Annotated in this window: 45 protein-coding genes and 4 tRNA genes (1 of these 49 running past the window's edge); 39 read left to right on the plus strand and 10 right to left on the minus strand. The window is 47.5% G+C overall.

All coding sequences use genetic code 11. The annotated features are described in order from the left end of the window. Positions 1 to 104 precede the first annotated feature (104 nt). The 3 genes from ACUN27_RS04670 to ACUN27_RS04680 all read right to left on the minus strand — a co-directional run bounded on the left by ACUN27_RS04670 (position 105) and on the right by ACUN27_RS04680 (position 1251). A complete protein-coding gene (locus ACUN27_RS04670) occupies positions 105 to 431 on the minus strand; it encodes a hypothetical protein (RefSeq protein ID WP_326059160.1) in 327 nt (108 codons plus the stop codon). Between the two features lie 227 nt (positions 432 to 658). Beyond that, on the minus strand, positions 659 to 823 hold the full coding sequence (gene cmpA / locus ACUN27_RS04675; RefSeq protein WP_090818813.1) for a cortex morphogenetic protein CmpA: 165 nt from the start codon (positions 821 to 823) through the stop codon (positions 659 to 661). A 74-nt stretch (positions 824 to 897) separates the two neighbouring features. Continuing rightward, positions 898 to 1251, minus strand: a complete 354-nt coding sequence (locus tag ACUN27_RS04680) for a hydrolase/acyltransferase (protein ID WP_157317882.1) — start codon at positions 1249 to 1251, stop codon at positions 898 to 900. A gap of 151 nt (positions 1252 to 1402) precedes the next feature. Between ACUN27_RS04680 and ACUN27_RS04685 the strand changes: the two genes are divergently transcribed. The 4 genes from ACUN27_RS04685 (at position 1403) to ACUN27_RS04700 (ending at position 3955) form a co-directional block, all read left to right on the plus strand. Then, a complete protein-coding gene (locus ACUN27_RS04685) occupies positions 1403 to 1876 on the plus strand; it encodes a SprT family protein (RefSeq protein ID WP_315953809.1) in 474 nt (157 codons plus the stop codon). 19 nt (positions 1877 to 1895) lie between these two features. Then, a tRNA-Asn gene (locus ACUN27_RS04690) sits at positions 1896 to 1971 on the plus strand. Positions 1972 to 1978: 7 nt separating this feature from the next. After that, a tRNA-Ser gene (locus ACUN27_RS04695) sits at positions 1979 to 2067 on the plus strand. A gap of 145 nt (positions 2068 to 2212) precedes the next feature. Continuing rightward, positions 2213 to 3955, plus strand: coding sequence for a methyl-accepting chemotaxis protein (locus ACUN27_RS04700; RefSeq protein WP_445558470.1), 1743 nt, complete (start codon positions 2213 to 2215; stop codon positions 3953 to 3955). Between the two features lie 66 nt (positions 3956 to 4021). Here ACUN27_RS04700 and corA read toward each other — a convergent pair whose 3' ends face one another. Further along, positions 4022 to 4951, minus strand: a complete 930-nt coding sequence (gene corA, locus ACUN27_RS04705) for a magnesium/cobalt transporter CorA (RefSeq protein ID WP_326059322.1) — start codon at positions 4949 to 4951, stop codon at positions 4022 to 4024. Between the two features lie 155 nt (positions 4952 to 5106). On the opposite strand from corA, the gene ACUN27_RS04710 reads away from it, so the two are divergent. Continuing rightward, a tRNA-Glu gene (locus tag ACUN27_RS04710) sits at positions 5107 to 5178 on the plus strand. Positions 5179 to 5194: 16 nt separating this feature from the next. Then, a tRNA-Leu gene (locus ACUN27_RS04715) sits at positions 5195 to 5276 on the plus strand. Between the two features lie 118 nt (positions 5277 to 5394). On the opposite strand, the gene ACUN27_RS04720 is transcribed toward ACUN27_RS04715, so the two are convergent. Beyond that, a complete protein-coding gene (locus tag ACUN27_RS04720) occupies positions 5395 to 5868 on the minus strand; it encodes an SRPBCC family protein (protein WP_445558471.1) in 474 nt (157 codons plus the stop codon). A 128-nt stretch (positions 5869 to 5996) separates the two neighbouring features. Here ACUN27_RS04720 and ACUN27_RS04725 point away from each other — a divergent pair, with 128 nt between their 5' ends. The 18 genes from ACUN27_RS04725 to ade all read left to right on the plus strand — a co-directional run bounded on the left by ACUN27_RS04725 (position 5997) and on the right by ade (position 33170). Further along, positions 5997 to 6410, plus strand: a complete 414-nt coding sequence (locus ACUN27_RS04725) for a winged helix-turn-helix transcriptional regulator (protein WP_445558472.1) — start codon at positions 5997 to 5999, stop codon at positions 6408 to 6410. 213 nt (positions 6411 to 6623) lie between these two features. Then, positions 6624 to 8234, plus strand: coding sequence for an extracellular solute-binding protein (locus ACUN27_RS04730; protein WP_445558473.1), 1611 nt, complete (start codon positions 6624 to 6626; stop codon positions 8232 to 8234). A 137-nt stretch (positions 8235 to 8371) separates the two neighbouring features. Then, positions 8372 to 9226 (plus strand): ABC transporter permease, encoded by an 855-nt coding sequence (locus ACUN27_RS04735; protein WP_315953815.1) that lies wholly within the window; start codon positions 8372 to 8374, stop codon positions 9224 to 9226. A gap of 93 nt (positions 9227 to 9319) precedes the next feature. Continuing rightward, on the plus strand, positions 9320 to 10117 hold the full coding sequence (locus ACUN27_RS04740) for a carbohydrate ABC transporter permease (protein ID WP_445560597.1): 798 nt from the start codon (positions 9320 to 9322) through the stop codon (positions 10115 to 10117). A gap of 85 nt (positions 10118 to 10202) precedes the next feature. Next, on the plus strand, positions 10203 to 11990 hold the full coding sequence (locus ACUN27_RS04745; protein WP_326059170.1) for a sensor histidine kinase: 1788 nt from the start codon (positions 10203 to 10205) through the stop codon (positions 11988 to 11990). After that, on the plus strand, positions 11987 to 13030 hold the full coding sequence (locus tag ACUN27_RS04750) for a response regulator transcription factor (RefSeq protein ID WP_315953818.1): 1044 nt from the start codon (positions 11987 to 11989) through the stop codon (positions 13028 to 13030). Before ACUN27_RS04745 ends, ACUN27_RS04750 begins: the two co-directional genes overlap by 4 nt. Before the next feature lie 261 nt (positions 13031 to 13291). Next, positions 13292 to 16339, plus strand: a complete 3048-nt coding sequence (locus ACUN27_RS04755; protein ID WP_445558474.1) for a glycoside hydrolase family 2 TIM barrel-domain containing protein — start codon at positions 13292 to 13294, stop codon at positions 16337 to 16339. Between the two features lie 26 nt (positions 16340 to 16365). Beyond that, complete coding sequence (locus ACUN27_RS04760; protein WP_326059172.1) at positions 16366 to 18972, plus strand: glycoside hydrolase family 78 protein; 2607 nt, start codon at positions 16366 to 16368, stop codon at positions 18970 to 18972. A 163-nt stretch (positions 18973 to 19135) separates the two neighbouring features. After that, on the plus strand, positions 19136 to 20890 hold the full coding sequence (locus ACUN27_RS04765) for a cache domain-containing sensor histidine kinase (protein ID WP_445558475.1): 1755 nt from the start codon (positions 19136 to 19138) through the stop codon (positions 20888 to 20890). Positions 20891 to 21002: 112 nt separating this feature from the next. Beyond that, positions 21003 to 22364, plus strand: a complete 1362-nt coding sequence (locus tag ACUN27_RS04770; RefSeq protein WP_315953822.1) for an ABC transporter substrate-binding protein — start codon at positions 21003 to 21005, stop codon at positions 22362 to 22364. Between the two features lie 81 nt (positions 22365 to 22445). Next, positions 22446 to 23315 carry a carbohydrate ABC transporter permease gene (locus ACUN27_RS04775; RefSeq protein WP_326059176.1) on the plus strand — a complete coding sequence of 290 codons (870 nt, stop codon included), beginning with the start codon at positions 22446 to 22448 and terminating at the stop codon, positions 23313 to 23315. Further along, positions 23315 to 24133 (plus strand): carbohydrate ABC transporter permease, encoded by an 819-nt coding sequence (locus ACUN27_RS04780; RefSeq protein ID WP_315953824.1) that lies wholly within the window; start codon positions 23315 to 23317, stop codon positions 24131 to 24133. Before ACUN27_RS04775 ends, ACUN27_RS04780 begins: the two co-directional genes overlap by 1 nt. A 37-nt stretch (positions 24134 to 24170) precedes the next feature. Continuing rightward, positions 24171 to 25739 carry a response regulator transcription factor gene (locus tag ACUN27_RS04785; RefSeq protein ID WP_445558476.1) on the plus strand — a complete coding sequence of 523 codons (1569 nt, stop codon included), beginning with the start codon at positions 24171 to 24173 and terminating at the stop codon, positions 25737 to 25739. Positions 25740 to 25752: 13 nt separating this feature from the next. Then, the gene (locus ACUN27_RS04790; RefSeq protein ID WP_445558477.1) at positions 25753 to 27477 is read left to right on the plus strand and encodes a hypothetical protein; all 1725 of its coding nucleotides are present in this window, start codon (positions 25753 to 25755) and stop codon (positions 27475 to 27477) included. A 91-nt stretch (positions 27478 to 27568) separates the two neighbouring features. After that, the gene (locus ACUN27_RS04795; protein WP_445558478.1) at positions 27569 to 28249 is read left to right on the plus strand and encodes an aspartate/glutamate racemase family protein; all 681 of its coding nucleotides are present in this window, start codon (positions 27569 to 27571) and stop codon (positions 28247 to 28249) included. 34 nt (positions 28250 to 28283) lie between these two features. Further along, entirely contained in the window at positions 28284 to 29543 is a 1260-nt protein-coding gene (locus ACUN27_RS04800; RefSeq protein WP_445558479.1) for a ribulose-bisphosphate carboxylase large subunit family protein, read from the plus strand. A 6-nt stretch (positions 29544 to 29549) separates the two neighbouring features. Next, positions 29550 to 31034, plus strand: coding sequence for a four-carbon acid sugar kinase family protein (locus ACUN27_RS04805; RefSeq protein WP_445558480.1), 1485 nt, complete (start codon positions 29550 to 29552; stop codon positions 31032 to 31034). Between the two features lie 342 nt (positions 31035 to 31376). Then, entirely contained in the window at positions 31377 to 33170 is a 1794-nt protein-coding gene (ade, locus tag ACUN27_RS04810; RefSeq protein WP_326059188.1) for an adenine deaminase, read from the plus strand. 303 nt (positions 33171 to 33473) lie between these two features. Here the strand turns inward: ade and ACUN27_RS04815 are convergent, their stop codons facing one another. Next, on the minus strand, positions 33474 to 33626 hold the full coding sequence (locus ACUN27_RS04815; protein WP_315953831.1) for a hypothetical protein: 153 nt from the start codon (positions 33624 to 33626) through the stop codon (positions 33474 to 33476). Positions 33627 to 33822: 196 nt separating this feature from the next. Here ACUN27_RS04815 and ACUN27_RS04820 point away from each other — a divergent pair, with 196 nt between their 5' ends. Next, complete coding sequence (locus ACUN27_RS04820; protein ID WP_315953832.1) at positions 33823 to 34356, plus strand: YceI family protein; 534 nt, start codon at positions 33823 to 33825, stop codon at positions 34354 to 34356. A gap of 65 nt (positions 34357 to 34421) precedes the next feature. On the opposite strand, the gene ACUN27_RS04825 is transcribed toward ACUN27_RS04820, so the two are convergent. The 3 genes from ACUN27_RS04825 to ACUN27_RS04835 all read right to left on the minus strand — a co-directional run bounded on the left by ACUN27_RS04825 (position 34422) and on the right by ACUN27_RS04835 (position 39519). Beyond that, the gene (locus ACUN27_RS04825) at positions 34422 to 35942 is read right to left on the minus strand and encodes an ATP-binding protein (protein WP_315953833.1); all 1521 of its coding nucleotides are present in this window, start codon (positions 35940 to 35942) and stop codon (positions 34422 to 34424) included. A 228-nt stretch (positions 35943 to 36170) separates the two neighbouring features. Beyond that, positions 36171 to 37724 (minus strand): response regulator transcription factor, encoded by a 1554-nt coding sequence (locus ACUN27_RS04830; RefSeq protein ID WP_326059190.1) that lies wholly within the window; start codon positions 37722 to 37724, stop codon positions 36171 to 36173. Next, entirely contained in the window at positions 37711 to 39519 is a 1809-nt protein-coding gene (locus ACUN27_RS04835) for a cache domain-containing sensor histidine kinase (protein WP_445558481.1), read from the minus strand. The genes ACUN27_RS04830 and ACUN27_RS04835 overlap by 14 nt, the downstream gene beginning before the upstream one ends. A 306-nt stretch (positions 39520 to 39825) precedes the next feature. On the opposite strand from ACUN27_RS04835, the gene ACUN27_RS04840 reads away from it, so the two are divergent. The 9 genes from ACUN27_RS04840 to ACUN27_RS04880 all read left to right on the plus strand — a co-directional run bounded on the left by ACUN27_RS04840 (position 39826) and on the right by ACUN27_RS04880 (position 52550). Beyond that, positions 39826 to 40680 (plus strand): ABC transporter permease, encoded by an 855-nt coding sequence (locus ACUN27_RS04840; RefSeq protein ID WP_379174100.1) that lies wholly within the window; start codon positions 39826 to 39828, stop codon positions 40678 to 40680. 15 nt (positions 40681 to 40695) lie between these two features. Next, positions 40696 to 41568 carry a carbohydrate ABC transporter permease gene (locus ACUN27_RS04845; protein WP_315953836.1) on the plus strand — a complete coding sequence of 291 codons (873 nt, stop codon included), beginning with the start codon at positions 40696 to 40698 and terminating at the stop codon, positions 41566 to 41568. A 61-nt stretch (positions 41569 to 41629) separates the two neighbouring features. Then, positions 41630 to 43306 carry an extracellular solute-binding protein gene (locus ACUN27_RS04850; protein WP_315953837.1) on the plus strand — a complete coding sequence of 559 codons (1677 nt, stop codon included), beginning with the start codon at positions 41630 to 41632 and terminating at the stop codon, positions 43304 to 43306. A gap of 95 nt (positions 43307 to 43401) precedes the next feature. After that, positions 43402 to 44481 carry a Gfo/Idh/MocA family protein gene (locus ACUN27_RS04855; protein WP_315953838.1) on the plus strand — a complete coding sequence of 360 codons (1080 nt, stop codon included), beginning with the start codon at positions 43402 to 43404 and terminating at the stop codon, positions 44479 to 44481. Between the two features lie 36 nt (positions 44482 to 44517). Beyond that, positions 44518 to 45537, plus strand: coding sequence for a Gfo/Idh/MocA family protein (locus ACUN27_RS04860; protein WP_326059195.1), 1020 nt, complete (start codon positions 44518 to 44520; stop codon positions 45535 to 45537). Positions 45538 to 45626: 89 nt separating this feature from the next. Beyond that, positions 45627 to 46577 (plus strand): sugar phosphate isomerase/epimerase family protein, encoded by a 951-nt coding sequence (locus ACUN27_RS04865; protein ID WP_326059196.1) that lies wholly within the window; start codon positions 45627 to 45629, stop codon positions 46575 to 46577. Between the two features lie 9 nt (positions 46578 to 46586). After that, positions 46587 to 48326, plus strand: a complete 1740-nt coding sequence (locus tag ACUN27_RS04870) for a hypothetical protein (protein ID WP_326059198.1) — start codon at positions 46587 to 46589, stop codon at positions 48324 to 48326. 16 nt (positions 48327 to 48342) lie between these two features. Then, complete coding sequence (locus ACUN27_RS04875; protein WP_445558482.1) at positions 48343 to 50565, plus strand: glycoside hydrolase family 88/105 protein; 2223 nt, start codon at positions 48343 to 48345, stop codon at positions 50563 to 50565. A gap of 275 nt (positions 50566 to 50840) precedes the next feature. Next, positions 50841 to 52550: a glycosyl hydrolase gene (locus ACUN27_RS04880; protein WP_445558483.1), complete on the plus strand. Its 1710-nt coding sequence runs from the start codon at positions 50841 to 50843 to the stop codon at positions 52548 to 52550. A 59-nt stretch (positions 52551 to 52609) separates the two neighbouring features. Here ACUN27_RS04880 and ACUN27_RS04885 read toward each other — a convergent pair whose 3' ends face one another. Further along, positions 52610 to 53116, minus strand: coding sequence for a collagen-like protein (locus ACUN27_RS04885; RefSeq protein WP_379174098.1), 507 nt, complete (start codon positions 53114 to 53116; stop codon positions 52610 to 52612). Between the two features lie 467 nt (positions 53117 to 53583). On the opposite strand from ACUN27_RS04885, the gene ACUN27_RS04890 reads away from it, so the two are divergent. From ACUN27_RS04890 to ACUN27_RS04910, 5 genes are all read left to right on the plus strand, one after another. After that, on the plus strand, positions 53584 to 54618 hold the full coding sequence (locus tag ACUN27_RS04890) for an HD-GYP domain-containing protein (protein ID WP_326059202.1): 1035 nt from the start codon (positions 53584 to 53586) through the stop codon (positions 54616 to 54618). Next, the gene (locus tag ACUN27_RS04895) at positions 54618 to 54914 is read left to right on the plus strand and encodes a response regulator transcription factor (protein WP_315953845.1); all 297 of its coding nucleotides are present in this window, start codon (positions 54618 to 54620) and stop codon (positions 54912 to 54914) included. Before ACUN27_RS04890 ends, ACUN27_RS04895 begins: the two co-directional genes overlap by 1 nt. Before the next feature lie 188 nt (positions 54915 to 55102). Further along, a complete protein-coding gene (locus ACUN27_RS04900; protein ID WP_326059204.1) occupies positions 55103 to 55864 on the plus strand; it encodes a YveK family protein in 762 nt (253 codons plus the stop codon). Next, the gene (locus ACUN27_RS04905) at positions 55845 to 56510 is read left to right on the plus strand and encodes a CpsD/CapB family tyrosine-protein kinase (protein WP_315953847.1); all 666 of its coding nucleotides are present in this window, start codon (positions 55845 to 55847) and stop codon (positions 56508 to 56510) included. Before ACUN27_RS04900 ends, ACUN27_RS04905 begins: the two co-directional genes overlap by 20 nt. A 42-nt stretch (positions 56511 to 56552) precedes the next feature. Further along, positions 56553 to 57671 carry the 5' portion of an efflux RND transporter periplasmic adaptor subunit gene (locus ACUN27_RS04910; protein ID WP_326059205.1) on the plus strand. Its footprint extends 165 nt past the window's final position, so 1119 of the gene's 1284 nt are visible here — the first part of the coding sequence; the start codon lies at positions 56553 to 56555; its stop codon lies beyond the right edge, outside the window.

Below are 57671 nucleotides of genomic sequence, written 5' to 3' on the forward strand. Positions count from 1 at the left end.
TTTGCTTCATTCTTTGGCTTCTTTTACATCATCCTCTCTCTTTTTCAGCATCATCTTTCGCATCTGTCCACATCATCCTCTCCAGCAATATTTGAGAGTAAATCTCATTCCGAAGTGTGTCCCACCTCCTTCACGAAATAAACGACTGACTTCTGCGGGCCAACGACCGCAGTGAGAACATCCTCACACGCTAAACGGGACAGCCATCCGGCAGCTATTCGAAAAGGGACATTACATTCGGCCGCGATGTCTTGGATACGGATTTGGCCATTACGGCGCTTCGCAACCTGGAGAATAACTTGCTTCCTTAACTCCCACAGATCGGGTATAGATGGGGTGGGGATGTTACGTACAGAATAAGATGACCTCCTTTCATGCAGCAGATAGACGTTGTCTCCTTGACCCTTTTTCACTCTTCGACGTAAAACCATGAATGATCGACTCCCTTTAGACATATTTAGATAACAAAAAAACACACCGAACCGCAGAACATTCTGCTGGATCAAGTGTGCTTCACTCAACGGACTATTACATTTATTTACAGTATAGTGGGCTCATTTCAAATATGCAACATATTTTTCATTTAAGCTTGCTGCTTCTATGTACGGGTTACGGCAAAAAAGCCAGCACCTGTCTCAAACAAGTACTAGCCCTTTTATCAAAATTTACGTTTGCCCGGTCCGTCCGTCGATTGGGTGTCAGGCCACTCCTCTTGTGAGCGGCGGGTGCGGTAAAAGTACCAGCTATCATTCAGCAATCGGATTTGTCTGCGGTTTTTGTTCTGGAAGGCCCGCATTAATTGATTACAGAGCCATTGCGGCATATGCCCATCCCCTTCTTCGCCATGTACTTATAGCATATGAAGGAGAAGGGAGTAGGGTGCAGGTCCTTTTGACATTAATCTTCAAATTCCTCTTCGTACCACTGTTCCAGCTGCGCTTGAAGCGCGCGGATTTCAGTTAGCAGCGAGATCAGTGGATAGGATTTCTCCTGGATGCCGGCAAAGGATTTTTCCAAACGATTAATATACTCTAATCCTTGAATGAGCGTATACGTCGTTCCGATTAGCTCCAGATCATCACACTCTGCAATCACCCGAGGGAGTTGAGGGACATCATCGGCCGTCAGTTTATCCAATTCTTTGTGCAATCTTTGATTCAAAGCGGTTAGTTGATAGGAATAGGAAGATGGCATTGCAACAAATTCTACTTGCTGGTCGAGCTTTAGAATGGCATATCGCATTTGTGGCATTCGATTGGTCAAATCCTCTCTGTATAAAGCTTTCGTTCTTTCTTTTCTACTTGACAGTATAGCCGTACATACGGTACAAATTCAAGTGAGAACTTGTCTAAGATGAGCTTGCGACGAAAGTTTTTAATGAAAAATCTAAGGAGCGTAGGGGATGGAGGATCGGGAACTTCAGGAGTGGATTGAGCAGATTTCTTTGGCATCGTTTGGAAGGCCGTTTGTTCATCAGGCGCGTTTTAACCGAAGATTAAGGTCGACGGGAGGACGTTATTTTACCAAATCCCATGATATCGAAATCTCTTGGATGCAGTGGGAGATGTTTGGCCGTGAAGAAATCGAGAAAATCATTAAACATGAACTTTGCCATTATCATTTACATATCTTAAAACGAGGTTATAAGCACCGCGATCATGATTTCAAAACATTGTTGGCGCAGGTTGGAGGGTCCCGCTTCTGTCAATCGCTGCCTCAGGCACGTCAGAAAAGGGCTTATAAATACCGTCTGGAATGCGTCAATTGCAAAACGGAGTATTTTCGAAAGCGGAAAGTGGACGTCCGCAAGTATGCCTGTGGAAAGTGTAGGGGAAAATTGAAATCGTATACACTTGACTTACAAGCGCCTTCATAATAAAATTATACTTATTCATTCCCTGATAGCTCAGTTGGTAGAGCACTCGACTGTTAATCGAGTTGTCACAGGTTCGAGTCCTGTTCGGGGAGCCATATCTTTGGAGAGATACCCAAGTGGCTATAAGGGGACCCTCTGCTAAGGGGTTAGACTGCGTAAGCGGTGCGAGGGTTCGAATCCCTCTCTCTCCGTATGAATTTGGAAATAAGCTCAGATGGCGTTTACGCCGTTTGGGCTTATTTTTTTGTGAATTGTGCTAACATTTGTTTAATACTTAACAAACGATTATCCCTTATAGTGATGAAAACAACAGACAACTAGACGGGGGCTGAAGAGATGGTAAAAGGTTTATCCATTCGAGTGCGTTTGATTTTATTGTTATTAGTGCCTTCCATCCTGTATTTGGGGACAAGTATTTATTTAATGGAGCAAAACAAAAGTAATACAAGGGCGTTGGCGTCATCCCTATACGAAACAACGGACAAGAGTACTTCGCTCATTTTGAACGGGGACCGGGATATGTATCAGGCGCTAGTGGCATACCAACTGCTCGTATCAGGCACATTGAATGCGGAGGACACAGCGAAGCAGCTCAAAGCGATGAAAGAGAATATTGAACAAGCGAATACGAGAGTTGAGCAGGCCGCAAGCATTTTAAAAACGAAGAATCTTCATCAGGTGGCACACGCAGAAACGAAGCTGACGATCGAGCAGAATGTTGCCGGGTTTCATACCTCTTTTGATCAGTGGGCAAAGGAAGCGGATGCCGTGGTACAGTCTTTGGGAAAAGGGAAAAACGCCAGCAATGACCCTAAACTTATGGCTACTTTCGAGAAAGGACGCGAAGGTATGAACCAAATTGGTGAAATTTTGGACGCTTATGCAAATGCGAGTATCGATCAGATCGAGGATCAAAATCGTAAAACAGAGCAAACCGTGTATGCATCTGTCGCACTTATCGTCCTTTTGCTGGCCGTATCCGGTTGGATGATCATTCGTAAAATAATGAGGACGGTCCGGTCCATCATGAGGGTCACTTCTGAAGTGGCGGCTGGAGATTTGCGGCATGAGCCGGGGAACAAGTACGCGAAGGATGAGCTGGGAAAAATTACAGAGTCTGTCGATACGATGGTTATGAAAATAAAAGGTTTGATCGCTGTAATTGCCACCAATACGCAATTCGTCCATGACGCTTCAATTGAGCTCTCGGATAGCTCCAAGGAATCGGCTACGGCTGCCGAGCATGTCGCTACGAACATTCAAGACATGACGCATGACGTTGAAATTCAAGTCAGAAGCAGTGAAGAAACGAGCAGAACGATTGAGGAAATGGCGATTGGTATTCAAAGGGTGGCTGAAAACTCGAGCGTCATGGCGGACCACTCGTCGCTGACTTCGCGCCATGCGGAGTTAGGCAATGAACTGCTGGAGAAGTTGCAGCAGCAAATCGCGAGCATCCTGAAATCGGTGGATCAACTCTCACAAACCGTATCATCGTTGACGCGCAAATCCGATGAAATCGGGTTAATTGCTTCTAGCATTACCTCTTTTGCTAATCAAACGAACCTGCTATCGCTAAACGCTTCTATTGAGGCGGCCAGAGCAGGCGAGCATGGTAGAGGATTTCATGTTGTCGCCAATGAAATCCGCAAGCTGGCCTCGCAGTCCATCGCTTCTGCCGATGGTATTAATCAATTGATTCATCAAACGCGAGTTGAGATTGCAAGCGTGTCCGAGTCCATGCAAGTGACGAAGCAAGAGGCTGGTACGGGATCAGCGATGATGCAGGAAGTAAATCAAAGCTTCCATACGATCATGGCATCCGTCACGCACATTGTGACGCAAATTCATGAGACTTCAACTATCACGGAACAAATGTCGGCGAGCTCGCAGGAAATTTCTGCGACGATGGATCACTCGGCTGCAAGCTCATCGCAGATTCTGATCAAATCACAGAACGTTGCTGCTGCAACGGAAGAACAGTTAGCCATGATGCAGAATATCGCTGCAGCTTCCGAGCAGCTTCGCTCTGTTGTGAATACACTCAATGAATCGGTTGCTTATTTTAAAATAGCATAAGATAAAAAGGCACCCGGTGATGTAGATATCACGGCGGGTGCTTTTCTTTTTTCGCACAATGCATAGTCAGAACCAATGTTTACGTTTAAAAAAGTACCACATCAAAAAACCGATGCCAATCATCAGAATCCAGACATACAGATACCCATAGTCCCAACCTAGCTCGGGAATGTTTTTGAAATTCATGCCGTAGACGCCAACAATAAAGGTGAGCGGCAGAAAAATCGTGCTGAAAACGGTCAATGTTTTCATAATTTCGTTCATGCGATCGGATTTCATGCTCATCTGAAGCTCAAGCAGCCCAGTCAGCGATTCACGGAAAATATCCAGCGAATCTACGACACGCGAAATATGGTCCATAATATCTAGGAAGTAGACATCATCTTCTTCACGTGTGTAGGGAAAAGAGTGGTGCGCAATAGCCGCCAGAGTTATTCGTTCATCGACAATGACGCGGCGGAGCTGGTGCATGATTCTTTTCAGCTGGAAAATATCCTGTGCGATGCGAATCGCGGGATTATGATAGACGGATTGCTCCATATGGTCCAGGCGATCGTCCAGATGTTCCACGATGACGGTATAGTCGTCAACACAGCGGTCCAGAATGGCATGCAAAATGACGCCGGGATGGCTGATGCGTTCAGGCACTTCTTGGCATGTCAGGTAGAGCTGGTCCATGAAAGGAAGCTTGTCTTTGTAAACGGTAATAACAAAATTAGAGCCGATCACAATCGCAATTTCTTGGGGCTCCAGCCCCTCGGAGACAGCGAAGAAAGTCAGGAAGATGTGATCTTTATACGTATCCATCTTCGGCCGTTGGTTGAGCTTGATGGCATCCTCAACGAGGAGCGGGTGGCACTTGAATACATCGCCAAGGACATGTTTGACTTCATCGGGCGACGGGTTCTCCATTCGCACCCAAACAACTTCGTTTGGGGCTGGAATGCGTACCTCTTCCTCGTGGACGGTTGCCTTTGTAGATTCATATATAAGCATGGATGACAAACCAAACACCTCGGTCAGGTTGAATTGGTTTCAGCATACCATATTTGTCCGGAAATGATCCAGATTTTGCACTTGTCAATTGAGATTTGATCCTTTATAATAACAATTGTCGTCAAAATGGGCTGCACAAGCTTCATGACTTTCGTGGCCCGTTGGTCAAGTGGTTAAGACACCTCCCTTTCACGGAGGTAACAGGGGTTCGAGTCCCCTACGGGTCAGTTTTTATCCTCTTTTGCGGTCGTGGTGGAACGGCAGACACACCATCTTGAGGGGGTGGCGCTCACAAGGCGTGAGGGTTCAAATCCCTCCGACCGCATCCCAGATTTCCAAGAATTTATAAACCAAGGAGCTAAGCGAGCTGTTCTCGCTTAGCTCCTTGGTTTTTTGCATGAGGAGAAAATTGTGGGAAAGGGATAAGGGATAGCCAGGTCTTTCTAAGAGTTTTCCAAGCCGTGTTTATTGGCAATTCGCTCGCTCTGGTTAGGATGGCCCTTACCCTCCGTAATCAAGCTGCGCAAGCTGCCGTTGATATAGGTGCCCCAGGAGTCTGTGCAAACGCTGTAGCATTCATATGATGGGACTAGACCTACGTGCGTAAAGCGAACTTCTGTTGTGCCGTCCTTCTTGGAGATTTCAAAGACAATGTCGGTATCCTTCCATTCGCTCTTGTCCATTACGAAGTTGAAGTAGTTGTCCATAACGTGCCAAACAACCTTCTTGCCTGGAATAAGTTCGGTGATTGCGATGGTGCAGCGGTGAATGTCCTGGTAGTGGTGCTTAAATTCGCCAAGTTCGTCGGTTTTGCCTTCAAAATCTTCCGACCACCAACCTCGGACGTTATTGATAGCGGCATAGACTTCGTCGGGGCTTTGGTCCACATTAAAGCTAGTGGTGTAGTCTTGATTCATGTCAGCTATCTCCTCTCAATATTTGGTAATAGCACTCTTAGTATAAAGTTGTCACTTGCAAATTGCAAGTACAAACAGGGCGAACATGTCAACTTGCAAGATGCAAGTATGGGGAGTATAATCTACTCATGAAAAAACGAGCCCCTACAGTTTGTCCAATCGTATATGCACTCGACATATGGGGCGATCCATGGAGCCTCATCATACTTCGTGATGTCCTTATCCATAACAAGCGGCATTACCGCGAGTTTCTTGCTTCACGCGAGGGCATAGCAACCAATATTTTGAGCGCACGCCTCCAATCCCTAACAGATACAGGCCTTCTTGTCAAAATAGAAGGCGCTTCAAGCCGCGCACAAACGATGTACCGACCAACGCAAAAAGCACTTGATCTGTTTCCGGTCATATTTGCCGTGATCCACTGGGGCCTTAAATACAACCCCAATACCGATATGGATATTCCGATAATGCAAGAATTAATATCAAACGAAAAAGGTCTGGAACGGCGCCTTTTGAAGAATTTCGACGATGTTACTTCGTAGATGATGAATAGTCGAAGAGGACAACCTTCACCGGGAGTTAAGCAGGTATAAGCCGCTTAGCTCCTTTTGCATTTGTCCAAATTGCTAGTAGAAGTATTTTGAATAAACACATAATTCCGACTGAAAACACATGTGAATTTATTGTAAGTGTTAATATAATGAAAACTATCATGGGCCCATGATAATAAAGTTTATAGAGAGGGGCTACTTCATTTGAAAGCACTTTCGAACAACTCCCGTTTCCTTCGCAAGCGGAGCGCTATCACGATAGTTGGAGCTTTGATGTCTGTTGTTATGCTAGCCGGTTGCGGCAATTCTTCTAATGAAACCAAGGCAACTTCCACTTCTAATGCATCGGCTTCCGAGCCCATTCATATTCTCCTGTCGCATTCCGAATTTGCCTATGCCAAACAAGCCAAAGAAGACGATATCTACAAGAAAGAACTGAACCGATTATCCGGTTTCAATGTGAAGTATGATTTCTTGGGACATAGCGATTATGCCCAGCAGTTGTCTCTTCGTTTTGCATCCGGTGATCTGGCTGACTTGATCCGGACGGACAGTATCGTATCTACCATTCACAGCGGTGCTGTCGATCAAGGTGTTTTTCTCGAACTCGGTCCCCTCATTGATAAATATGCGCCTAATCTCAAAAAGAAAATACCCGCAGAGTTCTGGAAAAGTCCCCGCATTTCCAAGGACGGTAAAATTTACGGCATCCCCGTTACCCGTGGGGTACCGGCTGACCGTTCTATCTTCATCCGTCAGGATTGGCTGGATAAGCTGAAAATGGATACTCCTAAGACACTGGATGACTACTTAGCCTTTTTCGAAGCGGTTAAAAAAGAAGACATGAACGGCAATGGCGATCCAAATGATGAATATGGTTTAGGCATGTTCAACAATATTATTTGGACGGATATTTTCACACCTGCATTTGGTGTTCATACGAACAAGTGGAGCCTCAAGAACGGGCAGCTCGTCCCGGATATTATTGACCCTAGAATGAAGGAAGCGATCGCTTTCTACAAGCAGTTATACGATAAAGGCTACATCAATCCCAATTTGTTTGTGAAAAAAGAAGATGAACAGAATGCTTCCATTGCCAAAGGGGAAGTTGGGGTTTGGGGCGCTGCCGTTTATCAATACCTGGCTGGGTACGGCAAGGATAACGCTGCAAAAACGTTCCTTAACCAACCCACTGCCTCTGTTAGCATGATTGCGCCCCCACAAGGCCCACGCGGTGATAAAGGCATGGCGCTGCAATCGGATGAGATTTATTTCGTCTGGGTAATTCCAGCCAAAACCAAAAATCCAGAGAACATCATTAAGTATCTGGAATGGGCCTATAGCAGTCCTGACGCTGACCAATTTTTTGCTTATGGGATCAAAGGACAAAACTTCACAGAAGAAAACGGACAGATTAAATACGATATTAATCAGCCGGTCAATGCAGAGAAAAATGCTTTCCAAATGTATCAGGTTTCACTGAACCCGCGTGAGATCGGTTTCGCTGCTCCACTTGTGCTTAAGGCGCTGCCGGAATCCGAGAAGATTACCAAAGGTTATGCCACGTCCAAAGAAAGTCTAATCCCGAATGAAGCTAAATTTATGCCTCGTTTGGAATCGCTCGCAAGCCATCCGGAATTAAATATTGGAGCTGCTCAAGGCACTCTTTTCTTGGACATGTTTGCCAAGGTGCTTACGGGGCGTGAACCGCTTGATTCGGCGTTCGACAACTTCGTGGTTGAGTGGAAAAAGCGAGGCGGCGATGCCGCAATTAAAGAAGCGACAGAATGGTACAACAAATTCAATACTAAATAACGAATAGACCCGGTTAAACGTGGATCGAGATCAGCCCCGACTTGGACCTCCTGTTGCTCGATCCACATCATTTCACAAAGGGGGAGAACGCCCTGTTTGCACAGATCCGATCCAAAGAGTCCTGGGTGCTTATTCTCATGGCAATCCCCGGTTTACTCTACTTTTTTACCTTCAAATACATCCCTCTGGTCGGCAATATCATCGCTTTTCAGAATTACAACCTATTTCAAGGTTTTATGCACAGCAAATGGGTGGGGTTGGATCATTTTCTGACGTTGTTCCGATATGATGATTTCTGGATTATTATGCGCAACTCCTTAAAACTGGGACTTTACTCCATTTTATTTGGTTTTCCGGCGCCTTTAATTCTAGCTATCTTGTTGAACGAATTGCGAGCAATGTGGTTGAAACGTCCACTTCAGACGATGTTGTATTTGCCGCATTTCCTATCATGGGTTATTGTAGGCGGGATCTTTTCCAATCTTCTTGACGCTAAGGGCTGGATGAATCAGCTGCTTCATCACTTTGGCCTCGGACCTTTTGACTTTCTGGGGAACTCGACAACTTTTCTAGGAACGATTATATCTATTAGCATTTGGAAGGAAATTGGATGGGGGACTATCATTTATTTGGCCGCGCTTGCCGGAATCAATCCGAGCTTATATGAGGCTGCCACTGTAGATGGTGCAAGTCGAATTCGGCAAATATGGTCGATTACGCTGCCATCGCTTATGCCGGCAATCATCGTTCTGCTGCTTCTTAGAGTAGGGAATCTATTGGATGCTAACATTGAGCAAATGCTAATGTTCTTAAATCCGCTTGTGCGAGATGTTGGTGAAGTGTTCGATACCTATATTTATAGAGTTGGCTTACTAGACAGCCAGTATAGTTACTCTACCGCAATTGGTGTGTTTAAATCCGTCATTGGGTTGATATTGTTGGCGTTGGTGAATACATTAAGCAAAAAGACAACGGGTGAAAGCGTTTATTAGAACAAACAGGAGGGGATTGACCTGAGAATCGCTCGTTCCTTTCAATGGTTTTCAGTTGTAAATATAACTGTCTTAGTTATAACCAGTTTGAGCATGATCGCGCCATTAATTCACTTATTGGCCGTGTCGCTTAGCCTTCCGGAATATGCGAATGCCAAATTGGTAGGGCTTTGGCCCAAAGGCATGCAGTTTGATGTCTATGAATCTATTTTTGCGTTAGACGAGATTTGGAAAGCTATGGGAGTAAGCATTTATATTACTGTCATTGGAACGCTTGTGACGCTGCTCCTTTGTTCGCTCTTAGCCTACACCCTTACGAGGCCGATGATGCCGGGGCGGACCATCATTTTGAAACTTATTGTCGTTACGTTCGTGTTTCCTGTACCCTTAATTCCATGTTATTTGTTGGTCAAGCAGCTTGGCATGATTAATTCGCTATGGTCACTCATTATTCCTGGGGCGATGAGCGCATTTTACGTTCTTATCATTCGGACTTTTTTTAAAGCACTTCCTGGGGAATTGTTTGAAGCAGGCAAAATGGATGGTTGCGGGGAGCTGCGCATTTACACGCGAATCGTATTGCCATTATCTATGCCCGTACTGGCGACCATCACCTTATTTCATACCGTCAGCCAATGGAATTCCTATTTCTCGGCAACGATCTACATTCGCTCGCGAGACTTATATCCGCTTCAAGTTCTGCTGCGTAATCTCATTGTAGACAATGGTGCCAATACCGGAATGAGCGATTTCCAACTGAGTACGCAGTTTACGCCGGAAATGATGAAAGCGGGCATCGTGCTGGTCGCTACCTTGCCGATTCTCATCGTATATCCGCTTCTTCAAAAGCATTTCGTTAAAGGCGCAATGCTAGGCTCAGTCAAAGAATAGATAAGGGTTTCTTGATTCCGTAAAATAAGTTATTTTTATAGTAGACAACCTAGAAGCACAGACGGAAGAAAAAGGGGAATGCAGTATGCGAATCAAGACGATGACGATTAAGTTAAAGCTGGTTCTGCTCTTCTTCGGCTTCTTCTGTTTGCCGTTTTTAATCCTCGGGAAGTTCTGGTACGATCGTTCCATGGAAACCATTGAGGATAACGCCATTAATAATAATCAACAGCTTATGCGCCAAATCAATTATAACCTTGACGTCTATTTTTCTGATATCAAGAAGGCGACACTTCCTCTGCTAGCCCATCCACTCGTACAGCAATTTGTCAAAATAGACCCTACTAATCAATATGACTATTATGATTTAAGCTCGCGTATCCGAGCGGATCTCATTCCCAACATGGTCTATAATCGAGATGATATTTATGGACTTTCTATTATTTCACTTAAAGGTCCTTATTATAGCAATATAGCATTCGCAGATCGTGTTGATAGATACAGAAAAGAATTTGCTGATAACAACAAGGACAATTTTCGGATTTTGGGCATCAGCATGACAGGAGACGGTACGGAGGTTATTACGGTCTTCCGAAGAATCATCGATAATGAAACGTATGTAACCGCAGGTTATCTGATCATTGATTTATCCTTGAATCGAACGACCGACATCATTAACCAAGCCCAATTGGGTAAAACAGGGATTATTTCTATCGTAAACACAGACGACAGGTACCTGTATCATCCTGATCCGCAAAAGTGGCAGCAGCTACTGCCGGCTAAATATAAGAATCATTTCGAAAACATAAGCTCACCTTACTTTACGAACGGAACAGGAGCAGGCAAGTCAATTGTTGTGTATAACCGCTCAGCATCAACAGGGTTAACGATTGTGTCGGAAGTTCCGCTGCGGGAACTGATGGAAGATTTGATTTATTTTCGAAATCTAACCCTAGGGTTTGTCTTGCTGCTCATTGTTTTGGCCTTTGTGACGATTCTCAGCTTTTCACTCTCCATCACGCGTGCACTCTCGCACTTAATGAATTTAATGAAAAAAGTGGAGATGGGCGACCTGAGCATTCGAGCTCCGCTGCGCAAGGATGAAATCGGAAGTCTGAACAGAGGGTTTAATCTGATGTTAGAAGATTTGAATCGGCTGATCAAAATGATGAATACTTCCCATCAGAAGGAAAAAGAAATGGCTATTCACCAAAGGGAATCCAAGATTCAGATGCTTCAAGCGAGAATCAATCCCCATTTTCTTTATAATACACTGGGAGTTATCAATGCCTATGCCATCATCGCTAAAGTAAAACCGATCAGTCAGATGACGGTATGGTTGTCCGATATATTCCGTTACAGCATTGACAATCCTGAGGACACGGTATCACTTGCTGAAGAAATCCAGCATATGTTCAACTATATTCACATTCAGAAAGAACGCTATCAAAGTTTGGAAGTAGACGTCGATTTGGACTTGAATCGTTTGAAAGAAATTCATACACTTCGTCTCACGGTGCAGCCGATTGTTGAGAATGCTTTTATTCATGGCTATGAGGATTATTCGATTAAGCCCACGTATATGGGTCTTCGAGCCAGCTTCGATGATGCCGGGATAAAACTTCTGATTATCGACAAAGGCAGGGGGATGCCGCCGGATCTGGTGGAGACGTATAACCAAGCTTTTGCCTTCATGTCGGAGGAGCAAATGCTGCAAGCAAGCGCTCCATTCGGAGGGATCGGCATGTGGAACGTTCACAGCAGGTTGAGACTTGAGTTCGGTGAACCCTATGGCCTTTACATTGTGTGCTCAGAAAACACGGGAACTATTGTTGAGATTAGAATGCCTTATCGGAAGGAGCGATCCGTATGATGACCGTCGTCGTTGTCGAAGACGAACCGATAGTAAGGATGGGACTGATTGCTCTGATGGAGTCAGAAGCCGAGGGATTCAAGGTTGTAGGGGAAGCAGAGGATGGGCAGCAGGCCCTGGCTCTGGCAAGACTTCATGTGCCGGACATCATTATTACGGATATTCGAATGCCTGTCATGGATGGCGTAGCCTTAATGTTGGCTCTTAAGCAGGAGGGTATCTCATCTTCGGTCATTGTAGTTTCCGGTTATGGGGAATTTGAATACGCTCAGCAAGCTCTGCGTGCTGGTGCAGCAGATTATTTATTGAAACCGATTAATGAGGATCACTTGCTGCCCACGCTACATGCTTTGCGGGAGAAGATACGGCTAGAGAAAGCACGCATTGTTCATGATAACAAAGAGCAGTTATGGTCATTCAAAACGAGTGCGAAGCAGCTGGCCCGTGATTTATGGGATCTCCGGGAACTGGAGATTGAGAAAGAGCTGAACTCGTTGCAGCATGAATTAACGAATAACCAGATGACTACCCATGATATGGAAAGAAAACTGACGGGTTATATCGCCTTGTTGGAAGATGAATTTCGTTCTGTTTCGGGACAAGAATTGCCGTTTCCGCGAGGTTTGGATAAGATTACCCATCACTTCGACACATTCATTGCACATATTTATGCGGCCATGAAGACGATTCGGGGAACTAGAAACTGGGGGTACGGCAAAGTGATTCAAGCGGGAATTGCCTATGTCGAGAAGTATTATGGCGACCCTGATCTTACACTAACGAAAATTGCCCAGCAGCTGGAAGTCAAACCGGCTAATTTCAGTCATATGTTTAAAACAGAGCTTGGCGTTCCCTTCAGCCAATATCTGATTCGACTGAGAATGGATCAAGCCGCAAAGCAGCTCTCGGATTCGGCTAATAAAGTTTACGAAGTTAGTGCGGCCGTTGGGTTTTCGGATTATGTTCACTTTTCCAAGATGTTCAAACGGCATATGGGCTTTACTCCCACGGAGTATCGTCAAAGTAAGTGGAAATTATAGCAGCTCAACAACTGTTTAAAAGCAAATTCCCCCGCTAATTGCAAGTTAAAACAGGAAGCGGGGCACATAACTGGAAAAACTCCATCTATTTCAGCGCTAGGTACACCAATGATGCAAAAGCGCTGAAAATAACGGGAGTTTTTCCAGTTATATGGATTTAAAGGCAATCAGTTTTCACAACAAAAGTGGTCGGATTTATGAATAGTCATCCTGGCTATTCGTAGACTATGCTGAAAAGGATATACGATGGAGGCGAATAACATGATGCCTGGGGATCACGTTCCAGATTGGCAAAATCTAAGCATTCTAGAGAGAAATACAGAGCCGCCGCATGCGGATTTGATACCGTATGACGATTGGGAGAGTGCTCTCGCTAATGAGAGAGAACGTTCGCCTAATGTGCAGTCACTGAATGGCGAATGGCATTTTAAATACGGGGAATCTGTGGCGGAAGTGCCGGCCGATTTCTATATGGCAAGCTTTGAACCGAACGGCTGGGCGACAATACCGGTTCCTTCCAACTGGCAGTTACACGGATATGGGAGACCCCATTATAGCAGTTGTCCGTATCCTTTCCCGATCAATCCGCCTTATGTGCCTAATCAAAATCCGGTTGGCTGCTACAGAACGCAGTTTCACTTCCAAGAGACAACGAACAATCAACGGGTTCATCTTGTTTTTGAAGGAGTGGATTCCGCTTTTCACGTTTGGATAAACGGCCGCTTCGTCGGCTATAGCCAAGGCAGCCACTTTCACTCCGAGTTTTATGTAAGCCCTTACTTAAACGAGGGGCAAAATGTCATTGCCGTACAAGTTTATCAATGGTGCGACGGCAGTTATCTGGAGAGCCAGGATAAATGGCGGATGAGCGGGATTTTTCGCGACGTTTACTTGTTGTCCTCCCCCCAAGTGTCGGTGAGGGACGTCAGAGTCAGTACTCATTTGGATGAGGGTTATGCCAAAGCGAAATTAGAGGTTCGTGTTGATTTCGCTGATGTAACGGATGCGCCTTTTCTGAAATCGGATTTCTTTCAACTTCGTACGACGCTGTTGGATGCGGATCGTCATATTGTCTGCGATCGGTACCATCATGTGCGGCAGGATGAACCTGTTGCAGAGCTGATTCAAGAGGTGTTTTCTCCCCGTTTGTGGACGGCGGAAACGCCTTATTTATACACGCTATTACTCACGATGTACGACAAGAAACAGCAAATTGTAGAGGTCAAAAGCATTCACGTCGGATTCCGGGACATCAGGATCGAGGAGGGACAACTGCTCGTTAACGGTAACCCGATTATTATAAAGGGCGTTAATCGTAACGAGTTTGACCCTGAGCTGGGCTATGTAACAACGAAGGAATCGATGCTGCGCGATATCACTTTAATGAAGCAGCACAACATCAATTCGGTTCGGTTATCCCACTATCCCAATGACTCACGATGGCTGGAGTTGTGCGACCGCTTTGGTTTATATGTCATCGATGAAACGGATCTGGAGACGCACGGGTTTCACTTTTACGGGAATGAAGGGCATCTGGCTCAGCAGCCTGAGTGGAAAGAAGCGTTCGTCCAGCGGGCGAAACGAATGGTGGAAAGGGATAAAAACCATCCATCCATTATCATGTGGTCGCTTGGCAATGAGTCCGGCTACGGGGCCAATCACGATGCCATGGCCGCATGGATCAGGGAAGCCGATCCGACGCGTCCGATTCATTATGAACGTGCTTATGATGCACCTGTCGTTGATGTCGTCAGTTCGATGTATCCTGCGGTCGAAACCGTCATTCAAGAAGGCTGCAAGGACGATAAGCGCCCTTACCTCATGTGCGAATTCGGGCATGCCATGGGCAATGCCGTGGGGAATTTGCAAGAGTATTGGGAGGCGATCTACACGTACCCACGGCTGCTTGGCGGTCTGATCTGGGAATGGGCGGACCAAGGGATCAAGCAGCAGGCGGAGCGAGGGGGAGCTTGGTATGCGTATGGCGGTGATTTCGGGGAAGAGCCGCACAGCGGCCATTTCTGCCTGGATGGGCTGCTTTTCCCGGATCGGTCGATCAAGGCTTCTCTGTTGGAATACAAGAAAGCCATTGAGCCGGTGAAAATCGAGGTGATGGATGCAGCGCTAGGCAAGCTGAGAGTCTGGAACAGGTATGATTTTGTGCCCTTGTCCCATTTACAGGGATTATGGAGCTTGGGGCAAGATGGCGTCATGGTGGAGAACGGTGAACTTGCGAGGCTGCACACCCCTGCGGGCCAGTCTGAGGACATCCACGTCCCGATTGATGTACACAAGCTGAAAAACAAGGGTGAATATTGGCTTCACATTCATTTTATGCTCCGAGATCCGGTCGTTTGGGCTGAAAAGGGTCATGAGATTGCCTGGGCGGATATTCCGGTGCTAACTGTCGCTGAGGCACCTGAGCCGAAGGATGCCGCTCAAGAGGCAACTCCTTTGACGCTGCATGAAGCTGGCAATGAAATTACGCTTGCAGGCCAAGATTTCTTAATGGTGTTTGATAGACATCAAGGCGCAATGACGGCATGGACGTACAAAGGAGTATCCTTGCTGACGACAGGCCCTAAGCTCCATTTATGGCGTGCTCCGGTTGATAACGATGTTCATCTCGCCAAAGAGTGGGTGAAAGCCGGCTATAATCGACTCGTCACCGATGTGCGCGAGGTTGCAATTGACCGGACGGAAGCGGGAGGCAGCCGGATAACGGTCAAGTCCGTTGTTGGAGCGCGAGGCGGGAAGATCGCTTTTGATTCCCGCATGGTCTATACCATCGCTGCAGACGGTCAAGTGACGTTGTACGTGCAGATTGAACCGAGGGAGGAGCTGCCGCCGCTGCCTAGATTCGGGGTAGAGCTTGTGATGCCGGACAGCTTCAACCAGCTGTCGTGGTTTGGCCGTGGGCCGCACGAATGTTATGCGGATCGTAAGGAGAGCGGCAAGCTGGGCCTATACAGCGGATCGGTACAGGAGCAGTTCGTGCCGTATATCAAACCGCAGGAGAATGGCAATAAAGCGGACGTAAGATGGTCGTCCCTTCGGAATCAAGAAGGAGTCGGACTGTTGTTCACAGGCGAGCCAGCCTTCGACACGAGTGTTCATCACTACACGACGGAGGATTTGACAACAACGAAACATGTTCATCACCTCACAAGGGTGGATCAAACCATTGTCAAACTGGATGCCAGACAGAGCGGCCTAGGCAATCATAGCTGCGGCTATGCGCCTACGCTCGACAAGTATTTGATTAAAGCAGAGCCGATGAATTTTACGATTCGGTTGAGACCTGTCTAAAAGCACAATAAATGGAGGGTTACCTAATGACGACAAGAGTAGCACATTGTAAAACCGAATATATGCGGAATCCGATTGGCCTTGACGTCCTGAAGCCTCGGCTTTTCTGGCAGCTGCAATCCGATAAGCAAGAGGTCGTGCAGAGCGCTTATCACATCATGGTTGCTTCTTCTCGGGAAAAGTTAGCGAATGATCAAGCAGATATGTGGGACAGCGGCAAAGTGAGTTCGAACGCATCAACGCATGTCCCGTATGAGGGGCAACCCCTTCAGGCTGAAGGGGAATATTATTGGAAAGTGCGCGTCTGGGACGGAGCTGGCGCGGTCACGGAATGGAGCGAGACGGCGTTCTGGATGATGGGGATATTGTCACGTGGCGATTGGAAGGCGCAATGGATCGGACGCAAATCCGAGCCGGGTGCGCTCATGCAGCCTTCACCATTTTTCAGAAAATCGTTTGAGGTCAAGAAAAAGGTGCGGCGGGCTATTGCTTATGCGACAGCGTTAGGCGTTTATGACTTGTATGTGAACGGTGAGCGAATCGGTGACCGTTTTGCTCCGGGATGGACGGATTACAACATTCGTGTACAGGTGCAGGCCGTCGATATTACAGAGAAGCTGAAGACTGGCGATAATGCGTTTGGCGTTATTTTGGGAGATGGCTGGTATGCGGGAACGGTAGGATTTCTGGGTGATAAAGTTTACGGGGAAAGACCGTTTTTCCTCATGCAGGTGAGCTTGGATTATGAGGATGGGACGAAGGAAAGAGTGATCACGGATCGTTCATGGACGACGACCCGAGGGCCGATTCAATATTCCGACATGATCAAAGGGGAAGCCTACGATGCAAGAGAGGAATTAACCGGATGGCATGAGCCGGGTTATGAGGATTCAGCCTGGGAAGTGCCGGATGTGCGCTCAGGGTATAACGGACTTCTTGTGGCAGCGATTGAGCCGCCGATCCGCATCACCAAGACGATGAAACCGATCAGTGTGAAGAAGACGGCAGCGGGTACTTATATCTATGATATGGGTCAAAACATGGTCGGTTGGACGGCTGTAACGGTGCAAGGTGAGCGCGGAACGATGATTACATTAAGTCATGCGGAGATACTGAATCCAGATGGCACACTATATGTGGATAACTTGCGAGAGGCCTGCCAGCAGGATCACTATATTCTAAAAGGAGAGGGACTGGAAAGTTACGAGCCCCACTTTACGTTCCACGGTTTCCGCTATGTGGAATTGATCGGCTATCCGGGAGAGCCTGATCTGGATACCCTCACAGGAAAAGTTGTTCATTCCGATACGCCGGTTACCGGGAAGCTGGAGACATCCGATGCGATGGTGAATCAGCTGTATTCGAACATTACATGGGGGCAGCGCGGGAACTTCCTGTCTGTGCCGACGGACTGTCCGCAGCGGGATGAGCGGCTTGGCTGGACAGGAGATGCGCAAATTTTCGCTCGTACAGCGGCATACAATATGGACGTCTCCCGATTTTTCAGCAAATATGTCTGGGACATGGTGGATTGCCAGCAGCCTTCAGGGGCATTTACGGATGTCGCTCCGGATGCGGGTTGGATTCGCCATAAAAACTGGAATACGAGGCTGAACTGGTTCGCCCCGGACAACTCCGGTTGGGGAGATGCCGGTGTCATTATCCCATGGACGATCTATTTGATGTACGGCGATGTGCGTATCCTCGAAACGCATTATGAGGCGATGGTCAAATGGGTGCACTACCTGAAAAACACGACCGAAGAGCTGGTGCGTCCAGGGTACGCCAATTACGCCGATTGGCTATCCATCGGGGCTGACACGCCGAACGAAGTGCTCGCAACAGCTTATTTCGCTTACAGCACGAAGCTGCTTGCGCAAATTGCCGGCGTATTAGGGAAAAGCGAGGAAGCCGATCAATACCAAGCCTTATTTGGCGATATTGCTGCGGCATTCCGCAAAGCTTTTGTCGCTGAGGACGGGAGCATTCACGGCGATACGCAGACGGTTTACGTATTGGCGCTGCAGTTTGGGCTGCTAACGGAAGAGCAGCGCGGGCAAGCGCGGGAGCGCCTGGTGGCGGACATACAAGGGCGCGGCGACCGGTTATCAACGGGGTTCCTCGGCGTAGGCTACTTATTGCCGGCGCTGACGGATAATGGCTGCTTGGATGTCGCTTACAAGCTTCTGACGCAAGAAGCGTTCCCGTCTTGGATGTATTCCATCAAACACGGGGCAACCACGATTTGGGAGCGCTGGGATGGATGGACGGAGGAGCAAGGCTTTCAGACGCCATCGATGAATTCCTTCAATCACTATTCCCTTGGCTCTGTCGGCGAATGGATGTTTCGGTATATGGCCGGCATTGAAGCAGATCCAGCGGCTCCAGGTTTTCAGCATGTCATCATACGGCCGAAACCGGGCGGTAACTTGAGTTGGGTGAAGGCAAGTTATGAATCTCTTTACGGAGTAGTAACGGTAGAATGGCGTTTATCTGAGGAAGGGGACTTCCATCTTCAAGTGAATGTGCCTGCGAATACGACAGCAACCATTCATGTCCCAGGGCCATCTGCGGCTGTGCACAAGGTAGGTTCAGGAAGTTATGTGTTTGAAAACGTTTCTATGCTAAACTAAATGCAAGTCAAACAGACCGGAGTCGGATAGAGGGTGAGCGGGTAGCGCAGCCTTCTAACCGATTCCGGCTGTTTTCGCATAGATAGAAAGGTGGGTCATCAAGATGCGTTGGATGGAAAGCTTAAGGAAGAGATTAGAGACCTTATTTCCTAGAATTCGTACGATGCTGTTATTGAGTTATTTCGTCATTATTCTTTTCTGCATTGCCTTGATTGGAACCGCTTCATTTTATATCTCCTACAATTCCATGGCGGAACGCGTAGAAACCGCCAGCTCGCAAATCGTCCGGCAGATCGAATTTAACATGGATAATGATTTTCATAATAAAAGAAATCTGCTCCTCGCCCCCTATTATACACAGGAATATATTGACAACATTAATGCTTACCCGACTATGGACAGCCAAAATAAATTTCTATTCCGTCAGAAGCTTGGGGATCTGTTTTTGAAAAGCTTTAACATTACGCCGATTCCCGACTTTATCCGTTTTCAGATTTATTACAGCGATGGTGAACTGCTGAATTCCTCCGATAATACCTCCTTCGGCAGCCCGAGTCAGGTGCTGAACGCCGAATGGTTCAAGCAAACGATAGCCAAAGATGGGCTCGTGAATTTCTTCAGTTCCCCCCCGGTCAGCGGGCAGGAGGAGACTCCGACAGCCTATTCGACTTCGCTGCTTATTCGCGATTTCTCGAATCCGACCGGTTTTATTGTGGTGCGCGCCGACTATAATTACGGTTTGTTTAAAGGCATTGGTCAGCGTGCAGACCTGACGAAGAACAGCCGTTTTCTTATTTTAAATGAGATTAATAATCCGATTTACGATTCCGCAGAGGGGCATGCTTCCGATATGGAGGCAGAGGCTTTATCCCAGATTAAAGGGGACGGCGGTAAGTTTTGGACGGGCAGCGGCGATCAGACGATGTTGGTTTCGTACACCCGCTCCCAATACTCCAATTGGAAAACCGTGCTCATCATGCCGAAAGAAGAAATATTCAGCCCGCTGGATTCCATCAAAACGACAGCTATCTGGACAGCTTTGGTTGCTTTTCTGGTGACTGCGATTCTATCGCTGTTGTTCGGAAGAAGCATAACCAATCCGATTCTGGATCTCTATAAAACCGTTAATCACATTAAACGTGGCGATTTTTCCGTGAGAGTGGATATTAAGCGGAAAGATGAAATCGGCCGAATTGCGATGAATTTCAACGCCATGCAGGATGAATTGCAGAAACAGATCGAGACGAAGTATGTCTATCAAATTAAGCTGCAGCAGGTGGAGCTGGCGATGCTCTATTCGCAGATTAACCCGCACTTCCTGTACAACACGCTAGATAGCATCAAAGCTATGGCTGATTATCACCACGTAGAAGAAATTGGCCAGATGTCGCAATCTTTAGCCGATATGTTCCGTTATAACACGAAAAATACGGATGAAATCGTTACGCTGCAGGAAGAGCTCGTACAGATCGACGCGTATATCAACATTCAGAGTATCCGTTTCGATGGCAAGATTGACTATCAATTGGAAATCGAAGATGATCTGTACCATTTTCCAATGTTAAAAATGACTCTGCAGCCACTGGTCGAAAACGCGGTGTTTCACGGAATCGAGCGCAAGAGAGGAAAAGGCACGATTCGCCTCAAGGCTTGGAGGGAAGCGGAATGGGTGTATATCCAAGTCAAAGACAATGGTGTCGGCATCTCAGAGAAACGGCTGGAGCAGATTCTGGCATCGCTGAGACAACCGCTTTATCAGGAAGAATATAAGCTGTCTGCCGCAAGCGGAGGGATTGGCGTCCAGAACGTATACGCCAGGTACACGATTCGTTACGGCGAGCAGTTCCAATTTAATATTGCAAGCAGAAAAGGAATAGGGACGGAAGTGACCTTGAAACTGGTTCATCAACTTGGTTGAGATCAGGATGTAGGAATATTCAACATAGAAAGTCGTTATCGTGCATGGGTCGTAAGTAAGCGGTTGCAATATAATCAAATCTGTAAGGAATATTGAAGGAGGGGTACAGAAAATGAGGAAAATGAAAACGGTAACACTGTCTGCGTCGGTGGCAGCAGTTATGGCATTGACGGCTTGCGGAAGCGCAGGCACAAACACAGGGAGCAGCACACCGGCAGCTGCAACGCCTGCTGCATCAACAGCCGCAGCAACACAGGCTCCAGCGAAGAAAGACCCTGTCACACTGACGTTTGCGATCGCCAATACGGTTGATGCTACACCTTTTAATAAAATATTCAAAGAGTTCGAAACGAAAACAGGCAATAAGGTCGAGCTGCAAGCACTGCCTGGCGGTGATTTCGACAACATGATGAAAACACGCTTTTCCACAGGCGACTTCCCGGACCTCTTCCTCATGCAGCCAGGCCCTAAGCAGTACGTTAAGTTGAGAGCCTCTGAAACGCTTCGCGAATGGTCGGGGGATCAGGCGGTATGGGATCGCATTATTCCGACGATGAAAGATTTTCAGGCAGATGCGAACAAGAAAATTTATGGTGTCCCTTTCGGCGCTACCGGCATGATGGGCATCTACTATAACAAAGATGTATTCAGCAAAGCGGGCATTCAGCCTCCCAAAAATTATGCGGATATGATTGAAGGCGCTAAGAAAATCAAGGCAGCTGGCGTCACGCCTTTCTATGAAGGTGTCAAAGACGGTTGGCCGCCGCAAGTGTTCTACTTCACGGGTTGGGTATCCAATGTGGACCCGGCGATCGGGGATGCAGGGGTTCAAAATTTAGAGAAAAATGCGCTTAAGCTGGCCGATATTCCGGCACTCAAGGACCTTTTCGCCAAACAAAAGGAATTAAAAGATCTTGGATTGATCCAATCCAATCCGCTGGCTGGCACATTTGACGAACTGCAAAATTTGATGGGCGAAGGCAAAGTAGGCATGGCCTTCATGCTTGACGGCATTATTCCGCAATTGGAGAAGAAATTCGGGAAAGAGTTCGTGACGAACAAAATTGGCTTCTTCCCATTCCCCTCCGCTGCGGATGCAGGAACAGCCATGATCACGCCGCCGAACCAATTGATGATTCCGAATAAAGCGAAACATGCCGATGTGGCTGCTGAGCTGGTTAAATTCATGATTTCTCCTGAGATGGTGGATCTGTACTACCAAACGAGCCCAGGTATTCCGATTTTCCAAGGCGCTAAGAGCAGCTTGTATCCTGTACAACAAACGGTGAAAGATCTGATCGATGCGAATAAAGCGAAAATTAACGTGCAAAATCGTCTGACACCAACCTTCGCTGATTTCCAAAAAACGTTGCAAACGTTCTTCATTGACGGAGATGTCGACAAAGCACTGAAAGAATTCTCTGCGAACTATGAGAAAGATGGCAAAGCCAAGCTGCTTGAAGGTTTTAAGTAAGCTGATTTCGTTCCAAGTCTTTCAGTCCGGTCGGAATTAGGTTCCGGCCGGAACACTTTATGAAGAAGGAGGGGAGACGAGATGGGAAAGACGAAATACCCGCTTTATTTTTCATTCCCGGCTCTCGCCGTGTTTCTATTGTTTTTCATTACTCCAACGATCATTGGGTTTTATTACAGCTTTACGGACTGGAATATTAATGCAGAGCAGATTCGTTTCAACGGGCTGGATAACTATATCGAGCTGTTCAAAGAACCTAGATTAAAAACGGCTTTGATCAATACGTTGATTTTTGCGGCGGTTGTGACCTTGATGCAAAACTTTTTGGGATTAGGATTAGCTTTAATTTTGAATGAAGCACTTAAACTGCGAAATCTGCTGCGCATGATCTTCTTTCTGCCCTACGTGATTGCGCCGATTGTCATAGGTTATATTTTCCGAGCGATCTATCATCCCGAGCATGGCATTGTCAACACGGTACTTGATGCAGTAGGGCTGCATGTGATGGCTCAGGACTGGTTGAATGACCCCAAGTATGCCTTATTCTCGATTATCGTGACGGACCTGTGGCGTGTTGCCGGATTCTCGATGGTTGTTTATTTGGCCGGCTTGCAGTTTATTCCGAAGGATCTGATTGAAAGCTCATCCATGGACGGGGCGCAATATTGGCAGCGTTTCCGCTCCATTATATTCCCGCTGTTAGCTCCGGCACTTACCGTCAACGTCCTTCTCTCCATGATTGGTTCCATGAAGGTGTTTGAAATGGTCATGGTCCTGACAGAAGGTGGACCGGGTTATACCACAGAAGTATTTTATACGTACATTCGCGGTATGTTCAGCACAGGTTTATTCGGTTATGCGACGGCGGTTAACGTTGTTTTATTCGTCCTAGTTACCATTGTTGGCGTTCCGGTACTGATGGCGATGAAGAAGAGAGAGGTCGAGATGTGATGAGAAAAAAGTGGACACTCTGGATACTGGAAATCGTCGCGATCTGCTTGGCCTGTCTGATTCTGATTCCCTTTCTGATGATTCTGGTCAATTCGTTTAAAGGCATTCGGGAATCGGCGTTATTCGGCCTATCCCTTCCTTCCGAATGGCACTTTACCAATTACAAGGAAGTCTTTCAGCAGGCAAACATTTGGCGGGGGTTCAAAAATAGCATTCTTATTTCCGTCCTGGTTGTCGTCTGTGTGAATTTATTTGCCTCCATGGCTGCTTTCATCATTCAACGAAGAGATGATCGGTTTCTGCAAGGAGCTTATTACATGTTCATTATGGGGCTGATTGTTCCAGTCTCCATTGTGCCTACGATTAAGCTGTTGGGTGATCTTCATATTAAAGGTACTTACTTCAGTTTGATTATGTATTATACGGCGGTGCTGCTGCCTTTTGCTGTGTTTCTGCTCGTGGGCTTTATGAAGTCGATTCCGAGAGAATTGGATGAAGCGGCTTTGCTGGAAGGCTGCAGCTATTTCCGGTTGTATTGGCAGATGATTTTACCGCTGCTGCTTACCGTGCTTGTAACCGTCTCCATTGTGGTGATGGTGTCGGTTTGGAACGATTTCTTCGGACCTTTCTATCTGATGACAGATAGCACGAAGTGGACGATTGTCCTGCAAATCTTCAATTTTGTCACGATGTACAGCACGAATTGGGGCGTTGTGTTTGCCTTCATGGTGCTTGTCATTGCTCCGATTCTGATTATTTATTTACTGCTGCAAAGATACATTATTGACGGGCTGACAGCGGGTTCCATGAAAGGTTGAGTCAAGCGAAATCTAAGTCTTTGAGGAGGTACAGGAAATGCGAAGAGTCATCATTGTAGACGATGAAAAGTGGATACGAAGAGGATTAATTCAGTCTATTTCCTGGAACGAATGGGGCTTGGAGCTTGTTGGCGAAGCAAGTGACGGGGGAGAAGGCTATGAGATGGCTTTGGACAAAAAGCCGGACTTGCTCTTCCTGGATATGCGGATGCCGGGCCTCGACGGTAAACAGCTGCTGGGTATGCTCAGCCAAGAGCTGCCGGACTTGCTGACGATTGTGATCAGCGGGTATTCGGATTTCGAATATACGAAGGAAGCCATTCGCCACAAAGCTTTCGACTACTTGCTTAAGCCGGTGAAAAAGGAAGAGCTTGCTGCGGTGGTGGAAAAAGCGCTTCTGGAGCTGGATCGGCGCGAAGCCGAGAAACGCAAAGCCTCCCGTGTCCAAGGAGAGGATTGGCTGCGGCAGCTTCTGCTGCATGCCGAGGAAGGGGAGGATGCCTTCGTTCCCTCCAGTTGGCAAGCCGGTGAATATGCCGTGATGCTCGGTCACACGGACACCTTCCAAGAGCATTGCGATTATGCTCGTCTGCTGCCGGTGATTTATGAGCAGTTAAACCGGATGAAGCCCTTCCTTTTTGGGGGGCGGTGGGAGTACGAGGTTACGACGCTGCACGACAGCAGCCGGGAGATTGCGATTGCGCTTTGCGGGGCTCGGCTGGAATCGAAGGATTTTAGCCGACTGCACACAAGTTTGTTAGCTGGTATAAAACAGGCGGGGAGCGCTAGCATCAGCTTTGGCATGAGCAATAGGAAGCTGGAGGCTGCCAAGCTGGGGGAGGCTTATAACGAAGCGAGAAAAGCTTTGTCGGGGAAACTCCTGTCAGCGGTGAACGCCTTGCTTTTTGCAGAGAACAAAGCGATCCCTTTATCCGGCATGTATCCGCAGGACCAAGAGAACTCGTTCCTATGGGTGCTTCAATCCGGGAATAAGCAGGCTGTGGAGCAAGAATTCGAGCGGTTGTTTGCGGCATTCGTAAGCGACGTTACGACGGTGGGACATTTGCAGTGGAGTGCGGATTTACTCCTTCATGCGGTGGAAAAGCAGCTACAGGCGAAAGATGTTCGATTAGAGGAGATCTGCGGCAAAAATACACACATGTATTCAGAGCTAATTCACCAACGTAACGACGTGGATGCGATGAAAAAGATTTTCAAAGATGACCTGCTGCCTGCTGTGCTCTGTTTCTACGGTCAATCTGGGGAAAAGCAGGGAGAGAAGGTCGTCAGCGAGCTGAAAAAATGGATGGAGAGCAATTACGATCAATCCCTCTCCTTACATCAAATTGCCAGCAGCTATTATTTGAATCCTGACTATTTAAGTCGGATTTTCAAAAGGATGACGGGGAAAAATTTCGTCGATTATTTAACCGATATCCGTTTGCATAAGGCCAAAGAGCTGATGAATAAATCGAAATACAAAAACTACGAAGTCGCGCAAAAGGTGGGCTATGAGGATTACCGGTATTTCAGCCAAATTTTCAAAAGAAAAATCGGCATGACCATCGGTGAATATCGCAAAGCCATCGGTCAAGCGGACCAATAAGGAGAGAACACGTATGTCGAAACAGTTAATTCCCGATACGCTTATGCTCGAAGAACGCGCAGCACACGCCATCAATGCCATGATCGGCATGGCGGATCGCGACCATAACTATATTCCTTTTTTTGCAGCCGATTTGATGCACAAACCTGCTTTTATGACGCATGGCGATTGGGACTACGGTTCCTCGCACGGACGGATGATTGACGGATTAATTCTTGCCCGCCACATGTCGGGAGAAGAGTTCGGCAAAGAGGTCGAGGAGCGTTATCGTGCGAACCTGTTGTCTTTTTTCAAAGAAGACGGGATGAGCTACAGACAGATTAATCCAACCCGCAATTGGGAGCCGAATGCAAACTTGATTGACCAGCGGGCGGTTATTTTATCTTTGACCACTTGGTTTATGGAATCGGGGGACCCGAAGGTCAAAGAAGCAGCTGACCGCCATGTGGCGGCACTCAAGCGTATCGCGATCAAAGAGCGCGATGTCTGGTATTATCCGGCTTCGGAATACAAAGAAACGGGCTGGCCTTCGAATAACGCGATACAACTACGTTTGGCGCCCGATCCGGCAGCTTTCTGCGGTCGTTTAGTCATGCCTTTGCTGAAATATCATGAGTTGACGGGCAATCAGGATGCTTATGAACTATGCCAATTTTTTACAGCATTAATTATGGAGCGCAGCGGTGTATTCAATCAAGACGGCAGTTTCAACGACTCGCTGGCTTACCGGAGCGGACACTTCCATACGCGGATTGGCACGCTTGACGCTATCGCGAGGTTCGGCGTCTACACGGGCGATGCGGCTATGCTCGCTTGGGTCAAGAAATGCTACGATTGGGCGCTGACCAAATGCACGAACTTCGGCTGGACGCCGGGCGATCTGCACGAGCAGGCTTATGAGCATGAAACATGCTCCTTGGTTGACTTAATCGCGACAGGCATTACCTTAGCCCAAAGTGGCTACGTGGAATATTGGGGAACGGTGGAACGGTTTTTGCGCAACCATCTGGCGGAATCACAACTGCTGGATCTGGATTGGGTGGAGGAAGCGGATGATAAGTCGGCTGACATTCCTGCGAATAAAAGCTTCTATAAAGTAGCGGAGCGGACACGAGGTTCTTTTGCAGGCTATTCGGCGCCTAATGATTTCGTTTGCGATGTGAATGAGGGACGCGGTCATACGAACGATTTGCAAATTTGCTGCTTAGGCTCAGGCACACGCGGGCTCTTCATGGGCTGGAGTAACACGATTACGGAGAAAAAAGGGACGATCAGCGTCAATTTCCTTTTGAATCGCGGCTCCAAATGGCTGGACGTCAGCTCCTACCTGCCGCATGAAGGGAAAGTCGTGCTCGATATTCACACGGATATCTCTCGTCTGCAGATCCGAATCCCAGAGTGGGCCGGCTTTACGAAAATCAAGTATGTTCGCGAGCGCGGTGGGGAAGTCATCGAAGGCAAAGGCAATGAAGCGAGCAGCTGGGTGAACAAGCACTTCCTCTTGCTGGGGGCAGCTGTCGCAGGTGAGAAAATTACGGTGACCTTCCCGCTGAGCTTCCGCAAGACGTTGGAGAATGCGGTAGGTCAAACCTTTGAGACGGAATGGCGTGGGGATGATGTTGTAAATATAACGCCGAAGGGTACGAAGAAACCTTTGTACAGCGGGCGTCAGGTGTTTGAAGAGGCGCCAATGCGGGCTGGGGAGTATCGTCGATTGGATAAGGAGTTTGTTTGGTAAGTGAGTGAAGGAATAGATGAGCAAATGAGCAAATGAGCAAATGAGTGAAAGACCATCTGCTTTCGGAGTGAAAGCGACTAGGAGGAGTTCGATGCAAACCGTTGTTGCGATTTATACAGGTCAGGGCTTGGCCGATCCTTTGAAAAAGGTGTTTCAAGAGATGCTGCCGGATATTCGGCTCGTGAATATTATCGATGACAGCCTGATTGGCGATGTCGTGCGTGCTGGGCACATACCCGAAGTCGTGTCGCGCCATTTGGTACAGTATTATCGGCACGCGGAAGAGCTGGGTGCGGATGTGATCCTCAACACATGTTCCTCCGTTGGCGATGTGGCGGATGAGGCTGTGGAGGCTATCGGCATTCCGATTGTGCGAATCGACGAATGGATGGCGGCCAAAGCGGTAGCCGGCTACACGCGGATTGCCGTGCTGGCCACGCTGCCATCTACCTTGGAGCCAACCTTGCGCCTTATTCAGCGCAAGGCGGACGAAGCCGGCAGAGAGGTACAGCTTGTGAGCGGACTCGCGGAGGGCGCCTTTGATGCCTTGATCAGCGGCAAGCCGGAAGAGCATGACCGCTTATTGCTGGAAACGGCGAAACGGGCAACAGATGACGCCGATGTGCTGGTATTGGCGCAAGGCTCCATGGCGCGTATGGAGCAAGCGTTGGCAGAAGCAACAGGCAAGCCAGTGCTTTCATCCCCGAGATTCGGCGTGGAACATGTGAAGGCTGTTCTCGAAGCAGCCAAAGAAACGAAGGCAGGGTCTTAGAGCGATTTGGCTTAGAGAAAGGAGAGAAGAGAAAATGGAGCAAGATCGTGTAACAGCCGTCTATTTGGTGGAAACGGCGTATTCGCTGGAGCGGGCTGCCGCCTCCATCGCCGGCGAGCAGTCCACGGGGACGTTCACGGCTGTGCCTGGAGAGACGGACGCCGTGAAGGAGCGGCATGGCGCAAGAGTGGAGCGTATCGAGCCATTGGACGATACGGATACTCCGTCCTTGCCGGGTGCGAAGACTCCGCCGGGTCATGACGGCAAATATCGGCGTGGGCGAGTGACGGTATCGTTTCCTCTTCATAATTTCGGGCCTTCCATACCGAATTTAATGTCTGCTGTTGCGGGCAATTTGTATGAGCTTCAAGAATTGTCAGGGCTGAGACTTTTGGATTTGGAGCTGCCGGAGGCATTTACGGTGCGATACCCTGGCCCAAAATTTGGGATAGAGGGGACACGAAAGCTGACGGGCGTATATGACCGACCGATACTTGGGACAATCGTAAAGCCCAGCGTAGGCTTATCAATGGAGGAGCTGTCGGCTTTGGTGGAGAAGCTGGGGAAAGCGGGCATGGATTTCATCAAGGACGATGAATTGAATGCGAATCCCCCTTATGCGCCATTAGCGGACAAAGTCAAGGCCGTCATGGAGGCGGTCGAGCGAGCTGCAGATGCTACGGGCAAGAAACTGATGTATGCCTTCAACATCACAGGGGATTATGACGAACTGCGCCGGAACCATGATTTGGTTGTCAAAGCGGGCGGCACTTGCGTGATGGTGAGTATACTCAGCGTCGGGCTATCGGGGCTGACGTATTTGAATCAATTCAGCGAGGTTCCCATTCACGGGCATCGCAATCAATGGGGAATGCTGACGCGATCTCCGCTGCTGGGCATTGAATTCACGGCTTATCAGAAGCTTTGCCGGTTAGCCGGGGCCGATCATCTGCACGTAAACGGTTTAAATAGCAAGTTTTATGAAAGCAACGAATCGGTGGTTCGGTCCATTGCGGCTTGCACGGCGCCGCTGCTCGGCGGCTACAAAGCGATGCCTGTCGTATCCTCAGCCCAGTGGGCGGGGATGGCTCCAGCTACGTATGTGGCAACGGGGAACGTAGATTTGATGCACTTGGCCGGCGGAGGCATGCTGGCTCATCCGGATGGTCCTGCGGCCGGCTTCGAGAGCATGAAGTTGGGCTGGGAAGCGGCGGTTCAGGGGATACCGCTGGACGCCTATGCGGCGCAGCATCCTTCCCTGCAAAGGGCGATCGAGAAATACGGGAAGGGGTGAAGGCCGATGGAAGAACCCCCTTTTAAGCAAGAACCGGCTTCTGGGCCAACCGCTACCCGAACTGCTGGGCGAAATGTCGGGCGATCTTCGAGACGAACCGCCAGGAGACCGCTCTGTTATTACGGTGATGATTTCACCGGGTCTACGGATGTGTTGGAGTCGCTGTTTCAGGCGGGGCTGAAAACCGTTCTGTTTCTGGAGCCACCCACGCCCGAGCTGCTGCAGGAGCAGTTTCAAGACGTCGACTGTTTCGGCGTCGCCGGTGTGGGACGCTCCTTAACTCCCGAGGAGATGGAGCGGGAGCTGCGTCCGCTTTTTATGACGCTAAAAGCAGCTGGAGCCGCCGTCGTGCATTATAAAATATGCTCGACCTTCGACTCCTCGCCCGGCACGGGCAGCATCGGCAAAGCGGCGGAAATCGGGCGCGAGGTATTTGGCGGCCGGTACATCCCGCTGCTTGTCGGCGTTCCGTATCTGGGCCGGTATACGCTGTTCGGCAACCATTTTGCAGCTGGCGGCGCAGGAGGAACTGTGCATCGCTTGGATCGCCACCCAACGATGTCCAAGCATCCGGTTACGCCCATGGCGGAGTCCGATCTTCGCAAGCATTTGGCGCAGCAGACAGCGCTGAAAACGGCTTTGCTGGATATTAAGGCGCTAGACGGCTCGTCTGCGGATGTGCGAAAGCGCTTGGAGACGGTTATCCGCCAAGAGCAGCCGGATCTGCTGCTATTTGACGTATTGGATGAGCGGCGCTTGGAAGCGGCTGGGAGAATGATTTGGGAAGAGGCAGAGGAGCATGACGGACTGTTCGTCATCGGTTCTTCCGGTGTCGAATACGCGCTCGGAGCCGTTTGGCGAAAAGATGCGGGGAATTTGGATACCGCAGTGGACAGCAATAGGATACGAGCTGAGGTCTCAGAAGCTGCGCCCTTGTTAGTCATTTCAGGCAGCTGTTCGCCTGTAACCGAGGGTCAGATTGGGCATGCGCTGCAAGCCGGTTTCGCAGGCATTCGCGTTCCGATGGAAGATCTGCTTAGTTCAGAAACGCGGGAAGCGGCAAAGATTGCCTTGCAGCAAGAAGCGCAGCAATGGCTGGCGGGCGGCAGGAGCGTCATTGTCTACTCGGCCACGGGGCCAACCGATGTAAGCATTGGACACATGCGAGAGGTACTGTCCGCCCGGGGGATCAGATCGGAAGACAGCAGCCGTCTGCTTGGCCATGCGCTTGGAGAGCTGACCAGAGAGCTCGTTCGTCAGCTTGGTATTTCGCGTGTTTTAATAGCGGGAGGGGACACCTCGGGGTATGTGACTAGAGAGCTTGGTGTCTACGCTTTGGAATGTATTTCCATTCTTGACCCTGGCGGACCTCTATGCCGGGCTTATGCCAATGAGCCATCGTTTGACGGTCTGGAGCTCGTGCTCAAGGGCGGCCAAGTTGGCGGTGTGGATTTTTTTGAGCGGGTCGCCGGGTACAGGTATGGAGGCTGATCTCGGTTAGCCAATTTCTCGCCAATGGGATGAGAAGGTGCAAAAAGTGCAGCAAATTTAAGCTAAAAAGTGGTTTTTACAAGAAAACCTGCATTTCCTGCATTAAAATTATGGATTCAAGCCTGAAAAAGGGTTGAACGTTTAAATTTGATGTATGTTTTACATGATTTGAACCAAGATTCGCAAAAAGGGTTAATTTAACTGTATGTTTTACATGATTCTAGAAATGAAGACTATTTTCTGCAGCGTTGCAGGGATAGTCTTTTTTCTGCTTCCCCGGCTTTGGGTTGTCATCTAAATGGGCTATAATAGGAGTTGAAATTTATAATAGGGAGAACTAACATGACTCAATATAAAAGAAATAGACTGGTTGAAGTGAGCGGGAAGTTGGCTAAAGTCGCCATGGGCAGCGCTTATGCGGATGTTGTCATTAAAAACGGCACACTGGTCAATGTGTATTCAGGGGAACTACTTGCGCATACGGATGTCGCTGTGTCCGAGGGACGTGTGGCGTTTGTCGGGCATGCGGACCACACGATTGGCGATCAAACAGTTGTTATTGACGCTGCTGGGAAATATATAGCTCCAGGATTCCTGGACGGTCATATGCATGTTGAAAGCACGATGCTTTCGGTTACGGAGTTTGCCAAAGCGGCTCTACCCAAAGGAACAACGGGAATCTTCATGGACCCTCATGAGATTGCCAATGTGTTCGGGTCCGAAGGAGTAAAGCTGATGCATGAAGAGGGCCAGCAGCTGCCGCTCAAAGTGTTCACGACCTTCCCGTCTTGCGTGCCTGCGACGACAGACTTGGAAGATGCCGGTGCCAGCTTGGAAGTGAAAGATATTGAAGAGGGACTGCAATGGGACAATGTGGTCGGGCTTGGTGAAGTGATGAACTTCCCTGGTGTCGTCTACGGGGATCCGAAAATGTGCGGAGAAATTGAAGCGACGATTAACAGCGGCAAAGCTGTCACTGGGCATTTTCCAAGCGAAGATGACCGTATGCTGCAAGCTTACATCGCGTCCGGCGTGACCTCCGATCACGAAACAGTTACACGCGAGCAAGGACTGCACAAAGTCCGCATGGGCATGCATTTGATGATTCGCGAAGGCTCCGCGTGGCATGATGTCAAAGAGGTTATCAAGATCGTTACCGAAGATAAAGTGAACACATCTAACATCTCCCTCGTCACGGATGACGTCAGTCCGCAAACATTGGTGGAAAAAGGACATCTCAATCATGTGGTGCGCCGTGCGATTGAAGAGGGTGTCGATCCCGTTACCGCGATTCAAATGGTGACCATTAATGTGGCGCGCTATTTTAACCTGGAGAAAGATCTGGGCAGCATTACGGCAGGTAAATGCGCAGACATTTTATTGCTTGATGATTTGCAAAAAGTTGAGCCTGTAACTGTCATTACGGATGGAAAAGTCATCTTTGACCAAGGCAAGATTGTTGCGGATTTCCCTACTTACGTGTATCCAGCGCATATTCGCAGCTCCATGAATGTGAAGCGGGAGCTGACGGCGCAGGACTTTCAGCTTGCAAGCCGCGGCAACGATGAGAAAACAAGCGTCAATGTCATTCAGGTGATTGAAAATAGTGCAAGAACAGCGAAAATGACAGCCACGCTAAATGTCGAGCAAGGGATTATTCAACCGGATATCCAGCAGGACGTTGTCCGTCTTGCTTGTATTGAGCGGCATCGCGGCACTGGCGAAATTTCGCTTGGGTTCACGAGCGGATTTCAATTGAAATCCGGCGCTGTAGCGTCTACCGTTGCGCATGACAGCCATAATTTGATTGTTATGGGGATTAACGAGCAAGATATGGCTCTCGCTGCTAATGAGCTGGTCAAATTGGGAGGCGGCACCATCGTCGTAGAGAACGGCCGCGTGTTGGCTCAAGTGCCGTTAACGATAGCAGGCCTTATGTCCGATAAATCTTTGCTAGAAGTCGTTGACGAAGTTGCCCAGCTTGAAAGAGCATGGAAACAAATTGGCTGTCCGTTAAACGCACCGTTTATGACTTTTTCATTGATCGCACTGCCTGTTATCCCTGAGATTCGGATTTCAAACCGTGGAATAGTCGATGTAACCCAGTTTAAGCTCATTGACGTCGAAGTGATTTAGGTTATTAAAAGGTGCCCCTTCGGGTGCCTTTTTATATCTGGGGGAGGGAACTACAGGCCGCTAATTCCCAGAAAAGGAGCAATTCCCACGTATAGGGGGAACTACGGTCCACTATTTTGCCGTTTTCACCCGGAAAACCCTGCCATGAAGGCTGAATAAGGCCCTGTAGTTCCGCTCGGAGAGGAATTAGCTCGTTTTCCTCACAATAGTGGCCTCCAGTTCTCCTAGCGGTGTTCTTGTTTGGTTTTGAAAATTAGCAGAAGACCGTCAGGGCTCAGGGCCTTGGCGGTCTTCGTGTGTTTTTTAGCGTAAATAAGGAAAATACGGAATAGGGATGGGCGCACTGTTCACATTTGCAGGTTTAATCACGATGTCCGTGGGAACGGTTTTCCCGGGTGGCAATTGAATGATACCGCTTCCATCATAATACACAGGTTTATTCGATTCTGCCGCCATTCCTGTTTCCTCCTACAAAGGGGATTTTTTTGGACTACTGCCGATACATTAATGTATGACGGTAAAAGGAATTAAACAACGTGTTTCTTCCAGAAATTGTTTGACAAAAGATAGGGCGCCGAGTTACGATAAAATGGAATGAGTAATAGTTAGTAAATTATTTTTAATAAGTTATTACTTAGGAGGCGTAACTTTTATGGCAAAGTCAAAATGGGCAGTAGATGCAAGTCACAGCAGTATTGACTTCTCCGTTAGGCACATGATGATTGCTAAGGTTAAAGGCACATTCCACTCGTTCGAAGCTCAGATTGAAGCGGATGCGACAGATCTCTCGTCGGCCGATATTCACTTTCAGGTGGATATAAGCAGTATTGATACCCGGAATACGGATCGAGACGCACATTTGCGTTCAGCCGATTTTTTTGATAGCGAGAAACACCCTACAATGACATTTCAGTCCACTCAAGTCACAAAAACCGGAGACGGGGAATACGCGTTAACTGGCGATTTGACGATACGCGGCGTTACGAGGCCCGAGACGTTTGAAGTAACATTTGAAGGTACCGGCAAAGATCCCTGGGGGAATGAGAAAGCGGGTTTCAGTGCAGTGGGAAGCATCAAACGTGCTGATTTCGGCCTAACCTATAATGCCGCATTGGAAACAGGCGGAGTCTTAATTGGCGACGAGGTTAAAATATCAATTGAAATTGAGGCTGTTGGGCAGCCTTAATAAGATAAAAAGCAGGTCGGGAAACTTCCCGATCTGCTTTTTTGTGTGGAAGAAAGGAGCCGCAGCTAAACTTCAACCGTCGGCAGCTTAAAGCTGAAGATGGAGCCCAGGCCAATGGCGCTTTTCACTTCCAGCGAGCCGCCGTGGTCAACGGCGATCTTTTGGCAAATGGAGAGGCCCAGACCTGTCCCGTTTTCTTTGGTGGTATAGAAAGGATTGAAGATTTGCTCCATTTCGCTTTCGGACATGCCTTCGCCGGAATCTTCGATTTCAATGATCGCGAGTTCATTTTCCTGTTTTATGCGCACGTGAACATCGCCGGGATGCTTCATCGCTTCGAATGCATTTTGGATCAGATTCAGCAGGACTTGTACAATTTTATCCCGATCGATGAAGATATAAAGAGCCTCTTTCGTATCCTCAAAAATAATGGTGTGTCCGCGATAAAGCGCATCCGATTCCGCTAAGGATAGAACCCGATCCAGGCACTCTGTGATGGACTCCGGCTTCATGTTGCTGATATGCGGTTTGGAAAATTGCAGGAATTCCGCCGTCAGCTCATTCATTCTTCGAATCTCGCTCATAATTAATTCATGCCATGGCTGAATATTGTATTGGCTTTTGGTCGCGATTTGCATGAAGCCTTTGATCGTTGTCAGCGGGTTTCGAATTTCATGCGCCATCCCTGCCGCCAATTCGCCGATCATCTTCATTTTCTCGGAGCGGAATAAATGCTCTTCTCGTTTGAGCCATATTTCCCGTTTACTTTTGAACAAACGCTCCTCGGCCAAAGAGATAAGTTCTTCCTTCGTTGCAGCCTCAAGAGGGTGCTCGGCAAAGCTGTAAGTCACTTGAAAGCCTAATATATTGGAATTCAAGGATTCGCTAATATTAGAAATAAGGTTCTCTTTTGCTGGTAAAATAATAGCAAACCTGTCTCCTGCGTAACGGGATATCGCATAGGAATCATAGAAAATGCTGCCCAGCAACAGCGCAATCTGGTTCAAGGTTTCATTTCCGTTATGGATATTCTCGTAATTGACCGATTTGAAATCCTGAAAGTCCAACAACACTAAAACAAAGCTGAAGCGCTTAACCATTAAGTTTTCAACGGTGGTTACGTAGCCTTCATAATTCAATAGCCCTGTCAGCGGGTCATGTGTCGTGAGATAATCATTTTCTTCGCGTAAACGTTTCTTCTCTGACTCTGATTTAATCACATATTGCACAAGCAGCACGAACATAACGGCGCTTGCAATATCGTAGATCGAAACCAAGAGATTGTAAGTGGTAAAAGGCACATAGGATAAACGTATGCACGTATATAAACCGATGTACATGAGCGTTTTCTGCATGGTGTAGGTATACTTCTGCCCATTTTGTATCGAAAAGCCGATCAGCATATAATACAGCAGCAAGCACCAATTCAGATGACTGGACCAATGAAACAGGGCGAGGAAGATGAACTGAATGTTGGGTAAAAAAGGGAGCTTTCGCTCGAGGGCGATGCTGAGGTAAAAAGCGCAGCCTAATAGGATGACTGCTGTGGTATTGGGTGCATTCCCCATTGCTATGGATGATACCATGGTCAAGCAACAAATAAAGGGGATACCTATATGTTTGATTATCTTGATGACCAACGGATAACACTCCCGACTCTTGTATAGAATTGGCAATCTTCATATTGTTAGATTATAAACGAAGTTGGATTCAATATATGTCGGTTTATGTCACGGATTTCGTTAATTTTTGATGATTTTTTTTAGCATTATTTAAGTGTTTGAGAGAAGGATGTCGATTTAACGACACCCCTGTTACCGATGATTCCGATACTCCTTAGGAGACATTTGAAATTGCTGCTTAAATACGTTGGTAAAATAGTTCGGCTCGTCGAAACCAATGGCACATGCGATTTCGAATATTTTCATATCCGTGTTTCGCAGCAGCAGGGCTGCTTTATCCATGCGCAGACGGGTCACGAAGCGGGTGAAGCTTTCCCCGGTTGCCTTTTTAAACAGTACGCTAAAATAGCTGGAGTTGAGGTGAAGATGAGCGGCTACATCCGTTAGGCGGCACTCTTCGTTGTAGTGCTCCTCGATGTACTTTGTAGCTTTCTCAATGACGTTGTCGCTCTTGGACGCTTGCCAGTTATTGAACAGAAGCAGGAAGTTGTTCACCTGTGCGTCTGCCCAGCGAAGGACTTCCTCCGCCGTCCAATGTGCTTGCGGCATATCGGTCGGTATTCTTGCCGTCGCTTCATGGCCGTCAGGATCGAACTGTTTCTGAATGGTTCCCAGCAAAGCAATCGAGAGCGTGAGCGCCTGAATTTTCATATCTTCAGGCGGTTGATGGGACAGATCGGTAAGCAGCTGATTGAGAAGCTGCTGCAGCGCGTTTTCCTGTGCGATCAGAATCGCGGACATCAGCTTCATTTCCAGCTCATTGACTTTCGCTTGATTTAAGGAGAGTGTCATGCCTGAGCCTGTACCCGCTTCTTTATCGATTCGTTGGCTGTCAGAATCCGAAGGGGTCTCACCGCTCTTGAACTGGTCATAGAATTCAGCCAACTGCTTATAAGGGGGAGCTGCACCCATAGCTTGAACGTTCACACGGATGTTCAAGTACTCGAGGGAAGCATCCTGCACAGCTTGGATGAAGCTTTCGTCAGGCCCAGGCTGATCGGCGATCACGACGAAACAATCATGTTCGACCAAGAGGAGCCTGGCAGGAATGCCGGCGCCTTTCAACAGCTCCTCGGCAATATTGGAGAAAGCGAATTGGATGAGGCTGAGGTCCGCTTTGCCATAGTTTTTGAGGGCTAAGTCTTCGCTGTTCAACTGAAGCAGCCACAGCTCCTTCGTCAGAAGTACCTCATCCATGTTTTTCATGGCTTCGTAAGAGGATGGCAGATCTAATAAAGCTGCACGCAGCTCCTGATCCTGCTGCAATTTGCGCTGAGCGAGAAGATGCTGCTGCTGCGCGTATTTCTCATAGTACCGCTCAGAGGCTTTATTCATGACCTGCATGACATCTTGTTCCGTGCAAGGCTTGATAAGCAGATCGAGCGCTCCGAGTCTGACGGCTGCCTGGGCGTACTCAAAATTTTTGTAGCCTGTAAGGATGATAACCAGCAGGTCCGGATAATGCTTCCTTAGATGCCCTACAAATTCGATGCCGTCCATAACAGGCATGCGAATATCCGTAAGCACGAGATCAGGTTTAACCCGATCTACCAACGCCAGCGCATCTTGCCCATTGCTGGCCTCCCCGACAACGTTCCAGCCAATTTGTCCTTCTTCAAACATTTTGATCAAGCCCTTACGGAAGTTGGGCTGATCTTCCACGATGACCACGTTACCCTTCAGCATGCTGGCTCAGCTCCTTTTTAGTTGGGTGATTAGGCAGGATGAGGCGCATTGTCGTTCCGCTATTCACAACGCTCTCAACTTCGAGCCGGTAAGGCTGCCCGTGAACGAGCTCCAGACGCCTAACAACACTGCGAACGCCAAGGTGTTCCCGTCCATCCGAGCGCTGAGGCAGAGAAGTCCCCTTCGGCCCCAGCAGGATAGCGATCGCGGATTCATCCATACCGCAGCCGTTATCGGTCACTTCTATTTCCAAATGGTCAAGATGCTGACGAGCTCGAATAACCAAGATTTTATGTGACACCTTATTCCGAAAGGCATGTACGAATACATTTTCTACGAGAGGCTGGAGAAGGAAACGCATCATCTCGTTGTCCAGTACCTGCTCATCCGCTTGGATAATCGTTTCCAAATCAGGTTCGAACAATTCGGTTTGCAGCTTCACATAATTGCGAATTTGCTGAAATTCTCCCTGCACGGTTGTCAGTGTCCGGACGGGCATCAGGGAGTACTTGAGCATTTCCGAAATGGTGGCGATTAAGGCAGCAGTGTCCTTTTCATTTTGCAAATAAAGCTTCCAATAAATTTCGTTGAACATATTGTGCAGAAAATGTGGGTTAAGCTGAACCTGCAGCGCTTTGAGCTCTGCTTCTCTTTCGCTTAGCTGGGTTAGATAGACCTCCGTAATCAACCTGCCGACCTGTTCAGCCATGGCATTGAAGCTCTCGCCTATATAGGCGAGTTCATCTTTGGTGCGGATTTCAATACGGGCGCTGAAGTCACCGGAACGTACTTTGCGAAGCCCAAGCAGCAGATCCTTGATCGGCCGCAAGAGCTTGCCTGTCGAGATAACGATGAGAATGCTCGTTAACAAGATACTGATGAAGCCGGTATACGCAATGCGTTTGGATAAAATTTTGTTTTTAACTTGAATGTCGGAAAGGGACGTTGAGCTGACAAGCTTGAAGGAGGTCGCTTTGGATATCCCCTGTACATACAGATGATTGTTCATCACGCGGGTTTCGTTCATATCCTGCAGCATCTGTGCTTTCTCCGCTGTTTCCTGCGTGGAATTGCTATAGAGCAACTCCTTGTTTTCGTTGTACAAATAGACTTCGCCTGTCCCGTCCTTGATTAACTCCTTCAAAATCCCGGCAAAAAAGGATTCATCCACAGCCATTACGAGAACGCCATAGGTTTGCAGAGCACTATTTTTCATCAGCCTGGCGATAATAATGGTTTGCCTGAAGCCACTCGGTTCAATGGAGCTGGGCAGCGGCATGCTCATCCAGGCCAGATTCCCATAGGTATCGTTTAGTTTGGACTGGATGGTTTGAAAGGTTGGCTCATCCAAGTTTTTGATCGCAGAAGTCGTATAGCTGAAATAAGAAGGATTGCCGTTTAAGTCATACAGATACATCCCTGTAATATAAGGCGCGTCTGATTTGATTTGGAAAATCTGCTCTTCGATTTGCTTTTTATCATAGTACAGATTAAAGGCGTCGGCATCCTCTTGGGAATTGATTCGTTTGATGAGCATTTCAATTTGCGGATTGAATACTACGGTCTGAGATACACGCACAATTTCCTGAACTTTCATCTCGATTTTGGCCAAAGCCTCTTCATTCGTACGGGAGAACTGCTTGCTGATCTCCTCTTCAAACAGTTTCAGATTATACTGATAAGTCAAATAACCGGTAATCCCGAAGGCAAGTAAAATGATGGCGGACAGGCTAATGATTAATCGAATTCGAAAGCTGCGGTTGATGCTGATGAGTAGTTGTCGCCAGATTTGCATCTCAGATTCCCCAATTTACTTATAGTTTGCAAGCCATAACGTTGCTGAGGACATTATACAATATTTTTTTCATATAAAAATCGCTTCCATCCATTACCTAATGAATTTATAGAATCTTCTATAATTTTTTAAGGGTTTTGATACACGAAACCGATATGATAGGATTCATACCAAAGATTGAGGGAGTGAGCAAGCATGAGCAGTCGAATCGAAGAACCTCCTGTCACGGTATCATCCGTGAACCTGCGCAAGACAGCTTCTTTAAAGCGAAGCAGGCGATTGAAACAAAATATTCCTTTGTTCATCATGCTGATTCCAGTTATCGCTTATTATGTGATATTCAAATATTGGCCTATGGGCGGACTTGTTATCGCTTTCAAAACCTATAATTTTGCGGATGGCATCTGGAATAGCCCTTGGGTGGGACTAAAGAATTTTAAACTGCTGTTTTCCAGCGCGAGCACGCTCCAAATCATTTGGAACACATTTTGGCTGAGCTTTCTAAGCCTGGTGCTCGGATTCCCGGTTCCCATTTTCTTGGCTGTTTTGCTCAATGAGGTCCGGAAGTCGTGGTTCAAAAAGTGGGTGCAAACGATCATTTATTTACCGCACTTCTTCTCTTGGGTCATTGTGTCGGGTATCGTATTATCGTTATTTGCAACCGATTATGGTTCCATCAATAAGGTGCTCAAACTGTTCAATCTGGAGCCGGTTACTTTTTTATATGAGTCGCATTCTTGGATAAGCATTTTTATCGGATCTGGCATTTGGAAGGAAATGGGCTTTAGTACCATCATCTACTTGGCTGCTCTAACGACCATTGATCCGTCGCTGTATGAATCCGCCTGCATGGATGGAGCTACCAAGTGGCGTCAGATGTGGCATGTAACGCTTCCCGGCATTCGGCACACCATTATTTTATTGCTGATATTAGCGATGGGTAAAATTATGGAAGTTGGGTTTGATCAAGTCTATAACTTACAGAACGCTGCTGTTGCGGACGTGTCGGAGGTTATCAGTACTTACATTTATAAAATAGGACTCGGCAGCTCGCAATTTAGCTTAACGACGGCCATGGGACTATTCGAATCGGTCATTAGCTGCAGTCTCGTGTTAATCGCAAACCGGATTGCCAAAAAATTTGATCAAGCCCTGTTCTAGAGAGGAGGACATGTAGTGAAAGCGACAAGAGGAGAAAAGCTTTTCTATACGATCAATTACGTGCTGCTTGCACTCATTGCCTTAACTTGCATCCTGCCGTTTATTCATATCATAGCGCTATCGCTCAGCGATCGGTCATCTGTAGATTCAGGTCATGTCTTCTTTTGGCCGATAGGGCTGCAGTTCACGGCATATAAAATTTTCTTCATCGCAAGCCCGGCCTTTAATGCTTTCAAAAATAGCATATTTATCACCGTGGTCGGCGTGGTATTAAGTTTATTGGGCACCATTTTAGCTGCTTATCCGTTGTCCAGATCCTATTTGTTCGCTCGTCGCTATCTGGTTCTTGGTATGGTGTTTACGATGCTATTCGCGGGTGGTTTAATTCCAACTTATCTCGTTGTAAAAAACATGCATCTCATCGATTCTTATTGGTCCTTATGGCTGACAGGCTTCATTAGTACTTATAATATGCTGCTGATGAAAAGCTATTTTGAGAATATTCCTTACGAAGTACAAGAAGCTGCGCGAATTGATGGATGCAGTGACACTGCACTGCTCATCCGAGTCATTTTACCCTTATCCTTGCCGATGTTGGCGACTCTGGCGTTATTTTATGGCATTAACTATTGGAACGCGTTCATGAGTGTTCTAATGTATATCAATAAGAGCGATATGATGAATTTAACTGTCGTTGTGCAAGCTATGCTGCAAAAGAACGATTTGCTCAACTCTCCTTCCCTGAATACGGAGGAGCAAGCAGCGGTTGCTACAGAGATGGTGAAAGCCGTGGGCGTTGTTGTGATGGTTGTGCCTATGCTGGTGATTTATCCTTTCTTGCAGAAGTATTTTGTCAAAGGCGTAATGCTTGGATCCGTTAAGGGTTAAAATCGTTGGTGTTCCCGTTTAACAAAACTTCACTATAAAATTTTGCAGGGGGAAAATGCACATGAAAAACATGAAACTGTGGCTTGGAATCACCGTAGGGGTTGTCGCGCTTGGTGCAACGTTGGTTGGCTGCAGCAGTGACAAAAAAGAAGGGACAGCAGCTACGACAAGCAGCAAACCGGGGGAAGAGAAACCGGCTAAGCGTGGCGATGTGACGGTATCCATGTACGACCGGGGGGCAGTACCTGCCTCAGAGGGATCGTATGAAGAGAATCGCTGGAGCAAATGGATCAATCAAAATGGACCTGTCAATGTGAAGTTTGTTCCTATCCTCCGCAGTGATTCAACGAAGAAATTGAACGTTTTGTTTGCGTCGGGTTCCGCTCCGGATATCGTCAACGAGTATAACACACCGTTTCGAGGAAGTTTGTACGATCAAAAACAACTGCTTCCCATTGATAACATTTTGCAATATATGCCTGAATACCAGAAGCTGCTGACGCAATATCCGCAATTGAAAAAGGCGGGGACGAAGCCGGATGGCAAGCTCTACGAAATTGGAAAAGTCAAAGAGGCTGTTCCTGCCCATATTTTACTCATTCGGACCGATTGGTTGAAGAAATTGAATCTGGCGATGCCGACAACAACGGATGAGCTATTAAAAGTGGCTAAGGCATTTGCTGACCAAGATCCTGATGGTAATGGTAAAAAAGATACGTATGGCCTGAATATGAGCACTTATTCCGAGCAAGCCATCAATGAGATGTTCGGCGAGAGCTCCTCGAGCTCGCTACTGGCTTGGGATCTGAAGGATGGCAAAGTTGTCCGTGCTTGGGACAAAGAGCTTGCTTCTCTCACCTTCAAGAAACGTCTCTATGATGAGGGCTTGATCGATAAAGACTATATTAACGATAAAGATGGCGCCAAGGCGAAACAGGACTTTTTAAATGGAAAGATCGGCATTTATGTGAAGTTCACCGGAGGTTGGTATGACTTTATCATGAATGACCTTACGACATTGCAGAAAAATGCGCCTGGGGCGGATGTCGCTCCATTAGGTTATCCAAAATCACCGATGGGGACATTTACTGGGGCCATTGATAATCCTGTTCAAATGACAACCGTTGTGAACGCTAAAGCGAAAGATCCGGAAGCCGTTGGCCGCTATCTTGATTTTATTATGAAGCCGGAAACCGCTAATAAAATTGTCAATGGTGATGAAGGCACACACTGGAAGAAAGCTCCCAATGGTTGTCCACAAGCAATAGACCCTGCAAAGTCCAAGAATGAAGTTAGCTACGCATATGACTATACAATGTTCTTCTCATCGGGCGTAGATAAATGTACGTATGTTCTGAATGGTTTTAATGCTGAAGTACCAGCGCAAAAAGCAGGAATGGATATGTATAAAGAAGTTCAGAAGCTCTATTTTGATCCGCAAAGAGAATATCCAGGCATTGCTTTGGGTGACCACATGCCGGTGTACAGCGCAGATCTTCAAGTCATTAACACAACGATTCTGAAAGAAAAAGGCGACTTATTCGTGAAAGCCATTCTCAGCGGCGCTAAGTACACGCCGGAGCAAGCGATCAAAGACTCGCAAGCGGCTTGGGCGAAAGCAGGCGGTCAACAGCTCGAGGATTTTATGAACAAATGGTATCAAGAGAATAAAGATACAGCGTTCCTGGCTAAGGATGCGATGATTATCGCGAAACAACAAATGGAAGCAGTCAAGTAAGTCATTCTTGAAGGAGGGCTGGATATCGATTAGGTTGCCTGCGCGTTCAGGCATCTCATCGGTGTCCAGCGTCTTGCATCATGGGGGGAATCATAATGAACAAAGTTAAAGTAGCTATCATCGGTTGTGGCGGTATCGCAACGGGGAAACATCTGCCAAGCTTGAGCAAAGTTGCGGAAGCGGAAATCATCGGTTTTTTCGACATCTTCCCCGCAAGCGCACACCAAGCAGCAGTGAAATTCGGCGCTCCCGGCGCAAAAGTATACGACGATTACCGCGAATTATTGGCGGATCCTGCAATTGATGTTGTACATATATGTACGCCGAATGATACGCATGCGGAAATTTCGATTGCCGCTTTGGAAGCAGGCAAGCATGTCATGTGCGAAAAGCCGATGGCGAAAACAGCTGCGGATGCCCGCCGTATGGTGGAAGCTGCCAAACGGACAGGCAAAAAATTAACGGTTGGTTATAATAATCGATTCCGAGCAGACAGTCAACATTTGAAACGAGTCGTTGAGAACGGCGATTTGGGCGAAATTTACTTTGCTAAAGCACATGCTGTTCGCAGACGCGGTGTCCCTACTTGGGGAGTTTTCCTGGATGAAGAGAAACAAGGCGGAGGTCCATTAATCGATATTGGCACACATGCGCTTGATCTGACATTATGGTTAATGAATAACTATGAACCTAGAGTGGTGCTGGGCACCGCTTATCATAAATTATCACGCAAAGAGAACGCTGCTAATTCATGGGGCCCGTGGGACCCAAATAAATTCAAGGTTGAGGATTCGGCCTTTGCTATGATTGTCATGAAAAATGGGGCCACCATTATGGTGGAGGCCAGTTGGGCGCTCAATACGCTGGATACCAAGGAAGCGAAGTGTACGCTTTGCGGTACCGAAGGCGGAGCGGACATGCAGGATGGGTTGCGCATTAATGGCGAGAGCCATAGCCGACTATATGTGAACCAAATGCAGTTCGAGGCCAAGGGTGCAGACTTCTACGAAGGCAAGAAAGAAAGCATGCAGGATAAAGAAATTCGATTATGGATTGATGCCATTATTCATGATAAAGAGCCGATCGTAACGCCAGAGCAGTCTTGCGTCGTATCGGAAATCCTTGAAGCGATTTATGAATCGAATCGAACTGGAAAAGCCGTCTATTTTGACTAAACGATGGATAAAGTATCGGAAAAGGAGTCTCAAACAATGATTAGAGTTGCGATGTTGAGCTTTTGGCATGTTCATGCCAAAGACTACGCACGTATGGCAAGTCAGCATCCCGACACCGAAATCGTGGCCGTTTGGGATGGAGATGCGCAGCGTGGCAGAGAAAAAGCCGATGAGTTCAGCGTCAGGTTTTATGAGAATCTGGAGGAGCTCTTGAGCAATCCTGACATTGATGCGGTTATTGTGGATACACCCACAACGGCGCACCGGGATGTGATTATCGCCGCGGCTCGTGCGGGTAAGCATGTTTTTACAGAAAAGGTTGTCGCTACTACAACAAAGGAATGCAAGGAAATACTAGCGGCGGTTGAAGCTGCCGGCGTGAAGCTCACCGTCTCTTTGCCGCGGCTGTACACCGGGTTCACTCAAAGCATCATGAAGTCTATTCATGAAGGTGATCTTGGCACGATATCGACAGTACGTATCCGGCTTGCTCATAACGGTGCGCTCCCGACGGAGAGTAATCCGAATGGCTCGCTGCCTTCGTACTTCTTCAATCTGGCGTCGTGCGGGGGAGGAGCCTTGATGGATCTTGGCTGCCATCCCATGTACTTAACCCGCTTATTCCTGGGTTTGCCGGAAAGCGTCAGCGCCAGCTTCGGCTACATTACGGGGCGCGAGGTAGAGGATAGTGCTGTAGCTACTTTGCGTTATCCAAACGGAGCATTAGGGATTGTTGAAGCGGGATTTGTGAATAGCTACTCGCAATTCGACATTGAGGTGCAAGGGACCGAGGGAAGCATGAAGTATTCTCGAACCGATGATCTGGTCTATATCCGCAGCTCCAAGTTATCAGGTGAGGCAGCAGAATGGCAAGTAGCTCAGGAACTTCCGGCGAGTCTGCCGACCCCGTTCGAACAGTGGGTGTCACATATGCAGAACCAAACAACAGCTTCAGAGAACATCCAATTAGCGCTTGATTTAACACGTTTAATGGAAGCATCGACGCAATCGGCACAGACGGGCACAGCTATTTATTTGCGAGATCTTACCGAATAAGGCGGTATTCCCGCAGAAAGGCCAGTTCATCCCCTACATATGGAAGCAGGGTGATCTGGTCTTTTTCATAAGAATAAGGAGGCATACAGATGATCGACAAAGGCGAATATTCGTTTTCAACGTGCTGGAATATTAAGAAACATACCATTGGCCGGGACATGGTGGAGGAAATTAAGGGACTTGGCTTTCGATATGTAGAACTGAATTATAATGTGACGGAAGAAATGATGAGAACTATTGAACCTATGATTGAAAAAGGGGAAATAGGCGTTTCGAGCGTGCACAATGTATTCCCGTTCATCGACGATAAGGATTATGATACCGATTCCGTAATGCTGGGCTTTGATGATGAAGAAAAGCGCAAACGCTCTGTGGAGCTGCTCATTCGATCCATGGAGTATGCCAACCGCTATGGAGCCAAAGCCGTAGTTGTACATCCAGGCGAAGTCCCTTTTGACTACAATATTGATCTGGATTTGAAGAAGCTTTATCAGGAGCATGGAAGGGCGTCGGCGGAGTATCAAGGGCTGTGGCGGAACATGCTGGAACGGCGCGATAGTCTCAGTCCTCGGTATACGAAACGGATTCAGGATAGCTTGGACGAAGTGAGTGATTATGCAGCGAAAAAAGGATGGGATATCGCGATTGGCATCGAAACGCGTTCGAGATCGTATCAGATGCCGACGCTGATGGAAGCCAAGACGATTTGCGACAATTTGGAGGGGAGCCCCGTTCGTCTTTGGTACGACATCGGTCACGCCATGATGATGGATCGAATGGGTTTGTACGACAATTTGAAGGAGCTAGAGGAAGTTAAGCAGTATATCTATGGTGTGCATATTCATGAAACACTCGGGCTTTCCGACCATTGGTGTCCTTATGTACATAGCAAGGATCTGCATTTCTTTGACCATTTCCTTGAAGCTATCGACATGGCCAAGGTTAAAGTGTACGAGTTGAAGGCTGTATGTCAACCGGATGAGATCGAGGAGAGCCACAGACTGATCACAAGTAAAATAGCGGCCGGGAAAGGGCAATAGGTGATACACATGGACTTCATATATAAGCGGTTGGTGGAAAATAACGACGAACTGGCAGCATCTGCGCTTAAAAGCCAAGTGCTTGATCCAGCATCCAAGTATTACGGTGGAATCATCGATGAGACGGGCATTGCGCGCGCTAGTCATCATAGTACACCTGTTTATATAGCTGCGTGGGCAGCGGCTTTGGTGAATCCGGACTCCAGATTCTACCATAGCGAGTCATTAGCAGCTTCCTTGGAGTTAGCAGCAGCGTTCATGCTGAACAGGCAGCATCCGGACGGGACGATTTCGCTGGGGTCAACCAATTATAACTCCCCGCCTGATACCGGCTTCGTAATTGGCGGCGTAGCGCAGATTTATCAGCTGCTCGCTGGTCATGATTGGTCGGTCCTACAGCCAATAGCAGCCAAACTAAAGCTATTTCTTGAACGAACCATACCGGCCATGCTGACGGGCGGCTGTCATACGCCGAACCATAGATGGGTGCTTACGGCAGCTTTAGCCCAGTTGTATGACATTTTCCAAAGGCCCGAGCTCCTCGCACGAGCGGATGAATGGCTCGCAGAAGGCCTGGATATTACGGCAGATGGCGAATGGACGGAACGGAGCAACGGAATCTACAATGCCGTCAGCAATGTTGCACTGTATCATACGGCTCGCGTCTTGCATCGTCCCGAATTATTGGATAGTGTGCGCCGGAATCTGCGTATGATGGTCTACCTCATTCACCCTTCAGGTGAAGTGGTGACCGACTATTCGGGCCGGCAGGATTTTGGCCAAACCTATGACATGGCTACCTATTATACGATTTATCGCCTAATGGCTGCTCATGACAAGGACCCGCTCTTCGCCGCCATGTGCGATTATGCCGCTGCTTTCGTCAAGCGTCCGGACGGTGTAAATAATAATGCTCTGCTGCATGTGCTGCTTTACCCGGAAGTAGGGGAAACCCTCCGTGATTTGGAACGCGCCGAACTTCCCGATCAATATGCTTGTATGCTGAATCAGCATCATCCGATGAATGAGCACCTGAACTTAATTGATGCTGTCGGTCATCATCTGAAAATTCAGCACAGCTCCATGCATCTGGCATTCGGAGCGCCGGTCGTGCGCATTCGCGAGAAGGATAAGAGCATAACGATTATGCCGCAAACGCCGTCCTTTTTCTCGCTTCGCCATGGGAAAGTCAGGCTGCTGGGCATTAAGCTGTCCACGTCCTTTTCTCCGGGTATTGTTAAATTTGATCAGCTAACCGCCCAAGATGGCGTCTATCGGCTAGGTGTCGTTATGGAAAAAGGCTACAATGGACCTATTCCACAGCAGCATCTTCCCCTTTCGGCGAAAGGGCCGGCAAGTCCGTGGTATTTGCTGCCGCATCAGCACCGGCCAATGACGCATCTGCAAACCCATGAGCTGCAGGTGGAAATTAAACAAAATTCGTCCGATTGGACGGTGCGCATACATTCCGATGAGCGTGAAGACGTCTTTACGCAGCTAACCTTTATTCTGGGCAATGAAGGAGCAGCAGAGGGAGAAAATCTGCAGGATGCAGGCGACGGGAAATATTTCCTCAAAAGCGGATCTATGACCTATCGGGTGGAGGAAGACAGCATTGAAATATCTTCGGGAGCTTTCGAACACTTATTGCCTATACTTCGTGAAGACCAGCACCCGACAGGCTGCCAATATGTCCATGTGAACTTGGTGACGCCGTTTGACCGAACCTTCACGGTACGATTGCTGTAGAAAGGATTGTGGAGAGATGACAACCTATTTCAATGAACAAGAGAGCATCCAGTCACGCTTAGGTACGGACGAAAAACGCACGCTGAAAGTGCTTGCTGATCGCTATATCGGAGCCAATCCGCCTGTGCCGTTTGCTTTTCGGGCGTTCAATCGAGCAGGTATTCTGCAAAATGACGAGGGGTTATTCGATCTCAATCTTCGTCATAGATTTCCTGAGGCAAAGCAGGGGCAAATTTCTTATGCTTATTCGCTTGTATGGAGTGATAGTGACCGGAATCTAGACGTGTTGATGCGTTGTTTGGGCCCGGTTCAGTTTTACTTTAATGATGAACTATCCTACCGTTCCAACGTTATAGATGAGCTGAAGCCGGATGCGACTGTCAAATTAAACCTCAATTTCGTCAAAGGCTGGAATCGTCTTTTCATAAAAGCGAAAGTGACCCCGGCGGGATTCGGCTGTTTATTCGGATCGGATGAAGCTAAAGTAAGAATTCTAAATGTGCGTTCTCCTTTTGCTGAAAGAGCGGGCCAGGCGGGATGGGTGTATTCCGTTCCAATCGACGCTGATCTGTTCGAGGAGAATCCGCTGCCGGCATCGTTCTCTTCCGAGAAGGAGCAGGGCCTTAATTGGCTTCCGGGATCGGACTGGAGTGAAGAGGAGTTGGCGTTACAAGTTTGCGAGCGCTTATTCGGTCTTCAGCCAGGCAAGCGGGCCTACGCTTGGACCCAGCTGAACGCTACCGGCATGGGGCGGGCTCCTTATGTGTTAAAAGGGAGCACAACCGGACCGCTGACGGTCTGGGTGAACGGTCATCCAGTCGCTGCGGTCCAAACGGAAGGCAGCTTTGAAGTGGAGCTGCTGCTCGCCTTCGGCAAACACGATATGGTGATCCGCAGCGAGTGCGTACTGGCTTCACGCGCGTGGGGCTTCACCGTGCAGGCTTATGCGGGCGGAGAACATTTACCGTTCCATGCGCCTGTAGACGTGCATGGCTCGAATGAGGCATGGCTCTATTTGGGTCCTTTTGATGCAAATGTGGAACTGAATGAGAACGAAATCGCTACGACGAAGCGAGTTTTTGCGAACCATTATTGGCGCTTAGACCGCCCGGAGACGTGGATTCGTCCCTATTATGAGAACGCCATGCTGAGCAATAAATGGACCGTTGGCAATGTGACCAACTTTGCTCGCTGGGATTATCCGCTGGGGGTGACCATCTACGGGCTGCTGCAAACCGGCCGTTTGCTGGAACGGCCGGATATTCTCTCGTATGCGCTGGAGCATGTTCAAAGCTGTACGGATATGTTCGAGTACTCGCTATGGGACCGCGAGCAGTACGGGTTCCCGGCCATCAATCAGCAGCTGGTCATGATGAAAATGCTCGACAACTGCGGATCATTCGGATCGGCCATGTTGGAATCGTATAAGGAAGATCAACATGCAGGTTATCTGCCGATTGCACAAAGGATTGCCGACTTCATGCTTCTGCAGTTGGAGCGGAAGGAAGACGGAGCCTTTTATCGTGTGTGCCAGGATGAGTATTCGGAGAATACCATGTGGGCGGACGACCTTTATATGAGCACGCCTTTCCTGTGCCGCTATGCGGCAGTAACGGGAAATCGTGAAGCGCTGGATGAGGCGGCGAAGCAGTTCCTATTATTCCGGAACTACTTATTTATGCCGGAGCAGCGCATCATGTCCCACGTATTTGATTTCAAATACGGGATGCCGACAAGGATTCCGTGGGGGCGCGGCAACGGATGGACCTTATTCTCACTGACCGAGGTGCTGGAGGCTTTGCCGGCAGATCATGCGCTTCGCGCTGAGCTTGTCCGCTTCTTTAACGAGCTGTGCGCAGGTTATGCCGAGCTTCAAGCAGCAAGCGGACTGTGGCATCAGGTATTGAATGATCCTGATGCGTATCTAGAGGCTTCTTGTACGGCGATGTTTGCGTATTCGTTTGCCAGAGGCGTCCGCTTTGGCTGGCTCGCGGAGCCGCAGCGGTACATACAGGCTGCGCTTAAAGCATGGGATGGCTTAACGCGGTATGCCATAGACGCGCAGGGTAACGTGCACGGCGTTTGCAGCGGCTCGCGGTATGCTTTTACAGCGGACTATTACAAGAAGGATCTGCTTACCGTTACGAACGATAACCATGGGGTAGGCATTATGATGCTGGCGGGTACGGAGATCGTTAAGCTGAAGGGTTGGTTAAAGGAACTGGCAAGCAGGGATTGAAGACCGTCTGTCACGGCGGATTTTATATTCAAAAAGTTCTATTTTTCTTTGTCGATTTCTGACAGGAATAGCGCTTATAGTTCTTTCCTCTAGTATGCGAGAGAGATTCTCTCGATATATTAGAGGTTTTTTTTGTGTTTTCTACAATTTTTTACAGGTAACCTAAGCAAATAGTGCTAAAGGTACATAGTATAGGATTATGGCAGTCATACAATTTGCTAGATTCATATAACATGTCCGCCATTATACCAATACATTGCGAGGTGAGTAGGATGATGCTTCCGATTAATGCAAAGGCTAGCCAGAAAACGGTTGATGTTTTGAACTATTTGTATGCAATATCAGGTTCCAAAACATTAACAGGTATTCATAACTGGCTGGAGGACCCCAGTGGTTATGTCAATGAAATTAACAAACTGTACGGTGATTACCCTGGTGTTGCCGGGTATGAAATGGGACCCATTTCAGGTCAGACAGCTGCGCAGGTCACATCTCAAAGACAGAATGTAACGAATGCAGCGAAGAAATATGTTCAAAGTGGCGGTATTGTGACCGTGATGTGGCATCAGAATTATCCACTCACAACCTACACCTGGTCCAATGTTCAAAGGAGTACGACGGATGCGGAATTCAACCATGTGTGTACGCCTGGTACAGCAGAGTACAATTGGTTAATCTCGGAGTATGACAAGGTTGCGGTTTTTTTGAAACAACTCAGAGATGCCAACGTTCCTGTTCTTTGGCGCCCGTACCATGAGATGAACGGTGGCTGGTTCTGGTGGGGGAAGAAGCAAAATTTTAAGCTCCTCTGGGACATTATGTATGATCGGTTTACGAATTTTCATGGCTTAAATAACTTGCTTTGGGTTTGGAACGCCAATGCACCTAAGAGTTCAGACATTAACCCTTACTTGACACATTTCGTAGGGACAAGCAAATGCGATATTTTAGGAACGGATTTATATATGTATGGGAGTGAACCCTTTAAGCAGGAATATTATGATGGTCTCGTGGCTATTTCAGGTGGCAAACCGGTTGCTATTGCAGAAATCGGTCAATTATTTCCGAGCTCAACCTTTGCGAAGCAACCCAAATGGGCATGGTTCATGGAGTGGGCAAATTATTTATATGACTATAATACCTCCGCTCAGCGATATGCCTTATATTCGACTTCTTTAGAAAGAATGTTGAGTCGAAGTAAGATCAATATCCCCACAACACCGATTCCGGATACGCAAGCACCGACAATGCCATTGAATTTGGCGGCGTCTTCCAAGACCATGACTTCGGTTACACTGACATGGATGGCATCCACGGATAATATTGGCGTTACGGGGTACGAAGTTTATGTAAATAACACAAACTTAGCGGGAACTACGACCACGACCAGCTTCACGGTCACGGGTCTAACGGCGAATACGGCGTACCGTTTTCTAGTAAAAGCCAAAGATGCTGCGGGAAATAATTCTGCTTTTACGCCACCGTTAACGGTGACAACCGATGCCATTTATACGGGGTTTGTTCGTGGAATTAATTTCGGAGGGGCATCTGTCACGATGGATGAGCAAGCATGGTTAGCGGGAGATAATGTTCTATTCACGTATTCCTCCAATACCAAAACTTACGTCAATTCGCCGGCAATTACACCGGTTCCAGCTGTTGATAGCGTTTCAAGCGTAATGCTTAATTCTAAAATTTATGCTTCAGAATCCAGTTTTACGGTTGCTCAAGCGCTGTCCAACGGCAATTATCAAGTGTATGTTTGGTCTCTTGAAAGTTCTCAAACAAATCCATCTGCTTTCGATTTGGTTCTTGAAGGTAGCCAGGTAACAACAGCTCCAATCGGTATATTAGCGCTAAACAGCTGGGCCAAATATGGTCCTTACGGTGTCACCGTAAAGGCCGGCGTGCTGAATATGGAGGTACGACGGGTAATTGGCGATCCGAGCCTGGCGGGGATGGCCATCTACACAGCCGCCGTGTAAAGCAGAAAGTCCGACACCCACTTATCGTGTGTGTCGGACTTTCTGCTTTCATTGCTCTGTTAGCATGTGAAGGAATCGATAAAACGTAAATCGATACCGAAAAACATCCAGGAGAAACCATTCCAACGGAAGCCGGCAATGGAATTACGACCGACAAAAGTCGGATAATACCAGAACTGCTGGCCATTGCTTAGCCATACATAGGTGAAGCGGAACATGCAGCGTCTAATGCCACCCGGATCTACAGCGAATGTAGAACCAGCCACAGATTGCGGCTTTTGCGGGGTATACGCAGGCGGAGCCGAAGTTGGCGCTTGCTCATTGCCGCCTGGCACGCCAGGTTGCCCTGGGAATCCAGGCTGCCCCGGGAATCCAGGTTGCCCTGGGAATCCAGGTTGCCCTGGGAATCCAGGTTGCCCTGGGAATCCAGGCTGCCCCGGGAATCCAGGTTGCCCCGGGAATCCAGGCTGCCCCGGGAATCCAGATTGCCCTGGGAATCCAGGCTGCCCTGGGAATCCGGATTGCCCTGGGAATCCAGGCTGCCCTGGGAATCCAGGCAAGCCCATGCCAGGCAAGCCGGGAAGCCCGAGCATGCGTGTGTCATATACAGGTACCCAAGCGTAGGCTTGCGGTACAGGATAGCCGTATGCATAAGGCACGGATTGAGGATAGGCTTCCGCATACGCAGGGTCAATTTCGGGCTGCTGCAATACGTCAGTGTCCCGTTCCAACTGCCGAGTCTCTTGTTTTTTGTTTGAAGTCATGGATGTAAGTTCCTCCTTAGGTTAAAGCGGATTAGTCGATACTTACTATATGCAGGAGGCTAGACGAATGTCACGGTTAGAACTGGTCAAGAGGAGAGATTTTGCCAAACTATACCATTAGTCCTAATTATATTTTGATTTATGAAGGCTCTAGTCTTTTTATCCTAGTGATAAAGGAAAAATACGGGATTTACCTCCCATGGTTGGAACCTAATTTGTCGTATATAATAGAAATTGGTTATATTTTGAAATAATTGGGGCGGGGTTAATTGAAAGAACTTACGGGGAAAATGTTGAAATACGATGTAACAACGAGCTATGGGCTTGTATTGGCACCAAGCTTAACCGTTCTTACGGCAGAGCATTTAGATTTATTTAGACAGCATCGTATTGACTTCATGGACATTATTACGACAAATCCCCAAGAGCAACTGGAACAAGAACTAGTCGTCGCCGACACCCAAGATTCTTCAGAAATTCTAGTACAGCAAGCTTCTCAGCTCGCCAAGAAAATATTTGAGCAAATAGAGTCAGAGAATAAAATCCCATTGCTTGAAATTAAGAATCAACTCATTCCTATTGTTCAGCAAGCTGCCGAACATCCTGATTTATTCGAATTGCTTGAAGCTGTCAAAGCCAAAGATGAGTACACGCATCAGCACAATGTCGGAGTAGGGGTACTTTCGACCCTAATTGGAAAGTGGCTTAAGATGGATGATAAAGAGATAGCCTTGTTGACGCTAGCTGCTACTTTGCATGATGTTGGTAAAATTAAAATATCGCAAGACATTCTCCAAAAGCCAGGGAAATTAACCAAAGATGAATTTAACACCATGAAACAGCATACCATTCGGGGCTATAACATGCTTAGGGAAACGGTTGGAGTCAACTACCGAGTTTCACTTGTTGCGTTGCAGCACCATGAGCGAGCAGACGGAAGTGGATATCCTATGGGTTTAAAGGATAGCCAAATCGATCGCTTGAGCCGGATTGTTGCCGTTGCCGATGTCTTCCATGCCATGTCCTCGAATAGACCTTATCATGACATGATGCCGTTCTACGAGGTTGTGCGACAGATGCGCGCAGGGCTTTTTGGAGAGTTGGATCCACATATCGTATCCGTGTTTCTGAGAAATATTATTCGAAGTTTAGTTGGCAGGAAAGTGAAATTGACGGATGGTCGATGGGCGGAAGTCGTCTATATTAATCCAACAGATGATACAAATCCACTTGTAAGAGTCGATGAAGCATTTGTAGATCTTAGCCGAGAACGCCACATTCATATAAAGGAAGTTGTTGTATAATGCATAATTCAAACGCAGAGAATACAGTTTTGCAACAATTTTTCACAAATTATGGGCTGACGCAGCGAGAATCGGAAATCCTTTCCCTTATCGCAACTCACGGGTACACAAACAAGGAAATTGCTGAAAGCTGTTGCATCAGCGAGAAAACAGTCAAGATTCACCTAGCGAATATTATGAGTAAAATCGGCATTGGCTCGATGCGCCGGCTGCTGGCACTACTTTTGCAGCAAGCGTTGATGGTTTCAGGACTTAAAAGTGAGAAGAATTTAGTGAAATCCGTAGGGATGAATTAACAAAAAGAGAAGGCCTTTCGAGGTGCTTTTCTTTTTTTTTTATATGCATTTTAGGTGATACAATTTGGAACTTAATAAAGGAATATTTTGTTGACATGATACGAAAAGTATCTTAAAGTAATAATAGAATTAAGATACAAATAGTATCATTTAATTTCGAAAAAGATGACTTCTCACGGAGGGGAAACATGGAAATTAATTTAAAAGAATATTTGATGATTATAAAGAAGCGTTGGTGGCTTATTGCATTAATTGTATGTGGTAGCACCATTCTAACCGCCATGTATACGACAGCCAATTATGTTCCGATTTATCAGGCTTCGACAAAATTGATTGTCAACAAAACATCTGAACAGGGTCAACTAGGTACAGAGCAAATCGATTATGGAGCAATCGGCGTTAATATGGCCCTCATTAATACTTACAAAGAAATCATTAGAACTCCGGCAATTATGGATAAAGTAGTTCAACGCTACCCTGACCTCAACGTATCTACCGACCAATTAATTTCTATTGTTAATGTGTCGAACCTCAATGAAACGCAAGTGATGTCGATTACGGCCCGACATATTTCACATGATCGAGCGGTGAAGATTGCGAATGCCGTATCGGATGTTTTCCAAACCGAGATCCCCAAAATTATGAAGGTCGATAATATCACCATTCTGAATAGAGCCAAAGTTCAGGACAATCCTATACCTGTCAATCAAAAGTCGAACCAATATATCATTCTTAGTTTTGTTGCCTCGCTCGCTGTTACAGTTGGTATCATTCTTCTGCTCGATGCTTTAGATGATACTTTGAAAACGGATGAAGATGTTCGAGAGGCTTTTGAACTCTCAACCTTAGCTTACATACCGAAAGTGAAAACCAAAGCACTAAGGACGGCGCAGAAAAATAAATCCAGAAAAAAAGTAGAGGATATTGCTTATGCCAAAACTATCCACTGATGCTTCCATAACGATGCAAAAGAATCCCAACTCTCCTGCATCCGAGGCTTATAGATCTTTAAGATTTAATATTGATTGTTCGGTATTCGGGCGTGAAGCAAAGACAATTACCGTCACATCTTCAGGCAGAGGGGAAGGGAAAACAACGACGGCCATTAATTTAGCCGTTGCGTATGCACAAACGGGCAAGAAAGTGGTGCTCGTAGATGCCGACCTGCGAAATCCATCGATTCACTTAACGTTTCGTGAAGATAATGGAAAAGGGCTGACCAACTATCTGGCTAATCAGAGTACATTGAACGAGATCGTGCGAGAATCTTATATTGAAAATTTATCATTTGTAACCTCGGGTCCGGCCCCTCAAAATCCCTCTGGCTTATTGGCATCCCATCAAATGGATGTCTTGCTGGCAGAGCTTAGTACGACATATGACATGGTTATTGTGGACACTACGTCCATTCTAACGGTTACAGATGCCAAGATTATGGCAACAAAGTGCGATGGGACACTTCTCATCGTCAAATCCGGTAAAGTCAAACGCGGGATCGCCAAGAAAGTGAAAGAAGAGCTCCATCTGGCAAATGTGAATTTAATTGGCGTCGTCATGAATGAAGTTAAAAGCGATCATGCGTCGTCGTACCTTTGACCGTTGCGGGAAATCAAAGTAAGGGGAGAGAGTTTATATCCAATGAGAAAAAAACGGCGGAAGCAGCAACCGAAAGTCGTGAGAACCCTTTGCATTTTGACTTTAAGCATTGGCATATTGGCCGGGTGCTCGGATACGGCAGTAAACAATGCAGACAGCAATTCCATGTATAGTGATCAAGCACCGAAAAGCATTAAAGTCTTCAAGGTTATTAAACAAAAAATAGGTGACCCATTGGAGCGTGTAGCAGAAGCACAATCATCAGCCCAATTTGACCTTACATCCAAGGCAGCCGGAGATATTGATCAGATTTTGAAAAAACGCGGAGATATGGTTCAAGAAGGCGATGTGATTCTTCGGTTGAGATCCGGCGATCTCCAGACACAGAGAGAGACCGCGGCTCTTGCTGTGCAAACGGCTCAGGATGCGATAGAAAAAGCGAAAATAAGAGCTAAAAAAGACACGCAAAACCAAAAGTTGGATATGAGCAATGCCATTCAAAAGATGGAGTTGTCGATGACTGGTTTAATGCGAAATTACAATAAAATGAAAAACGATTATGATATCGGACTGGTTACGAAAGCTCAGCTATACCAGATGGAGACTCAAATGATGAGTGCCCGCATGGATCTGGATCAGCTTAAACAGAAACTAAGCGCTGTAGAACCGCAGGAAGTTTCTCCTGAATTGGACGTGCAGCTCAAAAATGCTCAGGTTAACCTGCAGCAGCTTGACCAAGCTATGAAAAACCTTGAAGTGCGAGCTACGGTAAGCGGCTTATTGACGGAGATGCCGATGGAAGCAGGCATGGCGCTGCAGCCGGGAGCTAAGGTCGGGGTTATTCAAAGACTGGACCCGATTAAAATTAAAGCACAGCTATCGGAAGCGGAAACGAACCAAATCGGTAATAAGACTCAGCTTTCTTATTTCGTAGTGGGAGCAAATGAGAAATTCAAGGGAGCCATCAGCTATCTCTCCAAAGTGATCGATCCCGAAACGAAGGCCTATGAAATTAATCTCGAAGTGCCGAATAAAGATTTGTCATTGAAACCTGGAATGAAGCTGAAGCTTCAACTGACGGAAGATCAGGACCAGATTGTAGTGACGGTTCCTACCTACAGTATTGTTAAAGAAGGTGACAATGCTTACGTATTTGTGCTC

Source organism: Paenibacillus sp. WC2504 (assembly GCF_052682475.1).

Bases quoted from the DNA above. Each gene is read 5' to 3' on its own strand.
- ACUN27_RS04795 (WP_445558478.1), top strand. From the start codon at position 27,569: ATGCAAACCGTTGTTGCGATTTATACAGGTCAGGGCTTGGCCGATCCT.
- ade (WP_326059188.1), top strand. From the start codon at position 31,377: ATGACTCAATATAAAAGAAATAGACTGGTTGAAGTGAGCGGGAAGTTG.
- ACUN27_RS04670 (WP_326059160.1), bottom strand. From the start codon at position 431: ATGGTTTTACGTCGAAGAGTGAAAAAGGGTCAAGGAGACAACGTCTAT.
- ACUN27_RS04835 (WP_445558481.1), bottom strand. From the start codon at position 39,519: ATGCAAATCTGGCGACAACTACTCATCAGCATCAACCGCAGCTTTCGA.
- ACUN27_RS04815 (WP_315953831.1), bottom strand. From the start codon at position 33,626: ATGGCGGCAGAATCGAATAAACCTGTGTATTATGATGGAAGCGGTATC.
- corA (WP_326059322.1), bottom strand. From the start codon at position 4,951: ATGCTTATATATGAATCTACAAAGGCAACCGTCCACGAGGAAGAGGTA.
- ACUN27_RS04865 (WP_326059196.1), top strand. From the start codon at position 45,627: ATGATCGACAAAGGCGAATATTCGTTTTCAACGTGCTGGAATATTAAG.
- ACUN27_RS04785 (WP_445558476.1), top strand. From the start codon at position 24,171: ATGCGAAGAGTCATCATTGTAGACGATGAAAAGTGGATACGAAGAGGA.
- ACUN27_RS04825 (WP_315953833.1), bottom strand. From the start codon at position 35,942: ATGGTATCATCCATAGCAATGGGGAATGCACCCAATACCACAGCAGTC.
- ACUN27_RS04880 (WP_445558483.1), top strand. From the start codon at position 50,841: ATGCTTCCGATTAATGCAAAGGCTAGCCAGAAAACGGTTGATGTTTTG.
- ACUN27_RS04790 (WP_445558477.1), top strand. From the start codon at position 25,753: ATGTCGAAACAGTTAATTCCCGATACGCTTATGCTCGAAGAACGCGCA.
- ACUN27_RS04700 (WP_445558470.1), top strand. From the start codon at position 2,213: ATGGTAAAAGGTTTATCCATTCGAGTGCGTTTGATTTTATTGTTATTA.
- ACUN27_RS04870 (WP_326059198.1), top strand. From the start codon at position 46,587: ATGGACTTCATATATAAGCGGTTGGTGGAAAATAACGACGAACTGGCA.
- ACUN27_RS04830 (WP_326059190.1), bottom strand. From the start codon at position 37,724: ATGCTGAAGGGTAACGTGGTCATCGTGGAAGATCAGCCCAACTTCCGT.
- ACUN27_RS04875 (WP_445558482.1), top strand. From the start codon at position 48,343: ATGACAACCTATTTCAATGAACAAGAGAGCATCCAGTCACGCTTAGGT.
- ACUN27_RS04780 (WP_315953824.1), top strand. From the start codon at position 23,315: ATGAGAAAAAAGTGGACACTCTGGATACTGGAAATCGTCGCGATCTGC.
- ACUN27_RS04900 (WP_326059204.1), top strand. From the start codon at position 55,103: ATGGAAATTAATTTAAAAGAATATTTGATGATTATAAAGAAGCGTTGG.
- ACUN27_RS04905 (WP_315953847.1), top strand. From the start codon at position 55,845: ATGCCAAAACTATCCACTGATGCTTCCATAACGATGCAAAAGAATCCC.
- ACUN27_RS04855 (WP_315953838.1), top strand. From the start codon at position 43,402: ATGAACAAAGTTAAAGTAGCTATCATCGGTTGTGGCGGTATCGCAACG.
- ACUN27_RS04775 (WP_326059176.1), top strand. From the start codon at position 22,446: ATGGGAAAGACGAAATACCCGCTTTATTTTTCATTCCCGGCTCTCGCC.
- ACUN27_RS04765 (WP_445558475.1), top strand. From the start codon at position 19,136: ATGCTGTTATTGAGTTATTTCGTCATTATTCTTTTCTGCATTGCCTTG.
- ACUN27_RS04820 (WP_315953832.1), top strand. From the start codon at position 33,823: ATGGCAAAGTCAAAATGGGCAGTAGATGCAAGTCACAGCAGTATTGAC.
- ACUN27_RS04860 (WP_326059195.1), top strand. From the start codon at position 44,518: ATGATTAGAGTTGCGATGTTGAGCTTTTGGCATGTTCATGCCAAAGAC.
- ACUN27_RS04800 (WP_445558479.1), top strand. From the start codon at position 28,284: ATGGAGCAAGATCGTGTAACAGCCGTCTATTTGGTGGAAACGGCGTAT.
- ACUN27_RS04755 (WP_445558474.1), top strand. From the start codon at position 13,292: ATGATGCCTGGGGATCACGTTCCAGATTGGCAAAATCTAAGCATTCTA.
- ACUN27_RS04680 (WP_157317882.1), bottom strand. From the start codon at position 1,251: ATGCCACAAATGCGATATGCCATTCTAAAGCTCGACCAGCAAGTAGAA.
- ACUN27_RS04840 (WP_379174100.1), top strand. From the start codon at position 39,826: ATGCTGATTCCAGTTATCGCTTATTATGTGATATTCAAATATTGGCCT.
- cmpA (WP_090818813.1), bottom strand. From the start codon at position 823: ATGCCGCAATGGCTCTGTAATCAATTAATGCGGGCCTTCCAGAACAAA.
- ACUN27_RS04750 (WP_315953818.1), top strand. From the start codon at position 11,987: ATGATGACCGTCGTCGTTGTCGAAGACGAACCGATAGTAAGGATGGGA.
- ACUN27_RS04760 (WP_326059172.1), top strand. From the start codon at position 16,366: ATGACGACAAGAGTAGCACATTGTAAAACCGAATATATGCGGAATCCG.
- ACUN27_RS04895 (WP_315953845.1), top strand. From the start codon at position 54,618: ATGCATAATTCAAACGCAGAGAATACAGTTTTGCAACAATTTTTCACA.
- ACUN27_RS04745 (WP_326059170.1), top strand. From the start codon at position 10,203: ATGCGAATCAAGACGATGACGATTAAGTTAAAGCTGGTTCTGCTCTTC.
- ACUN27_RS04740 (WP_445560597.1), top strand. From the start codon at position 9,320: ATGATCGCGCCATTAATTCACTTATTGGCCGTGTCGCTTAGCCTTCCG.
- ACUN27_RS04735 (WP_315953815.1), top strand. From the start codon at position 8,372: ATGGCAATCCCCGGTTTACTCTACTTTTTTACCTTCAAATACATCCCT.
- ACUN27_RS04805 (WP_445558480.1), top strand. From the start codon at position 29,550: ATGGAAGAACCCCCTTTTAAGCAAGAACCGGCTTCTGGGCCAACCGCT.
- ACUN27_RS04850 (WP_315953837.1), top strand. From the start codon at position 41,630: ATGAAAAACATGAAACTGTGGCTTGGAATCACCGTAGGGGTTGTCGCG.
- ACUN27_RS04885 (WP_379174098.1), bottom strand. From the start codon at position 53,116: ATGGGCTTGCCTGGATTCCCAGGGCAGCCTGGATTCCCAGGGCAATCC.
- ACUN27_RS04725 (WP_445558472.1), top strand. From the start codon at position 5,997: ATGAAAAAACGAGCCCCTACAGTTTGTCCAATCGTATATGCACTCGAC.
- ACUN27_RS04720 (WP_445558471.1), bottom strand. From the start codon at position 5,868: ATGAATCAAGACTACACCACTAGCTTTAATGTGGACCAAAGCCCCGAC.
- ACUN27_RS04770 (WP_315953822.1), top strand. From the start codon at position 21,003: ATGAGGAAAATGAAAACGGTAACACTGTCTGCGTCGGTGGCAGCAGTT.
- ACUN27_RS04685 (WP_315953809.1), top strand. From the start codon at position 1,403: ATGGAGGATCGGGAACTTCAGGAGTGGATTGAGCAGATTTCTTTGGCA.